Annotated in this window: 50 protein-coding genes and 5 pseudogenes; 34 read left to right on the forward strand and 21 right to left on the reverse strand. The window is 59.9% G+C overall.

Features of this window, described 5'->3' with window-relative positions:
- The 10 genes and pseudogenes from H2040_RS05670 to H2040_RS05715 all read left to right on the forward strand — a co-directional run.
- Positions 1-601 (forward strand): annotated as a pseudogene (locus H2040_RS05670) (hypothetical protein); the annotation flags it as partial.
- A complete protein-coding gene (locus H2040_RS05675; protein WP_287155922.1) occupies positions 588-995 on the forward strand; it encodes a hypothetical protein in 408 nt (135 codons plus the stop codon). The pseudogene H2040_RS05670 and the gene H2040_RS05675, both read left to right, overlap by 14 nt.
- A gap of 59 nt (positions 996-1,054) precedes the next feature.
- The gene (locus H2040_RS05680; RefSeq protein ID WP_287155923.1) at positions 1,055-1,453 is read left to right on the forward strand and encodes a helix-turn-helix domain-containing protein; all 399 of its coding nucleotides are present in this window, start codon (positions 1,055-1,057) and stop codon (positions 1,451-1,453) included.
- 492 nt (positions 1,454-1,945) lie between these two features.
- Positions 1,946-3,727: a Hint domain-containing protein gene (locus H2040_RS05685; RefSeq protein ID WP_287155924.1), complete on the forward strand. Its 1,782-nt coding sequence runs from the start codon at positions 1,946-1,948 to the stop codon at positions 3,725-3,727.
- Between the two features lie 40 nt (positions 3,728-3,767).
- The gene (locus H2040_RS05690; RefSeq protein ID WP_287155925.1) at positions 3,768-4,556 is read left to right on the forward strand and encodes a hypothetical protein; all 789 of its coding nucleotides are present in this window, start codon (positions 3,768-3,770) and stop codon (positions 4,554-4,556) included.
- Positions 4,553-7,213: an endonuclease/exonuclease/phosphatase family protein gene (locus H2040_RS05695; RefSeq protein ID WP_287155926.1), complete on the forward strand. Its 2,661-nt coding sequence runs from the start codon at positions 4,553-4,555 to the stop codon at positions 7,211-7,213. The genes H2040_RS05690 and H2040_RS05695 overlap by 4 nt, the downstream gene beginning before the upstream one ends.
- Positions 7,214-7,422: 209 nt before the next feature.
- Positions 7,423-8,325: a hypothetical protein gene (locus H2040_RS05700; RefSeq protein WP_152485792.1), complete on the forward strand. Its 903-nt coding sequence runs from the start codon at positions 7,423-7,425 to the stop codon at positions 8,323-8,325.
- A gap of 18 nt (positions 8,326-8,343) precedes the next feature.
- Complete coding sequence (locus tag H2040_RS05705; RefSeq protein WP_022696773.1) at positions 8,344-8,679, forward strand: hypothetical protein; 336 nt, start codon at positions 8,344-8,346, stop codon at positions 8,677-8,679.
- 1 nt (position 8,680) lies between these two features.
- The gene (locus tag H2040_RS05710; protein ID WP_287155927.1) at positions 8,681-9,763 is read left to right on the forward strand and encodes a DNA/RNA non-specific endonuclease; all 1,083 of its coding nucleotides are present in this window, start codon (positions 8,681-8,683) and stop codon (positions 9,761-9,763) included.
- Positions 9,764-9,774: 11 nt separating this feature from the next.
- Positions 9,775-10,443, forward strand: a complete 669-nt coding sequence (locus tag H2040_RS05715) for a hypothetical protein (RefSeq protein ID WP_022696771.1) — start codon at positions 9,775-9,777, stop codon at positions 10,441-10,443.
- A 16-nt stretch (positions 10,444-10,459) separates the two neighbouring features.
- Here the strand turns inward: H2040_RS05715 and H2040_RS05720 are convergent, their stop codons facing one another.
- Positions 10,460-11,899 (reverse strand): esterase/lipase family protein, encoded by a 1,440-nt coding sequence (locus tag H2040_RS05720; protein ID WP_022696770.1) that lies wholly within the window; start codon positions 11,897-11,899, stop codon positions 10,460-10,462.
- A 338-nt stretch (positions 11,900-12,237) separates the two neighbouring features.
- On the opposite strand from H2040_RS05720, the gene H2040_RS05725 reads away from it, so the two are divergent.
- From H2040_RS05725 to H2040_RS05765, 9 genes are all read left to right on the forward strand, one after another.
- Positions 12,238-12,420, forward strand: a complete 183-nt coding sequence (locus H2040_RS05725) for a hypothetical protein (RefSeq protein ID WP_022696769.1) — start codon at positions 12,238-12,240, stop codon at positions 12,418-12,420.
- Positions 12,421-12,651: 231 nt separating this feature from the next.
- Positions 12,652-13,494: an MvdC/MvdD family ATP grasp protein gene (locus H2040_RS05730; protein ID WP_287155928.1), complete on the forward strand. Its 843-nt coding sequence runs from the start codon at positions 12,652-12,654 to the stop codon at positions 13,492-13,494.
- Entirely contained in the window at positions 13,482-14,438 is a 957-nt protein-coding gene (locus tag H2040_RS05735) for a DUF6624 domain-containing protein (protein ID WP_287155929.1), read from the forward strand. The genes H2040_RS05730 and H2040_RS05735 overlap by 13 nt, the downstream gene beginning before the upstream one ends.
- 115 nt (positions 14,439-14,553) lie before the next feature.
- Positions 14,554-15,402 (forward strand): hypothetical protein, encoded by an 849-nt coding sequence (locus H2040_RS05740; RefSeq protein ID WP_022696765.1) that lies wholly within the window; start codon positions 14,554-14,556, stop codon positions 15,400-15,402.
- Between the two features lie 62 nt (positions 15,403-15,464).
- On the forward strand, positions 15,465-16,700 hold the full coding sequence (locus H2040_RS05745) for an HlyD family secretion protein (RefSeq protein WP_022696764.1): 1,236 nt from the start codon (positions 15,465-15,467) through the stop codon (positions 16,698-16,700).
- An 11-nt stretch (positions 16,701-16,711) separates the two neighbouring features.
- Positions 16,712-18,823, forward strand: a complete 2,112-nt coding sequence (locus H2040_RS05750) for a peptidase domain-containing ABC transporter (RefSeq protein WP_022696763.1) — start codon at positions 16,712-16,714, stop codon at positions 18,821-18,823.
- A gap of 817 nt (positions 18,824-19,640) precedes the next feature.
- A complete protein-coding gene (locus H2040_RS05755; RefSeq protein WP_152485790.1) occupies positions 19,641-19,841 on the forward strand; it encodes a hypothetical protein in 201 nt (66 codons plus the stop codon).
- 60 nt (positions 19,842-19,901) lie between these two features.
- Positions 19,902-20,750, forward strand: coding sequence for a hypothetical protein (locus H2040_RS05760; protein WP_152485789.1), 849 nt, complete (start codon positions 19,902-19,904; stop codon positions 20,748-20,750).
- Between the two features lie 7 nt (positions 20,751-20,757).
- On the forward strand, positions 20,758-21,747 hold the full coding sequence (locus H2040_RS05765) for an MvdC/MvdD family ATP grasp protein (protein ID WP_152485788.1): 990 nt from the start codon (positions 20,758-20,760) through the stop codon (positions 21,745-21,747).
- Positions 21,748-21,890: 143 nt separating this feature from the next.
- On the opposite strand, the gene H2040_RS05770 is transcribed toward H2040_RS05765, so the two are convergent.
- The gene (locus H2040_RS05770; protein WP_022696762.1) at positions 21,891-22,592 is read right to left on the reverse strand and encodes an IS6 family transposase; all 702 of its coding nucleotides are present in this window, start codon (positions 22,590-22,592) and stop codon (positions 21,891-21,893) included.
- Positions 22,593-22,659: 67 nt separating this feature from the next.
- On the opposite strand from H2040_RS05770, the pseudogene H2040_RS05775 reads away from it, so the two are divergent.
- The 3 genes and pseudogenes from H2040_RS05775 to H2040_RS14280 form a co-directional block, all read left to right on the forward strand.
- Positions 22,660-23,039: pseudogene (locus H2040_RS05775) on the forward strand (integrase core domain-containing protein); the annotation flags it as partial.
- Positions 23,032-24,282 carry a hypothetical protein gene (locus tag H2040_RS05780; protein ID WP_287155930.1) on the forward strand — a complete coding sequence of 417 codons (1,251 nt, stop codon included), beginning with the start codon at positions 23,032-23,034 and terminating at the stop codon, positions 24,280-24,282. The pseudogene H2040_RS05775 and the gene H2040_RS05780, both read left to right, overlap by 8 nt.
- Before the next feature lie 134 nt (positions 24,283-24,416).
- Positions 24,417-24,710: pseudogene (locus H2040_RS14280) on the forward strand (MerR family DNA-binding protein); the annotation flags it as partial.
- Positions 24,711-24,722: 12 nt separating this feature from the next.
- Here the strand turns inward: H2040_RS14280 and H2040_RS05785 are convergent.
- Positions 24,723-25,112, reverse strand: coding sequence for a helix-turn-helix domain-containing protein (locus H2040_RS05785; protein ID WP_206740775.1), 390 nt, complete (start codon positions 25,110-25,112; stop codon positions 24,723-24,725).
- Between H2040_RS05785 and H2040_RS14350 the strand changes: the two genes are divergently transcribed.
- Positions 25,015-25,458 (forward strand): ATP-binding protein, encoded by a 444-nt coding sequence (locus H2040_RS14350; protein ID WP_287155931.1) that lies wholly within the window; start codon positions 25,015-25,017, stop codon positions 25,456-25,458. The two genes, H2040_RS05785 and H2040_RS14350, sit on opposite strands and share 98 nt — an antisense overlap.
- On the forward strand, positions 25,368-25,631 hold the full coding sequence (locus H2040_RS14290; RefSeq protein WP_353844802.1) for a magnesium chelatase subunit ChlI family protein: 264 nt from the start codon (positions 25,368-25,370) through the stop codon (positions 25,629-25,631). The genes H2040_RS14350 and H2040_RS14290 overlap by 91 nt, the downstream gene beginning before the upstream one ends.
- 208 nt (positions 25,632-25,839) lie before the next feature.
- On the opposite strand, the gene H2040_RS05795 is transcribed toward H2040_RS14290, so the two are convergent.
- The 7 genes from H2040_RS05795 to H2040_RS05825 all read right to left on the reverse strand — a co-directional run bounded on the left by H2040_RS05795 (position 25,840) and on the right by H2040_RS05825 (position 33,912).
- On the reverse strand, positions 25,840-29,019 hold the full coding sequence (locus H2040_RS05795) for an efflux RND transporter permease subunit (RefSeq protein WP_287155932.1): 3,180 nt from the start codon (positions 29,017-29,019) through the stop codon (positions 25,840-25,842).
- A complete protein-coding gene (locus tag H2040_RS05800; protein ID WP_287155933.1) occupies positions 29,016-30,626 on the reverse strand; it encodes an efflux RND transporter periplasmic adaptor subunit in 1,611 nt (536 codons plus the stop codon). Before H2040_RS05800 ends, H2040_RS05795 begins: the two co-directional genes overlap by 4 nt.
- Positions 30,623-31,864 carry a TolC family protein gene (locus H2040_RS05805; protein WP_287155934.1) on the reverse strand — a complete coding sequence of 414 codons (1,242 nt, stop codon included), beginning with the start codon at positions 31,862-31,864 and terminating at the stop codon, positions 30,623-30,625. The genes H2040_RS05800 and H2040_RS05805 overlap by 4 nt, the downstream gene beginning before the upstream one ends.
- Positions 31,865-31,977: 113 nt before the next feature.
- Positions 31,978-32,331: a hypothetical protein gene (locus H2040_RS05810; RefSeq protein WP_022696745.1), complete on the reverse strand. Its 354-nt coding sequence runs from the start codon at positions 32,329-32,331 to the stop codon at positions 31,978-31,980.
- A gap of 101 nt (positions 32,332-32,432) precedes the next feature.
- Entirely contained in the window at positions 32,433-32,801 is a 369-nt protein-coding gene (locus tag H2040_RS05815; protein ID WP_022696744.1) for a hypothetical protein, read from the reverse strand.
- A 258-nt stretch (positions 32,802-33,059) separates the two neighbouring features.
- Positions 33,060-33,488, reverse strand: a complete 429-nt coding sequence (locus H2040_RS05820; RefSeq protein ID WP_022696743.1) for a heavy metal-responsive transcriptional regulator — start codon at positions 33,486-33,488, stop codon at positions 33,060-33,062.
- A gap of 16 nt (positions 33,489-33,504) precedes the next feature.
- Complete coding sequence (locus H2040_RS05825) at positions 33,505-33,912, reverse strand: MerR family transcriptional regulator (RefSeq protein WP_287155935.1); 408 nt, start codon at positions 33,910-33,912, stop codon at positions 33,505-33,507.
- Positions 33,913-33,962: 50 nt separating this feature from the next.
- On the opposite strand from H2040_RS05825, the gene H2040_RS05830 reads away from it, so the two are divergent.
- Genes H2040_RS05830 through H2040_RS05855 form a run of 6 tightly spaced genes read left to right on the forward strand, consistent with a single transcriptional unit; the run spans position 33,963 to position 41,482 of the window.
- Entirely contained in the window at positions 33,963-34,625 is a 663-nt protein-coding gene (locus H2040_RS05830) for a cation efflux transmembrane domain-containing protein (protein WP_287155936.1), read from the forward strand.
- The gene (locus tag H2040_RS05835; protein ID WP_022696740.1) at positions 34,622-34,972 is read left to right on the forward strand and encodes a hypothetical protein; all 351 of its coding nucleotides are present in this window, start codon (positions 34,622-34,624) and stop codon (positions 34,970-34,972) included. Before H2040_RS05830 ends, H2040_RS05835 begins: the two co-directional genes overlap by 4 nt.
- Positions 34,973-35,028: 56 nt before the next feature.
- Positions 35,029-36,354, forward strand: coding sequence for a TolC family protein (locus H2040_RS05840; protein ID WP_287155937.1), 1,326 nt, complete (start codon positions 35,029-35,031; stop codon positions 36,352-36,354).
- Positions 36,351-37,589, forward strand: a complete 1,239-nt coding sequence (locus H2040_RS05845; protein ID WP_287155938.1) for an efflux RND transporter periplasmic adaptor subunit — start codon at positions 36,351-36,353, stop codon at positions 37,587-37,589. Before H2040_RS05840 ends, H2040_RS05845 begins: the two co-directional genes overlap by 4 nt.
- Before the next feature lie 14 nt (positions 37,590-37,603).
- Positions 37,604-40,738 carry an efflux RND transporter permease subunit gene (locus tag H2040_RS05850; RefSeq protein ID WP_022696737.1) on the forward strand — a complete coding sequence of 1,045 codons (3,135 nt, stop codon included), beginning with the start codon at positions 37,604-37,606 and terminating at the stop codon, positions 40,736-40,738.
- A 12-nt stretch (positions 40,739-40,750) separates the two neighbouring features.
- Complete coding sequence (locus H2040_RS05855; protein ID WP_022696736.1) at positions 40,751-41,482, forward strand: ZIP family metal transporter; 732 nt, start codon at positions 40,751-40,753, stop codon at positions 41,480-41,482.
- A gap of 10 nt (positions 41,483-41,492) precedes the next feature.
- Here H2040_RS05855 and H2040_RS05860 read toward each other — a convergent pair whose 3' ends face one another.
- The 4 genes from H2040_RS05860 to H2040_RS05875 are packed head-to-tail and all read right to left on the reverse strand — an operon-like array spanning position 41,493 to position 43,768.
- A complete protein-coding gene (locus H2040_RS05860) occupies positions 41,493-42,845 on the reverse strand; it encodes a dihydrolipoyl dehydrogenase family protein (RefSeq protein WP_287155939.1) in 1,353 nt (450 codons plus the stop codon).
- Positions 42,842-43,075, reverse strand: a complete 234-nt coding sequence (locus H2040_RS05865; RefSeq protein ID WP_081639430.1) for a GDCCVxC domain-containing (seleno)protein — start codon at positions 43,073-43,075, stop codon at positions 42,842-42,844. Before H2040_RS05865 ends, H2040_RS05860 begins: the two co-directional genes overlap by 4 nt.
- Entirely contained in the window at positions 43,075-43,398 is a 324-nt protein-coding gene (locus H2040_RS05870) for a heavy-metal-associated domain-containing protein (RefSeq protein ID WP_287155948.1), read from the reverse strand. Before H2040_RS05870 ends, H2040_RS05865 begins: the two co-directional genes overlap by 1 nt.
- A 13-nt stretch (positions 43,399-43,411) precedes the next feature.
- On the reverse strand, positions 43,412-43,768 hold the full coding sequence (locus H2040_RS05875; protein ID WP_022696733.1) for a mercuric transporter MerT family protein: 357 nt from the start codon (positions 43,766-43,768) through the stop codon (positions 43,412-43,414).
- Between the two features lie 81 nt (positions 43,769-43,849).
- Here H2040_RS05875 and H2040_RS05880 point away from each other — a divergent pair, with 81 nt between their 5' ends.
- Positions 43,850-44,275, forward strand: coding sequence for a MerR family transcriptional regulator (locus H2040_RS05880; protein WP_287155941.1), 426 nt, complete (start codon positions 43,850-43,852; stop codon positions 44,273-44,275).
- 14 nt (positions 44,276-44,289) lie between these two features.
- Here H2040_RS05880 and H2040_RS05885 read toward each other — a convergent pair whose 3' ends face one another.
- Entirely contained in the window at positions 44,290-44,619 is a 330-nt protein-coding gene (locus tag H2040_RS05885) for a YnfA family protein (RefSeq protein WP_353844803.1), read from the reverse strand.
- Positions 44,620-44,716: 97 nt separating this feature from the next.
- Here H2040_RS05885 and H2040_RS05890 point away from each other — a divergent pair.
- A pseudogene (locus H2040_RS05890) lies at positions 44,717-44,860 on the forward strand (transposase); the annotation flags it as partial.
- A 116-nt stretch (positions 44,861-44,976) separates the two neighbouring features.
- Here the strand turns inward: H2040_RS05890 and H2040_RS05895 are convergent.
- Together H2040_RS05895 and H2040_RS05900 are read right to left on the reverse strand one after the other, a co-directional pair.
- Complete coding sequence (locus tag H2040_RS05895) at positions 44,977-45,168, reverse strand: hypothetical protein (RefSeq protein WP_027068203.1); 192 nt, start codon at positions 45,166-45,168, stop codon at positions 44,977-44,979.
- Between the two features lie 124 nt (positions 45,169-45,292).
- A complete protein-coding gene (locus H2040_RS05900; RefSeq protein ID WP_206740771.1) occupies positions 45,293-45,682 on the reverse strand; it encodes a helix-turn-helix domain-containing protein in 390 nt (129 codons plus the stop codon).
- A 64-nt stretch (positions 45,683-45,746) separates the two neighbouring features.
- On the opposite strand from H2040_RS05900, the pseudogene H2040_RS05905 reads away from it, so the two are divergent.
- Positions 45,747-46,262, forward strand: a pseudogene (locus H2040_RS05905) (magnesium chelatase subunit ChlI family protein); the annotation flags it as partial.
- An 11-nt stretch (positions 46,263-46,273) separates the two neighbouring features.
- Here H2040_RS05905 and H2040_RS05910 read toward each other — a convergent pair.
- The 4 genes from H2040_RS05910 to H2040_RS05925 form a co-directional block, all read right to left on the reverse strand.
- Positions 46,274-46,702: a hypothetical protein gene (locus H2040_RS05910; protein WP_287155944.1), complete on the reverse strand. Its 429-nt coding sequence runs from the start codon at positions 46,700-46,702 to the stop codon at positions 46,274-46,276.
- A gap of 62 nt (positions 46,703-46,764) precedes the next feature.
- Positions 46,765-48,765: a tetratricopeptide repeat-containing sulfotransferase family protein gene (locus H2040_RS05915; RefSeq protein WP_287155945.1), complete on the reverse strand. Its 2,001-nt coding sequence runs from the start codon at positions 48,763-48,765 to the stop codon at positions 46,765-46,767.
- Between the two features lie 106 nt (positions 48,766-48,871).
- Positions 48,872-51,322: a TonB-dependent receptor gene (locus tag H2040_RS05920; protein WP_287155946.1), complete on the reverse strand. Its 2,451-nt coding sequence runs from the start codon at positions 51,320-51,322 to the stop codon at positions 48,872-48,874.
- Between the two features lie 439 nt (positions 51,323-51,761).
- Positions 51,762-52,235, reverse strand: coding sequence for a MarR family winged helix-turn-helix transcriptional regulator (locus H2040_RS05925; RefSeq protein WP_022696721.1), 474 nt, complete (start codon positions 52,233-52,235; stop codon positions 51,762-51,764).
- A 173-nt stretch (positions 52,236-52,408) separates the two neighbouring features.
- Between H2040_RS05925 and H2040_RS05930 the strand changes: the two genes are divergently transcribed.
- Positions 52,409-53,595 (forward strand): histidine kinase dimerization/phospho-acceptor domain-containing protein (locus H2040_RS05930; protein WP_287155947.1); only part of this gene is annotated, 1,187 nt, incomplete at its 3' end.

Genomic DNA, 53,595 nt, shown 5'->3' on the forward strand with positions numbered 1-53,595 from the left:
CCGCCGGCTTTATATGCAGGCGCTTCATGAACGCGCCCGGCTGGCGCTGTGGGCCGGCGAGCCCGTCAGGGCGAAACTTCTGGCCGATCAGGCGCGCCGCGTCCTGGCCGGAAAGGATCTGCAAGGCGCCGATGACGACCGCCATGTCACGCGCGCCGAATTGCAGCTCATTTCCGCGCAGATCGCGCAGGCCTCCGGCGCCCTGGAGGCGGCACGCGCCGATATCGCGAGCGCGGCCGGGTCGGCCGATCTTGCGGTCGAGTCCGGCCGCGCCTCGGCGAGGCCGCTCGCCGCGGAAGCCTATTTCATCCAGGGCGAACTTCTCGCCTCTATGGGCCAGCGCGAGGAGGCGATGCGCGCCTATCGGGAGGCGGCGCGCCGTCTGGACGGGGCCGAAGCCGTGTCCAGCCGCGCCGGACAGGACCTTCTGGCGCGGATTCGGTGGCGGCTGGGCGAGCGCGATAGCGCCCACGATCTGAAGAATGCGCTGATAGACTCGGATTATCAGCGACCCGATTTCCTCGCGTTCTGGGAGCGCGAGTCTCAACCGGCCACGGCCGGCCGCGCCAGCAACATGGAGAGAGACGATGGCGAACTCTGAAGAGGCCCCGCGCGATACGCGCCGGGTCGATGTCCGCATATACCCCAAGCTCGAGATTCGCGAGGGCGGGACCGTTGCGGCCCACGCCGTCCATTTCGGACTGAAACACGGCAATCTCAGCGCCGACTACCCCACCGACTATATGTTCATCGCGCCGGAGGGCTGGCGGTTCTATGAGTTCCAGCTGGCCGGCCGGACCTGGCCGGGCGTGTCGGTGTTCCCCGAAGACAGCGATTTCGAGGTCGCGTTTGGCGATCCGGATCGCAAGACGGTGGTCATGACCGATCATTGCGGAACCTATTATCCGCATTTTTACCAGCTGGTTCTGGAGAACATCGCGACCGGCGAACTCGCCACCACCGACCCGTCCGCTGATAATGGCGACCGGGATTAATTTGAATCGCTCTGTCTTTTTGCCCATATCTTAAGAATGACAGGCGATAAGACAGGGCCATGACAGAAAAAAATAAGCCGCGATCAACCACGGAGCTGGACGCGCTGATCGGAGCCCGGGTCAGACTGGCGCGTCAGCTCTGCGGCCTGTCTCAGTCGGAGCTGGGCGACCGGCTCAATGTCAGTTTCCAGCAGGTCCAGAAATATGAAAGCGGTGCGAACCGCGTGGCCGCTCAGCGACTTTATGAAATAGCGCAGGTCGTCGGCAAGCCGATCACCTATTTTTATCCCACCGACAATGCGGCGGACGCCGATGAGGCCGACGCGCCGCTTGAATCGTTCAAGAATCTACAGGCCCGCACCGTATCGAAGATGCTGCACAATCTTGATGAATGCGACGACCGGGTCCGCGATCAGATTATTGCGATGATCTCAAATCTGCGCCGGGAAGACGTCTGACCGAGTTTGCCCGGCCCAGCGTTTTCTGATCCCGTTTGGCCAGTCCGTCGTTGCTGCGCCGAGGCGCGCCGCAGACGGGCTCAGAGCCGTCTTGCGTTGAATAGGCGAATTGCGCGCCGCATGAGGCTTTGCCCGCCGCTTCGCCCTCAAAACACGGGCAGGCGTCCCTCCCGTTCTGATCGCCGTCGGTTCTTGACGCAGCGTCCCTCTCCCAGGTCATGGCGCGGGCGCCCAGCGTGGCCGGATCGACGGTGCGGGTTATGGGCAAGCCCTGACCGCTTTTGAGCGAGTAACCGGGCGGATGCGGGTCGCGGTCCTCTGCATTCGCGCTCCAGGGCAGAACGCAGATCAAGCCCAGCCTTATCCAGAATCCAGCCATATCGAGCGCCGCCTCCCCTTTGCGCGCCGGAATGTCATATCAAGGACGGTCTATTCCTAAGACGATAATTTTCTGATAATACACAATTACAAATAGAAATAGGGGGCGTCACGATGTTCAGGATGATGGGGCTGGCCGGCTTGGCCGGGGCGTGCATGGCGGGGGGCGCGCAGGCGCAGCCCGAATCGGCGGGCGCACCCGTCTGGGCTGAAGCGGACCGCGCCGCCGTGGCGCACGTGCTGGCGCAGGCCGCGGACGGCGAAACCGTGACGCTGGATCACAGCGACCCTGAGAATGTCCGGTTCCTGAAACGCCATTATGAGCGCGCCGACCTCGCCGCGGACCGTTATCCGGGGCTGCACGCGCTCATCGACGCCCATCAGGACATCCACGCCGAACAGGGCGTGACCTATCCCGAAACCGTGCAGGTCTCCGACGATCTGGTTTACACCGACATCGCCACCCAGATGCTGGCGCTTTATCCCACGAACACGGCGTCCAATTATCAGGGTTCGGCGGCCGCCAGTATGGAGGCGGCGGCGGACGATCCGTCCCGCACGCTGCAGATCGCCTATACCAGCCTCTGTTTCTACGATCTCAACAACAATCCGATCGGCGACTGCGCCACCACCTCGTCATTCGGGTCGGGTCAGTACTTCCCGGTCAATCACGCCGTGACGACCGCCGATCAGGCTTTTACGGGGGCGTTTACCGCGACCTTCTATGACGCGACGAACCAGCGCTATATCTCGCAGATCTCCGCGCTGACGCTCGATACGATCGACTATCCGCAGGTTCAGTCGATATCGGATCCGATCATCGTTCACGCCCAGAACGACTCGCTGGAGACCGCGCTGGTCTGCACCAGCCGTTCGGTGAACGCCAACGCCAATCCGGGCGTGTGCGACTATGGGACCTACTCCAACACCGACGTGCTGGTGAACATGGAAGGCTCGGTCACATACAAGCCCTCCCAGACGCCCAGGACCGACGGCGCAGGCGATCTGGTGGGCACCGGATCGGTGTCGCTGATCAACACCGTCCAGGGCGGAAATTGCCGGCTGGCGCCGGCCATCAGCGGGTCGAATTTCTTCTCCCAGGAGCAGGTGGCCTATAACGCCGCGACCAAGACCCTGTCTTGGAATTTCGACGATCTGGACTTTGGCGGCGCGTCCGACCTGATTTGCGGGGGCGACGGGACCAGCGTGCAGTTTGCGCTGACCCTTCAGGTCGAGAATGACGCCGATAGCGACAACACCATCGTCGCCTCGCAATTGTCCCAGGCCGGCACCACGGTGCCGCATTTCCTCGGGCCGACCGCCGGCTCCCTGGCGACCCCGATGCTGCGGCTGGTGGCGGGCTGCCTGCATCCCGACACGCTGATCGCGCTGGCCGGGGGCGACGGTCACCGCCCGATTTCAGAGTTTGCCGGCGAGGGCGAGCGGGTCATCTCCATGGGCGGCGTCGAAGCCCATATCGTCGGCACGGTCGAGGGCGACGAGGCGACGCTTTATGTCATTGAAGCGGGCGATGGTCTCAAGGTCGAGGCGTCTGCGATGCACCCGTTCGTCATGGCGGACGGATCGTGGCGCGCCGCCGAGGATCTGCAGCCGGGCGACCGGATTCTCTCGCAAGACGGCCCGGTGACCGTGAGCGCCGCCGCCGAAATCGATTATGACGGGCCGGTCTATAATCTCATGCTCGACCGCTCCGCCGCGGCGCTGCACCCCGAGACCGGATCGTTCTACGCCAACGGGTTCCTCGTCGGCGGGCATGACGCCCAGCAAAAGCTGGCCACCGCCAAACAGGCCGCGCCGGCGCGCGTCCAGGGCCTTCTGCCCGAGGGCTTTGAGACCGACTACGCCAGTCATCTGGAGGACCGCGCAAACCGCTGAGTCCCCGGCCGCCGGCCATCCAGGAATAAAGGAGCGTGACATGCGATTTTCCTCAAAGGCTATGCCGATCATTGCCGCAGCCGCGCTTGGCCTTGGCGCCGCCGCGTCGGCCGCCGCCCAGGAGGCGGATACCGCGATCAAGGGCTTTGTCGTCGACCAGGAAGGCGAGATGGGCGTGGGCACCAGCGACCCGCAAGAAACCCTGCACGTCGCCGGAGACTCCCTGACCGAGGGGCTGATCAAGGGCGGCGGGCTGGACGGCCAGTTCGGCGCCTCGGCGGTCATAAACGGGTTTGACGTGCGGTACGGCCAGCGTCCGTTCGTTCTGGTCTATGGCGGAACCGGCTCGGCGCAGAGCGATATCCAGATCCACGCCATCAATCCGGTCGATCCCACGCAGTCCATTTTCAAGACCTTCATCATTGACCATCCGCTGGATCAGGAGCGCCATTTGGTTCACGCCTCGCTCGAGGGTCCCGAAGGCGCGGTCTATTATCGCGGCAGCGCGCAGCTGGAGGACGGTGCGGCGCGGATCGCGCTGCCGCCCTATTTCGAGGCGCTGACGCGCGATGGCGATCAAACGATCCAGCTGACCAATATTGACGGGTTCGACCGTCTGGCGGTGCAGACCCGGGACGGCGCCCGGATCGTCGACGGCGCCTTCACCGTCGTTTCGGAAAACGGAAACTCCGCGCAACGTTTCGACTGGGAGGTCAAGGCGGTGCGCGCCGACGGCCCGCCGCTTGAGGTGGAGCCCGCCCGGGGCAGCATCGGCGTGGCCGGCGTGGGTCCCTATACCTATCAGACCGACCTGCAGAGCGGCCAATGAGCCCCCGCTGCATCGCCGCCGCCTTCGCCGGCGCCGCGGCGCTGGCCGCCTGCGGGCACGGCGCGGACGCGCCCCCGCCCGCCGCCGGGCCCCTCGTGACGGAGGCCGAACCGGCCACGGCCAATGGGGTCACCTATCACTCCTGGGCCCTGAACGTGGCGTCCTGGAACCTCATGAATCTCTCCATGAGCAAGGCGACCTTTCCGGCGGGCGGCGACCGCGTCAATCTGCTGACCCGCATGGGCAATATCGCCGGCGGCTATGACATCGTCGTGTTTCAGGAAGTGCTGCAGACCGGCGCATCGGTCACCGCCCATCTGAGCAATTATCTTCCCGCGGGCTATGCCTGCAATCATGTCAGCGCGCCGTCGGGCCGGGTCGGCCGGCAGGAGCGCTACGTGGTCTGCGCGCCGCCGGCCAACGCCACCGGGACGATCGCCATCGCCCCGCTCACCGATTATTCGACGACCGGCGTCAATTATCTCGCCGCCAACGGCACGATGCAGCCCGCCGCCAATGTCTGGATGCGCCCGCCCATCATCGCCACGGTCACCTATACGCCGAACGATCCGACTTTTGCGCCGGTGACGTTCGACATCTACACCAATCACACCAAGCCCGCTTACGGCCATTCGGCGCAGGCGCGCCCGCCGGGCACGGTGGCTGGCGCGTCCAACGCGAGCTCGGTGCATTACGAGCTGCGCGCGATCGAGCAGAATCTGGCCGCCGGGGCCAATAAGATGCTGATCGGCGATCTGAACGCCGATTGCGCCTCCTATCCGGTCGGGTTCCGCGGGCAGGATTTCGCCGCAGGCTGGAACTGGCGCATTAATTACGGGCAACGCACCAACACCGCGGTGGGCACGGCCTGCGGCTATGACCGGATCCTGTTGAACGACGCGCTGAACGCCTACTACCGGCTGCATGGCGTGGATTACGACCATTTTGGCAACGCCACGCGCCTCGACGGCAAACGCGTCTCTGACCACTATCTCGTCTGGGTCCAGCTCGGCCAGACCCAGATCAAGGCGGCGCCGGTCATAACCGCCTCGGTCTCGGTCCCCGTGACCCAGGCCAATAAGCGCCGCAAGTTCAAGGAAACCGACGACGTCCATTCCACCGGGACCCAGCTCCTGCCCTCGGCGAGTTCGGCGCAATTCTACATCACCGCCTATTCGACGGCGCGCAATTACAAATCCAATTTCACTTATCCCCTGACCGACGTGCGCGGCGCGCCGACGGCGGTGACCACCGACGCCAAAGGCGATCTCAATCAGACGGTGTCGTGGAGCGCCCCGAACGCCGGCGCCTACGTGTTTGTCTTCGACGCCAATGGCGATGGCGCGTTCTCGCTGAAAGACGGCGATTTCGCCAATTACGGGACGCAGGCCGATATTCTGGTGACGCAATCGGAGACCGGCCATAACGACCTCGTCACGCTCGGCGACAATATGGTGCTGCGGGACGTCTTCGATCTCAGCCAGGCCTATAATGTCTATGCGCTGGCCAAGAACCTGCCGGCCAATCTGACCGCGGACGCCTATATCGTCAGCGACCGGCTGCTCGATCAGGGCGGCTATCATTCTTGGGCGGCGGCGCGCGCGGCGCGGATCGATCTGGCCGCCTATTCAATCCCGATCCAGCTGGCCGAAGCCGGGACGATCCAGACCGCGCAGCTCACCGACGCCGACCGCAAACAGTCCTTTACGACCAATTCCGACGGCGAGACCTTCTTCAGCGCCTGGCCCCGGCCGGCGCAATTGATGAACGCCAGCATCAACTACCAGGCCCCGCCGGCCTCGGTGTTCGATCCGGCCTTCGCCGGAGAGGGCGATCCGCCCGCCTCGCCCGACGACACCGGGTATGACGACGATCCCTGCCAGAACGCGTCCTCCAGCAAGGACGATGAGTTTCAGCAGGCTTGCAATCTCGGCTTCCTGTTCTCCAACTATTACGGGAACAGCTTCAATCTGGTGTTCGATCTGGACGGCGACGGCAAGCTCGGGGTCAATGATCCCATAGACACCCGCGACATCGGCGACATGACGGACTATTTCAGCGTCGCCGGCCATGACGTGCTGGGACCTAACGCCAATGGCGACCCGGCGGTGTCCGAATACAAGGAATATCTGGAGCGCGCCCTGAGCGTTCAGCTTTCCGATAATGATGACTATGACGAGGCCACCCGCGCCGCGTCATCGCGCTATGCTTGCGGCCCGGAGCTTGGAAAGGCGGATTTTGAAGCGCTGATCACGCCGGACGCCCAGACCGGGTTCCGCATGCTGGATGACGATTCCTATCATAATGAGCGCAGCAACCCGTCCGGCCTCTACCAGTATGACGTGGCCTTCCTGAACGACTGGTCGAGCGACAATGTCACGCAATGCATCAGCGGCGGCGCGCTGAGCTATGGCGGCGCGATGACCTCGGAAAACAGCGCCCACGTCACCGCGGTGGCGGACACCCACGACTTCCAGGGCGCTCAGGTGACGTCAAACAACGCCACCCAGTGCTGGGTGGCGGTCGAGGCGACGGCCGGAACGGCCTTGGCGGTGGGCGCGGGATCAGGCTTTTTCACGCTGGGAACCGGCTTCCTGGCGGGCGCCGTCGTCGCCGCCGGCGCAAACCTGACCGGAGCCCTGGCCTGCGGGTTCTGAGATTGGTCTTGCGGCCAAGACGTTAAACAAGATTCGAGCAATGAATTAAGGTCTTGTATAAGTTGTAACCTTGGCGTCCCAGGTTGTAGGTCGCCAATATTAGGAAGAAGGCCCGTTTAATAATGTTGCCTCGCGCGTGGATTGTCCTGTTTCTAAACGGGCTCATCTTGACCGCTTGCGCTTCGCCTCCGCGAGATGACGCGCTTCTGTTGGCGCGAACAGGCGAACAAACAACTGCCGCCGTTCAACAAAACCTCCAGATGCTGTCCACTGCGGCGCTGCGACAATCCGAAGTGAACGCGTTCCTCACAACAGCAAAGACTTGCAGGATAAGGCCGGATTTCTGTCAGCCTGTCACTGACTCTCCGGAGCTTCTGGAGGAGAGGCTCAAATTCGTGCAGCTCATAAAGCTACGCACAAAAGCATTGCAGGAGCTCAACAGCGCGTACGGCGCGTTTCGCATGGAAGCCGAGTATGACGCCGAATCAGACCTTGAGACGGCGCTGGGCGAGCTATCCACATCCGCCAACGCCTACGCTGCGGTCGCCAGCGTGCCTCTGAGCGCGGCGTTCGCGGTCCTCCCCCGCGCCGGCGGATTGTGGGCGCGGCGGCGTCAAAAAGAGCGTTTGCGGGCTGCAAACGAGCTGATCGGCGGGGCGACGAAGATAATGAGCGCGGCGCTGGAGCGCGAAGAAATCGTGTTTACCGCCTTTATGGGTGACTGGAGCAAACGCGAGAGTGAAATGCGCATTCTCCTGATCGAGGCCGGGTTGAACAGCCGCTCCGACGTTCTGATGCCGCTTCTCGAAGATTTGGGCACGGACCTCGTTGCGGACAGCGAGCGGACTCTTTCAGACGAGCCGGCGCTGGCGCGCGCGGTTGAGGCGCTAGCGATCGCCCGGGCCGAATTGCGCGCGACGAGCGCTGTGCAAGCGTATGCTGCTGCTGCTCGCGCGCTTGAAAATCTGTCTGAAGCGCATCGCCGCTTCGATTCGCTTTCAACCTCTGATTTTGACTCTGTGGAAGCGGCGCTGGCGGAGCTCGCTGGAGCCGCAGAGGATATCGACGCCGCGCTTTCAGAGCGGCCTGCGGCGGAAGAGCTCGCTCACTAAGCTTGAAGGGAGTCCAGAATGAGTTCGCATGAGGATCGCTTTCGGGAAACGCAACGATGTTATCGCGACACTCAGGAGAATTTTGAACGCGATCTGAAACGCGCTTCCAGCCAAGCTGAGGTGCGCCGCGTTATCCGAAACAAGGACCGCGCGGAGGCTGTATATTTGCGCGCCGGCCGGGCAATTCTCGAACGCAACGGCCAGGAGGTCGAAAACGCGTACTCGGCGGCCAAACGGGCGAATGACGCCGTCGTTCAAGCGCGCGAAGCGGCCGAGTCCGCCGCCGAACTCGTCCGGACTATCTCGGAAGCCGTGGGTTCTGTCGAATCCTTGGTGCGGAAGGCGGCGCTGTAAGATGGCGGCCTCGGCGCAGATAAGGCGGATTGCGGCGATCGGCTTGCTTATCGGCGCGACGCTTGTCTTTTGGTCCGGTGCCAACGCCCAGTCCCTCGAGCCCGGCGATGCGGTGAGACTTGAGGCGGAAAGCGGACGCGGCGTTCCCCTTCATCGGGACGCGCGATCAAGCTGGTTTGGATACGCGGCGGATGGCATCGAGGCGGTTATCGTCGAGGCGGCGGACAACGGACACTGGCTGCGCATTCGTATCGGCGAAGCGGAGGCTTGGATTCTGGCGGATTACGCGGGTTCCGTCGCCGAGGCGCAGCCTGGCGGGATCGACCGGGAGGCGCTGCTGCAGGCGGCGTGCGAGCCCGGCGTCCGCCGGTTGCTGGAAGATGACCTCTTTATCATTTGTTTCGATGCCGAGCGCCGAATTCCGGTTTGGGTCTCATATCGCCTGACGCCGGCGCGGATGGACGGGGTCGGCGACCGGAGCCAGTCCCGCTGGCGTCCGGATGACCGCGTTGAAGCGAGCGATCAGGCGCGCGACGCGGATTATATCGGCTCCGGTTTCCATAGAGGCCACATGGCCCCTGCGGAGGCGTTTACGCGGACCCAGCGCGCGGTCGACGCGACGCACGTCTTTACCAACGCCGTCCCTCAGACCGGCAGCGTCAACTCCGGCGCCTGGTCGCGGCTTGAGGCCTTTGTCCGGAAGCGCGTGCATGCAGGCGCGCACGCCTGGGTCGTGACGGGCGCGTTGTTCCTTCCCATGGATTCCGCTTGCTTCGCCGCGCTGGCTCCCCAATCCTGCCGATTTGTCGATCCATCGCAGGCGGAGATCCCGCCTGACCGCTTCATGAGCGCGCGGGTCGCGATTCCAAGTCACACGTTCAAAGCCATACTCACCGATGACGATGGGATCTGGCGCGCTTGCGGGTTCATCATGGCGAACATCCCCCAGCGCATGGGAAGCTACAAGGATTACCAGTACGCCGTCGACGAGATTGAAAGCCTGATGGGTGTCGATCTTTTCGCCGCTCTGCCGGACGACATCGAGTCGGAGATTGAGGCCGCCTCTTGCGGCGCCGCACAGTGAAAGGACTTGGCATGACAACTCCACGGCTTGACTGGCCACTCGCCAACGACAGGCTCGGCCGGTATTGGTGGTATCTTCGGATTTCCTTCGCCGTCTCTCTTGCCCTTGTAGGGATTGCGCTGGCGCAAAGCGACCAGCTGACTGGCAGCGCGCCGATTGGGCCGCTCACCCTGCTGTTCGTTCCGAATACGCTTGAGGCCGCGTTTGAAACCCTGACCGCCCTCTTACTGGTCGCGCTCTTCATCGAGCGCGCGAACGAGGTGTTTATCAAGAATACGCGCACCGTGCGCCGCACCATCGCCGAACGCCGCATCGCCTCGTTGGAGGCGGCTTTGGCGCAAGTGCAGGAGACCGAACGCTCCGAGGCTCAGGAGCAGCTCGAGGCCGCAAAGGACGATCTAACCCGTTACCGCACCGCGACCCGCATTCTCACGATCGCGTTTTCCACGATTCTGGGAACCCTTACAGCGCTCGCCGGCGTTCGGGCGCTCACGCCGCTGCTCGACGTGCAATACGAAGCGCTCAGCGGCTGGCAGTGGGGCGTCTTGAATTTCGTGGATATCGTCTTGACGGTCAGCTTGGTGACCGGAGGCGCCAGCGCGCTGCACAATATGATCTCGATGATCGGCGACCGCATCGAGCCCTCCGACGCGACGGAAGGCGAGACCCGGCCAAAATGAGGCAAGCGGGCGGTTCCTAGACCGACAGACGGAACACTTTGTCTGTTGGCTGACGCGGCAGAATGAGCTCGATCAAGTGCGTGCTGTTTCGGTGCAACCGCGCCTCAAGCTGCGCGCGTTCTTCTTGATCGGCGTCATGCAGGAGCACGTGACCGCGGGCCCCCTCCCGCGTCTTGTCAAAATACCGCACGTTTGGCCCGACTTCTGCGGCCGAAACGCCCATCGCCAGGCGTTTATACTCCGCCTTTCGGGACTTGCCGTAAAAGCCGGTGATAAGATCGGAGCGGTCTAGGAAGAAGCAGCGATAGCTTGCATCAACCGTGTTTGTGTGGACGTGCTCGAGAACGCGACTGTGAAAATAAACGGAATTCCGATCTCCGCCGGGCTTAGGCGCGAAGAATTCAAGAAAATAATCATCGACCGGCTGGCCGTGATCGTCACGGGCATAGACGATGAACTGCATATATTGATGGTAGGCCTCGCTCTCCGGCTGCGCGTCCGGGAACAGCGCCTCAATCCGCTCCGGCGCATCGGCAAGCGCCGCGACGCGCTCGTTCGCCTCCAACCAGCTTTCATGAAGCGCGCTATAGGCTTGATCATTCTCGCATCTCAAAGCGTCCAGGATCAATTCACCCAGCGAATCCGTCACGGCCGCCTCGGGCGGAGACAATGACTCGGCGGGCTTTATTATGAGGCTATGATCGCGGTCAGGGAGAATGGCGTAAGGGATGCGGGCCGCCCCTAGGCGGGACGACCATGGTGCGAGCGTCGGATTTTCATGGTCGGACGAGAAATCAATGGTGACGCCGTTCGTGTTGAGATTGGCGGCCGCGGCGCGCACGGTCCCGTCCGATCCGTTTTCATTCACCATCTGACGCAGGCCCGAGGAATATGAGCGCGATCCGGTGATCACGAACGGCCACACTTTTCCGTGGCCGTAGGGTCCTGAGGCGGCGCTGGATCCGCTTGGATCGAGCAGGTCGCGGCGCGTCAGAGACCACTGGTAGGGCGAGGCGAGCTCCAGGGCCTTCAGCATCTCTTCGCCGGTCTGAAACCAATTGTTCCAGCCCTTGAAGATGCGTCCGATCATGCTTTTCCCGAGCGAGGCAAGCCGCGATCCGAAATTGGCCGGAGCGAGCATGATGAGGCGCTTGGCCGGACAACCCGCGCCGTCCGGATAGTAGCGGCTGATCCATTCCCGCGCGACAAGCCCGCCGGTGCTGTGCACGACCAAATCAAAAGGCGCCGCGAGCTTGCCCGCGTCAATGAGCTCCAAGACAACCGACTGCATGCGCTTAGCGACGTCTTCAATCCTCACGTCGTCATCCAGCGACACATAGTCGCCGAGCCAGATTTGAGTGGTCTCATATCCGTTTTCTTCAAGAAACGCCTTGAGCGCGCCAAATGATTTCGAGCTGTCGCTCCAACCGTGAATGATGGCGATTTCGGCGGGCATTCAATGTAACTCCTGTCGTTTGAAAGCAATCGCGATGTCGCTAAGTGTTTGTTCAAATCGGGAGGACGCTGGCCGGCACACATTCTCCGAGCGGCGCGGCGCGTTTCGTGTGACTCCAACCACGCTTCATGAATAATTTTATACAATTACAAATAGCGCCTCCGCAAGCGCTCTAAGTTGGGCTATGGGCGGAAATCACAAGTGAACAAAAGCTTTCTCTTGGTTTAAGAGGAGGGTTCGATCGAAACCGAGTCGCTTTTTTACGATTTAAGATTGTTTCCCGTTTGAGTTGAGCGTAAAAAGTCACTGCCCAAAAGGGCGTTTATCGGGAGGAAAAAATGCGTTCAATTCTTGAAGCCGCGCTTGAGGCGAATCCGGTTGAGCTTTCCGAGGATGAAGTCGCGCGCGTCTCGGGCGCGAGCCACGATGATCCACCGGGCCAGTATCCAACCTATGAACCAACCTTCTGCTGGTCGGACGAGCTTGGGAGGATGTGGCTCGAGGGAGCAATTTACGACTGAGCGTTGGCCTGACGCCGCCGCCGAAAAGGCGGGGTTCTCTCTTCGCCTCTTCGGCGGCGGTAATTCGAAATAGAAGGCAGTCTTGTGGCCCAACAGGCGAGCGCCGTTCTCATAATTGGGCAAAACGCAGATCCCCATGTGAAGGCGGTTGCGTCTGCGCTGAAGCGTCGGCCGATCATTTTAGACTGTCACAAATTTAGTGAAGTCACATATCTCCCCTGCGAACGTCGATTGTCGATCCAGGGTAAATTGGTGCGCGCTGATACAATTTCTGGAATTTGGTGGCGCTTGAAATGGCCGGCTATGGCGCCTGACAATTCGCTAACAGGCCTAAGCGAAGCTCAGAGAAGTTTCTGGCGGCACGAATGGGCAAATCTTCTCTGGGCGCTCAGGCACCATCTGTCCGATCGGCCTTCACATAATGATCCGGGATTGAGCCAGCGGGCTTCGTATAAGCCGTTCCAGCTACAAATTGCGTGCGCGTGCGGATTTAAAATCCCGAAAACCATTGTTTCCAACGCGCCTGAGTCCGTTATTCGGTTTGCCCGGAAAGAAGACACGTTCATTATCAAACGCTTGTCCGCGCGGACTCCTGACGCCGAAATTGACGGCATCCATTTGGGTCTGGCTGAAGCCAGTCTCAAAGTCGTCCAGGCGGAACCTGACGCGGTCCGCTTTTGTCCCGCGATCTATCAGGAAAAAGTCGAAAAGGAATTCGAATTGCGCGTCAACGTGATTGGCGAAGAAATATTTGCAATCAGAATAAACTCTCAAACATGCTCCGGCGCGGCAACCGACTGGCGCCGGTCTGTCAATACAGTCTCCTACGAGACTTATGAGATTGAAGAGGATCTGCGGCATAAGCTATTGCTATATATGCGCGCATTCGGCCTGTCTTTCGGGGCCTTTGATCTCGCAATAAATCGCGAAGGCCACGCTATATTTTTTGAATGCAATCCTGAGGGACAGTGGCTTTGGCTTGAGCATGAGACGCGTCAGCCGATTTCCAAGAGTGTCGCCCGCCGCCTAGAATCAGGGGCCCTGGCGGAGAGGAATAACCTATGGTCCGCCTGACCTTACACGCCATGACAGGCTGTGCGCTCACATTCATTTGGATCGTAAGCGCCGCTGCGGCTATTGAGGGCGATGTTCGAGAGCGGACTGAAGCGTTACTTTCAGGGAAGCTCGATCCGCAAACATTTGATTATGGCGCAATAAGGTTCGCCGAAGATCAATCCGCCGCCTGGGAGGCGCTCGGCGCGTTAGACAATCATGCGCAATCCCTCGTTCCGGAAAAATATAAGCGGTCCAGCAGGCGGCTCGGTTTGGACGAACTTGGATGCGAATTTGGCGCGATTAGCCTCGGATTGATCAACGCCAAACTGGCGCCGGACGCAAACGCCTATTCCGCCGCAGCCGAGCGGGCCCGGGATCTTCTGGACCAAACCCGACGCCTTGAGCGCGCCGACATCGAAGCGCTCGATTCAAATGGTCTAAAAGGAATAGAAAAAAAATTACGCATCCTAGCTCTTCGAGATGAAATCTGGCGGACCCCGATGTCGCAAATATTGTCGGCACAAGGATACGAGAAGCAGTTTTTGGCAAACGCATGGAGCGTTCAACTTTGCGCTATTGACAAACAGAACGCGCACGAGCTTCGCGAAATTATTAAATTGAATGGATGGCCGCTTATTTCCACGCACGGGGCGCAAGCCGCGCATGACGCTTGGCTGGTCGCACAGCATTCAGACCTTGAGTTGCAGGAGGCCGTGCTGCGTACGATCAAACCCTTGCTCGCCATCAAGGAGGTAGCGCCTCGGCACTATGCGTATCTGGCGGATCGAGTGGCGCTGAAAAAAACAGGGAAGCAACGGTTCGGCACGCAAATGGAGTGCGCTCAGGGACGCTTGGTTCTCGCCCCGCTCGAAACTCCCTCCCTGCTTGCGCAGAGGCGGCGAGAGATCGGCCTTTCCAGCGCCTTGCATGAAAAATCAATGGACGAGGAAGCTCAATGCTAATCAGCGCGAGGTTCTAGAGGTGAGCTTGCATTCGCGGTTTGAGGATGATGAGTCTTCAAAGAACTACGCCCTAAAGTAATCTGATTCGTACTTATGGAGGGCAGCGAGACTTTAAATGCTACGAAACCCATTTCTCATCGCAATCGGCGTTCTGCTAATCGGGGCCGGCGGTTGGGCGATGCTAATCGGAGAAACAAGGGCTGTCGACCAGACGGAATCCCATTCTTTTGATGCTCAAATCGCGCCGATACTCCGAGAGATTAAGCAAACGGACGCCAACGTCGTGTTCCTGAACGAAGATCATAATGATCCATATACCCGCCTCATATCATCGTGTTTTATAAGGAGTCTCGACAGGGCGGACTTCTCGGTCTTGGCGGCTGAAACTTTTTCAACGCCAAACCCGGCGCTTCTCCAAGAGGATCCGACGCTTCCGCTTATGGGATTTTATACAACTTATCCGAATTTTGATCTATTAATTAAGGCGGCTAAAACATTAAACTGGCGCTTGTTGCCATATGAGACGCCTAAAGAATATCGTCATCCTGAGTTGTATTTAAAAAACTACGGACTTAGGCCTCAAATCAATAATCAAAGAGAATTTACGGCCGCACAAAATTTGTTATTGTATTTGGAGAATAACCCAGAACTCAAAATATTTGCCCATGTCGGACATGCTCACGTTTACAAAGGGCATGCCGAAGGTTCGGACGGGTATAAAATTGACAAAGCCTGGGTCGCTGAATTGGTGTCGCGCGACGAACGCGCGCGCGTTGTGAGCATCGACCAGATACCCATTAGAGGGCTGGTGGACAAGATGGCGGCTTGCTCTGTGTCAAGAACGGTTATGGACAACAAGAATATGAAGATCACTCATTGGGACGGCGATGATAAATCCAAATCGTGCTCAATGTATGTCGATTTTACGATTCGGCATAGTCAGCCCATCAATTCATGCGATTAGTCTTTTAAAAACTAGAACAAACCTTCGAATCATCAGCCATGCGAGTCTGAAAGGCGGTCTAAGTGTCTGACCACGACCTTTTTAGAAAAGAGGCGGTCGAAGCCAGGCAGCGCGTTGAAGGCGAAGTCATTTTAGCATCGCCGCCAGCCTCCTGGTCGGTTTTAGCTGTGCTTCTGTTCATCTGCGTAATGGGGTTGGGCCTATTAGCGTTTGGCCAGTACGCGCGTCAGGAAACTGTAAAGGGATGGGTGGTGCCCGAAATGGGAGTAGCGCGTGTCACTTCCCAGACGGGCGGCGTGATTAGCGAGGTATACGTCGAGGTTGGGGATTCTGTCCAAGCCGGACAGCCGGTCGCGAAAATTTCGCTGGACATCACATTGTTAGACGGTCAAGGGGCGGCGGAAACAGCGCTTGTGAGCCTCGACGAACAAATATTACAGCTCGAAAACTCGTTAGAGGGCGTTCGAGTAAGAAACAAGCTCGAGCAAGCGAATTTGCAACGCCGACAAGCCGCTCTCGCATCAGAGGCGACGCAGCTGGTGGAGCAAATCCGTTTGCAGGAAGAGCGTTTGGCGTTGGCGAAGCGTCAACTCGAAAGCGTGGAGGACTTGATTGATCAGGACGCCGCCTCCGTCAATGATCTGCAGCGACGTCAAGAGGCTGTCATTATTCAACAGCAGGCGCTCGCCGATTTTCGCCAGCGCAAAGTGGCTTTAGACAACGAGTTTGCCGCGGCGACCTCGGAATCGCAAGTTGCGCCGATCGCTTCAGAAATTGAGATCTCAAATATCAAACGGCAGCTCGCAGATCTCCGCCGGCAAAGGGCTGAGTCAGCGATGCGCGGGGAGTATCAACTCGTCGCTTCCCGTGACGGCCAGATCGCCAGCATCTTGCTCACGAGCGGATCGTCCATACGCGCCGGTCAAACCATCCTTACGGTCCTCCCCGGCGGCGGCAATTTGCAGGCTCAACTTTTTGCTCCAACCCGGGCAGCAGGATTTATCAAGCCCGGACAAGAAGTCGATCTTCTTTATGACGCCTTCCCCTATCAGCAATTCGGGGTTGGTGAAGGGGTGGTAAAATCCATATCGAGGACAATCCTTGATCCAGACGACCTGATTGAAGGGCCCCAGGTCAACGAACCGGTTTATCGCGTTATCGTGGATCTCGGTTCCGATAAAATCGAAGCGTTCGGAGAGACATTTCCGTTACAGCCCGGGATGGCCCTTCAGGGAAGGATAATTCTTGAGCGCCGTCCGCTCTGGTCATGGATCGTCGCCCCTCTGCGGCGGGAATAGGAAGCGACCGCATGATCAAGTTTGCCGGACTGAATCTGCCGCGCGCGCAAATACTCCCGATCGTGCAGCAAAGCGAGGAGGCGGAGTGCGGATTGGCTTGCCTAACCATGATCGCCGCGTTTCACGGGCATCATGTCGATCTCAATGGCCTCCGGCAGCAGTTCTCGATTTCCATGAGCGGGTCTACGCTCAGAGGTCTCATGAACGCGGCCGATGAATTGAATCTCAGCAGTCGCGCCATACGCGTTGAGCTTGATCAGCTGCATAAGGTCCAGTCGCCGGCTATCTTGCATTGGGACATGAACCACTTCGTGGTCCTTAAGCGCGTTCGCGGGCAATTTGTAGAGATCCATGACCCGGCTCGGGGTCACAGCAAGCTCTCGCTGAGTCAGGTGTCCAAACATTTCACCGGCGTCGCGTTGGAATTGGAGCCAACGGCGGAATTTGAGCCTCAAGAACTCCAAGCCAAGACACGCCTTACGCAATTATGGAGCGGAATCCGAGGTTGGAAGCGCGCCTTCACTCAGCTTTTGCTGATTTCATCCATTCTTCTCGGCGTCAGCCTCCTCACGCCGCTTTTTTTGCAGATTGTCATTGATGAATCGCTTCTGAAGTCAGACGCCTATCTGTTGGTGGTGATTTGCCTTGGATTCGCCGGCGTTTTTCTGATTGGCGCCGTTGCCGAGCTGTTGCGCGCTTGGGCGATTCTATATTTCGGGAACCTGCTCACCTATCAAATGGTCGGGAATATTTTCCGCCATCTGCTCAAGCTCCCGACCTCATATTTTGAAAAACGTCATATTGGCGACCTGGTGTCGAGAATGGGATCCACGCGGCCGATCCAAAGCGCGCTAACTCAAGGACTTGTCTCGGCTATTATTGATTTTGCGGTCGCCTGCGTCATGGCTTTGGCTATGCTGGCTTATGGAGGGGCGCTGCTCTTTATAGTGCTTGCGTTTACCGGCTGCTACACATTGGCAACGATGGCTCTTTATCCCCGGTTGCGGGCCCGGCAGGAAGAGCAAATTGTCAATCAGGCGCGCGAGCAAACTCATTTGATGGAGACAATTCGCGCCTCAAAGCTGGTGAAGCTTTCAGGGATGGAGTCCGAACGGGAGAGCGCTTGGCGGAATCTCTATGGCGACGCCATCACGGCCGCGGTTTCGGCCGGGAAGTACCAAGCCCTGATGGCGTTTTCCCGGACAGCTTTTATCGGCCTGCAGACCGTCGCTGTGGTTTTCATCGCTGGGCGGATGGTGCTGGCAGGCGACTTCACGATCGGCATGGTCTTCGCGTTCGTGGCTTATGCGCAAGGATTCTCCCAGCGGGTAGACACATTTGTGAACCAGCTCGTCCAGTTCCGCCTGCTCGACCTACATTTGAGCCGACTGTCGGATATCGTCGAGGCGAAGCGCGATCGGCGTTCCGCGTCCTCTGCGCTTGGCTCCGGTGAGTCTTACTCAAAGATTGAGTTTTCGGATGTCTTTTTCCGTTATGGCGATGGAGATCCGTGGATTCTCGAAGGCGCGAGCTTCGTAATTGAAGAGGGAGAATTTGTTGCGATCACGGGGTCGTCCGGAAGCGGAAAAACCACGCTTTTAAAGCTCTTGCTGGGTCTCTATCCGCCCACTGCCGGTAAGATAAGCTATGGCGGAATATCTCAAGCGACGCTTGATCGCGCGGCGTGGTTGAGGACGGCGGGCGTCGTTATGCAGGACGACACGCTGCTGTCTGGCACCATCGCCAACAATATTGCCATGTTCGATCCTCAAATCAACATGGAGCGCGTAAAGGAGGTGGCTCAAATCGCTTACGTTGATGCTGATATCATGCGCTTGCCTATGAATTATTTGAGCCTTGTGGGGGATATGGGAAGCACTCTTTCCGGGGGGCAAAGGCAGCGCATTCTACTTGCACGCGCGCTCTATCGTCGTCCCAGAGTGCTGCTTTTGGACGAAGGCACCGCTAACCTCGACCCGGAAACTGAACGCGCCATCGCTGATTCCATTGAAGCAATGCCGGTCACGCGTATAGTAATTGCGCACCGAGCGGAACTGATCAAACGGGCCTCGAGAATTTTGCATGTTGAAGAAGGCAAACTAATAGAGAGGCCGAGGGCCTAATCGGCTCTTCCTAAGCAGAAACAATTAAATCCGAAACATCAAATCTGAAATTAAAAAATCGATGCTAAATCGAGATTTAACCATCATATTTATCTGATAAAAGATTTATAAGATCCTAACCGCTGGAAGTAGTCATTTACCATATGAATCTTTGTGCCAAGCTATTACTTGAATTATAACAGAGGAACGAGGGAGGGAGCTGCGTCCAGGGTATGCTCCCCTAGACCGCTTTGGCATTCGCCTCTAGTGTGAGATCGAAGTTGTAGTGCAGAACGATAAGCTTCTGTCTGGCGCCATTGCAAATAATATTGCTATTTTTTGATCCTGATATAGATGTGGACCGCGTAAATGTGGTAGCCCAAATAGCGTGTTCATGATGATCTTATACACCAGCCTATGAATTATTTCAGCGTCGTCGGCGATATAGGTAAAACGCGTTCAGGAGGGTGATGTCAGAGAATTCTTCTTGCTCGAGCGTTGGTGTCGTAGCCGATCAGTGCTGTTCCAGGATGAGCGCAAGGCGAATCTTGATTGGTTAACCAAAAGCTAGATAGAAGATACTTTGTCTCAGATGAAAGTAACCTGCGTTATTATAACTCATGGGCCCGACTTAATAGAATACGTTGACTGTGTTTATGAAATGGATACCGGTAGATTGACCCGTTTGCAGGGCCCCATTTTAATAATCGACAACCAGCCGGATTGCATGCGAGGGAGTCATGAAGGGCTAAATTATTAATAAAAACGTATCTACCATGGGTTGTGGGCGGTAAAAATTTATGGTTGCATCAAGCGTCAACTAATGGAGGAGACAATCATGAAAATGCCTACACCTTTTTTGTTTAAGAAAGCTGAACCAGGCATACACCAGCTCAGGGAATTGGACGGCCCAACGCTTGATTTGATTGCCGGCGGTGATGGCGCCGCGGGAATTGGTGAGGGCTGCGATAATCCCAAGAACACCGTGACTATCGGACCAGACGGCAGTCAAGAATGGTGCACCACTGACGATTGTTAGTGGCTAACGCAGTAGTGGCGCGTCGGTTGTTTCGGCGCGCCGCTATATTAGGGAAAAATCATGCCTTTAGTTCTTCTCTTGCTTTTCTTGCTTCAATTGCCAGCTGAGCGTCTGATCTTAGAAATTGAAGATAGCGTGTCCCAAGAAATAGATAATTTAACAAAATTTGAATCAAAAGAAATAATTGAGCCAAATGCAAATTCCTGCGCGTCACCTGCGAATGTTTATTGGGCGTCTATTCACAATCAGTCATCGCTACGACTCTCTCAGGTTAAATTCAGGGGGCGACTTAGGGGTGAGTTAAAAACACAGCTCTCGGGACTGCAAGCGGATATTAATTCAGAAGACAAACTGGTCTTCGAATCTGGCCCGGCTGAAAAAGCGATTTCAAGCGAGTTTCTCGCCAGAGCTAATTTAGACCAGTTACTTTCATTTAATTTTCACTCTCTATCGAACGGAACTATTACAGAGCGTGCGATTGCGGCTCGGCTATATTGTAAGTTAATGGAAAACAATAGAGACTATTTATATGACTATGTGGCAAAGAACGGTTATCCAGTAACGGCGGATTTGGGTGAGAATGGAGCTGAGGCCGGGCGCTTGTTGGTTAAGCATTTTACCGATAAGGAAAGATTCTCTGAAATAAAAATAGCAGCAGATCGAGCGTATGCAGAAAGTAATCTCTCGGGCGTGGACTATGGCTCTTTCTTAGATTTTGCTCATCAAATGAAGCATGGTACGCAAATTTTAGGTACATATAGAACGTGTCGTGATGGCGGTCCAATATACTATCCGGCCTTAGAGAGCGAACAGGAGGCTGACAAATTGCGAGCTCAGCTTGGCTTTGGCCGGACCGCGGCCGAGGCTTTGCGGGCGTACGGCGCTAAATTTTGCGAAACATCTGAATAATTGCGCCATGAGCAGGACGCTTCTAGTTTATGGTTCAGTCCGTGACCCTCATATTAAAGCGGTGTGTGAGCGTCTAGTGGAGGAGGGGCTAAACGTTGCGCTATTCGACCCAGTTTCGGAATGTGCAGTTTGTTCATATACCAATAAAGATAATAAATTACAGTTCAGCCTTACTGCGCTTTCCTATAAAGACATGGTCATGCAGGAATTTACGGGTAAAGAAAATATATTAGTGTGGTGGAGGAATAAATACAATATAACATATTTTCCAACACCTGCTCATCAAGCAAAATATTATGCAGCTACAGAAAAGCGAGTGGCATTTGAGGGTTGGTTGTTGTTGAATAGCATACCGTGTTTTAACGACATACAGAAAACGGTATTTTCTACAAATAAAATGATTGAACTGTCTACAGCATTGAAGGTGGGTTTTAATGTTCCGGGATTTTGTATTGGTGGAAATAAAAACACCATACTATCTTTCATGAGGGGTGATGCCAATTATATTACAAAATCATTAAAAACAAATTTTGTCCCCCCCACCTTATCTAAGGGGAATGATTATAAATGGATATTAACCAATGAAATTAATTGTGCTGAAATAGAAGCGGCCTCGAGGGAAGAGGTCGCCCTGGCGCCAAGCATCATTCAAAGGAGAGTATATAAAGAATACGAAATTAGATATGTATCTTTTAAGGGCAAGGGGGCTGGCTTTAAGTTCAGTGGCCTAGGCAGTGCGGTTGATTGGCGGTTATCAAGCCAAGAGGCGGAGGTTATACGAGTAAATTTAACGGACGAAGATCAAGAAAAGATAGATCAATATCTCGGAGAAATGGGTTTGGACTATGGTGTTTTTGATTTTATAGTAGATGAAAACGAAGTATTATATTTTTTAGAATGCAATCCGGATGGTCAGTGGCTTGGATATGAGCGGAAACTGAATGATAGTCAGGTAATATCACTATTTGTTGACTACGTTAAAGATATACACAGTTAATGTCCGAGTAATTTTGATAACATGAGCCAACCAGCAGGGCTCTTATTCCGATCAGCTGATTTACCCTTCAGGCTGAAAATGCATGGCCCGGGTGCTGTCAGGCGAATGCGAACCGGTCTCCCTAGAGCCGGTATAGGCCGGCCTCAGGCCGCGCCAAGCCGACGCCACTCGGCAAGGGCGGCGGCACGGTGTTCCTTGAAGGCTGAGCGGCGGTTGATATGGCGGTCGTGATTGAAATGGTTGAAGACGGAAGAATGGACGGCGGCGAATTTCTGCAGACTTCGCATCCGCCGGAAACGCTGCATCGCCCGTTCCCGTCTTCGCAACGGCAGATGTGAATTCTCCGCCCGATTATTGAGCCAGCGCCCCGCTTCCTGACGGCCGTCCAGACCCAGCTCTCTCAGCGCCGCGCCATAGGATCTGAGCTTGTCGGTCACGATGGATCTCGGTTCCCCATACCGCTTCATCGCCTTGCGCAGGAATCGAAGCGCTGCCTCGCGATCCCGAGTCTTTGAGACATAAGCCTCCAGCACCTCGCCTTCGTGATCGACCGCCGGCCAGAGATAGTGCGTCTCGCCGCGGATTTTCACGAACATCTCGTCCAGGTGCCAGCGCCACTGTGGGTACGACAGCATTTGCTGGGCTCGCTTCCGCCTGATCTCGCCGGCGAACATCGGGCCGAACCGGTTCCACCAGCACCGCACCGTCTCGTGGCTGACATCGATGCCACGCTCGTGGAGCAGATCCTCCACGTTCCTCAGGGAAAGCGGAAACCGGACATAGAGCATCACCGCAAAGCGGATCACCTCGGGCGATGTCTTGAAATAGCGGAAGGGATTGGCCATCCGGAAACGCTACTGGCGCGAGGTTGGCCGCTCAAGCCGGTTTCCTCTGACAATGCCGATCGAGGCGCGGGGCGCGCCCGATTTCATCCGTTCCGACAACGGCCCGGAGTTCGTCGCCCGACGGGGGCGGGACTGGATCGAGGCAGCGGGGGCTCCTGCGCGGCTTTCATCGAACGCGGATCGCCCTGGGAGAACGGCTACGTCGAAAGCTTCAATGGACGACTGCGCGACGAGCTGCTGAATGGAGAAATCTTCTATTCCCTGAAAGAAGCGCAGCTCCTTATCGAGGCTTAGAGCCAGCATTATAACCGCGTCAGATCTCACTCAGCGCTCGGGTGCCGTCCGCCAGCGCCGGAATTGATTCTCTATGGAGCTGAAAAGCCACACCCACTAACATCACAACCGGACCACCCATTTGGGGCAGGCCAAGACGAGGGTCATGAATAAAATTTTTCTCCAACTCAATTTTTTCGCCGCATCAGTATTATTTTTTCTTTCTTTGTGCGGCTCAGCGGCGGCGGAAGAGGGCTGCGAGCAAGCAATACAGGTTCGCAATCAGACCGTACTAATGTTCCTGCAGGGAAATCCCCTTGCTGCTGTGGCGGCGTTAGAAAATCAAAACCTTCACCGATGTGATAGTGTGCGCGACTACGCAGCGCAGATGTACGCCGCCGTGGGCGACTATGCCGCCGCTTACGCCATTGGCGGTACATACAATATCGAGCATGAGGCCAGTTGTGTGGCCAGAATAGATTCGGATCACGCGCGCGATGGGGTGGAGGCGGTCGCAGCGGTTTCGACAGACGCCCGGATTGTCATCGTCAATGAGATCCATCACATCCCGGCGCATCGGGCTTACGCCCATATCCTGATTGGGCAACTCTACGAACGAGGCTACCGGTATCTCGCGATCGAGGACCTTACTCTTGCCGCGCCGGCAATAGAGGAAAGGGGGTGGTTAAAGAGATCCGAAGGCGCTGAGATTACGGAACCTGTATTTGCCGGCTTTGTCGAGCACGCGATACGGCTTGGGTACACGCTGATTCCCTACGAGTGGATGACAAATCAAACGCCTGGTACTGGCGACCCAATCAATGACCGCGAACGAATTCAGGCAGAAAATCTAGTAACGCGAACTTTCAAAAAGGACCCTGAAGCAAAGGTTGTCGTCTATGCGGGCCAAGGGCACGCCCGTGAGGATAGCGGCGCGCCGCCCCTGCCGCAGAAGTATATGGCGGGTTGGCTGCGCGATTTGTCAGGCTATGACCCGGTCACCGTGAGCCAGTCAGCCTGCCCGATTATTCAAAATGAATCTTTGCCATATTCCTTCTTGGAAGTAACCGACCCGGCTGAGTCAGCCCACGATGCGTTCGATTTTATCATTCGCACAAATGAACTCCCGCAAGCGGATAATGGTTTGCCTGCCTGGTTCACAGGGATCGGCAGATCGGCCCATTCTGTCCAACCTTGGATCGATGGAAAATTGCGCAATTTGAAAACTGCAGAGCTCTTGGTGGTGGAGGCGCGCTTGCCTAACCGCTCGAACGCTGCAGTACCTTTCGATCGCGTTCTAATAAGGGACGCAGCCGCGGTCCGTCCCTTGGCGCTGAGCCCCGGCAGTTACGAAATCGTGTTGCTCAATTCAGACTATGAAATTCTCGCAAAAACCATGATCGCCACTAAGCAATAAAGCTTTCCCAGTCGTAGGCCTTGCCCGATTGCCGGCTTTTGGCAATTTTGCGGGAGGAGCCGCGGCAGAGTGGGGCAAACCCTCCCCCGAGGCGGCTTAACTGGGCGCTCGAAGCCTGACCGACAGAGAGCGGCCACCGGCTCTATTCGCCGGACGATCAAGCCCGGCTGGGGTTTGTCATGCGAGGCCGTGATCTGGGCTTATCTGTCGCAGAAATTCGCGCCTTGCTGTCGCTGATGAACTCGAGCGAATTTACCTGTGGCGAAGTCTTGGACATGGCGAGCAGCCATCTGGCTTCGATCAAGACCAAGATCTGCGATCTCAGGAAGCTTAAGACGAGTCTGACGCGATTGGTCAGGGATTGCGAGGGCGGAGAGGCCAAAGATTGCCCGGTTATTGACGCTCTGGCAGGCGTTCGGTCGGCCTAGGCGGCGACGCTGCTATAACTTCCTAAGACCATATCTCTGCTGAAGCGCTTGATGCGCGCTTCGAAGGCGCGGATCGATCACGCCATACTCGTCCCTGACGATCTTCACGAGAGTCTCCGGGCTCATCCTGACCTCCTTGGCAAAGGTCTTGTAGGATAGCCCCCGCATCCGCATTTCGCGGCGGACATGTTCTCCCAGCGAGCGCGGCTGACGGAACGGGTCCCGCCCAAGAAAATCGATGAGCCGCGGCCAATGCTCGATCTGTGGTCCGCATACGCCTTTCTCCCAGTTTCCGACCGTCCAGATGTTCACGCCAAGCTGCTCCGCGACATCCTTCTGGCGCAATCCAAGCTGTCGTCGCCGCCGCCTAATCTGCTCTCCCAAAGAGGCGAGCTCGCTCAAGCACGGGAGCTTCCTTATTGTTTTTATTGACCAATTGAAATTTGGAAAGAAGGCAACGTGCGTATGCCGCTGTAGAAATGAGAGCCTCTCAGAGATCGCCTGCAAGCGCGGCCCGCGTTGCGCCATCGATTATCAGGCGTGCATTTCCGGTCCGATGATGGACCGCATCGATTTGCAGATCGACGTTCCGGCCGTCAGCGCCGCCGATCTCGCCCTGCCGCCGCCCGCATCGCCGCGGCGATGGCGGTCACTCGAATGCGGAAATCACAACGGCCATGGTCGAACGCGTGGCCGCCCCAGACGAGGCCCGCCTCGCCCGCCTCGCCCAAAGCCGCTGAAAAGATGAGCTTAAGCGCTCGCGCCTATCACCGCATCCTAAGCGTCGCCTGCGCCATCGCCGATCTCGATGACGTGGACCTCCTTGCACCGCGCGCATGTCGCCGTACTCCTCAGCCACCACCGCACGCCGGCGGAAAGCTATGCGGGCAGCCGGGCGCGCACAGCGCGGCGGCGCGCTAGTTCTTCAAGAGACAACAAAATATGCATGCCAACTCGCCAGCGGTTTCCCTCAGAGTAGTTTTGATAAGGGTCAGTTGTGCCGACGCAAAACTGCGAAAAGAAACCATATGGCGGCGATGACGCCAATTACGGCGAACGCAAGCACAAGACCCATGAATAATCATGCCCCAGGGAGCCATCTGTCCATCATGGTCTATTTCCTTCGTTTTCAGGGCGTTTCATTCAACGCAATGCGCTCCTGTTCAGATTTCTCGGCTAGCCCCAAACCGGCTGCCATCGCCCGTCGGCGCCATAACAAATAGACCGCCGGCACCACGACCAGCGCCAGGAGCGTCGTGCTGACGATTCCGCCGATCATCGGGGCGGCGATCCGGCGCATGATTTCCGACCCGGTTCCATGGCCATACATGATTGGCAGCAGACCCGCGACGATGACGGCGAATGTCATCATGATCGGGCGCAGCCGCCGTAACGCCCCGCGGCGGACCGCTTCTCTCAAGTCTTCGGGTTCAATGGTCCGCCGCTGCGCTTTGGCTTCTGCTTCCGCAGCGGCAAGCTCCTGGCGTAAATACATGATCATTAGAACACCGATTTCGACTGAAACCCCCGCGAGCGCGATGAACCCCACGGCGACAGCGACAGAAAGATTGAATCCGGCCAGGAACATCAGCCAGAGCCCGCCCACCAGCGCCAGCGGCAAGGTCCCCATGATGATCAGGACATCGGCGATGTTTCGGAAATTGAGAAAGAGCAAAAGCATGATGATCGCGACCATCACCGGTACGACTAGGGCGAAGCGCTGCTTGGCGCGCTGCATATATTCATACTGTCCCGACCAGACGATGGAGTAGCCGGCGGGAAGCTCGATGTCGCTGGCGACCGTTTCGCGAGCATCGGCCACGAAGGAACCGAGATCTCGGCCCTCGACATCGATATAGACCCAGCCGGTTTGACGGGCGTTTTCGCTGCGGATCATGCCCGGCCCTTCCGTTATCTGGATCGCGGCGATGCGGCCGAGCGGAATCTCCGCTCCCATCGGGGTGACGATGGGAAGACTTCGCAAGTCCTGCAGCGAATCCCGCATCTCGCGCGGATAGCGCAGATTGATCGGAAACCGCCGGAGACCTTCCACGCTTTCGCCGATGGTCATGCCGCCGATGGCGGTGCGAACGACATCATGCGCATCGGACACATTTAACCCGAAGCGGGCCGCCGCTTCCCGGTCCACATCAATGTCAATAAAACGCCCGCCCGTCACCCGCTCGGAATAGACCGAAGCGGTTCCCGGCACTTTTCCGACGACGTCTTCGATGCGCCGTCCAATTTTACCAATCGTTTCCAGATCCGGACCTGCGATCTTGACCCCGACCGGGGTCTTGATGCCGGTCGCGAGCATATCGATGCGATTCTTTATCGGCATGGTCCAGACATTGGTAAGACTGGGAATCTGGACCAACGCATTCAGCTCCGCCTTCAGCGAATCCAGAGTCACGCCTTCGCGCCACTCTTCGCGGGGTTTCAGCTGGATCGTCGTCTCAATCATGGTTAGCGGCGCCGGGTCGGTTGCTGTCTCGGCGCGGCCTGCTTTGCCGTGGACTGTTTGAACCTCGGGTATCGTTGCGATCAGTTTATTCGTCTGTTGCAGGATCTGGGACATTTTGCCCACGGAAACCGCCGGATAAGCGCTCGGCATATAGAGCAGATCCCCTTCATCGAGATCGGGCATGAATTCTGCGCCCAGCCGGGTCGCCGGAATTAGGGCGGTGGCCATGACCAGGGCAGCCAGTCCCAGCGTCATCCAGGGCCGCGCCGTGGCGAAGCCGATGATGGGCCGGTAGGCGGCCGTCAGAACGCGATTGACCGGATTTTTATGCTCGGGCGCGATCTTTCCGCGCACCAGAAGACCGATCAGCACGGGAACCAAAGTCACCGACAGCGCGGTCGCCGCAGCCATCGCATAGGTCTTGGTGAAGGCGAGCGGCTTGAACATCCGCCCCTCCTGCGCCTCCAGCGCGAAGATCGGCGTGAAACTCAACGTGATGATGAGTAGAGAGAAGAAGATCGGCGGGCCGACTTCCACGCACGCCTCGCCAATGAGACGCCAGCGCTCACGCCCTGACACCTCCTTGCCCTCCAGTCGGGCATGAACATTCTCGATCATGACGATGGTGGCGTCGACCATGGCGCCGACGGCGATGGCGATGCCCCCCAAGGACATGATGTTGGCGTTGAGTCCTTGCGCGTTCATCACGATAAAAGCGCCCAGGACGCCAAGCGGCAGGCTGATCGCCACCACCAGCGCCGAGCGCAGATGAAACAGGAAAAGCGCGCACACCAGCGCGACAATGATGAATTCCTCGATCAGTTTTTCGGTCAGCGTATCAATAGCGCGTTCAATCAGACCGGAGCGGTCATAGGTCGTGACGATCTCGACGCCTTCGGGCAGGCCGGCTTCAAGCTGCTCCAGCTTCTCCTTGACGCGGTCGATGGTCGCCAGCGCGTTGCCGCCCCATCGCATAATGACCACGCCGCCGGCCGCTTCTCCTTCGCCGTTGAGCTCGCCGACGCCGCGTCTCAGTTCCGGTCCCAGCCGGATCGCGGCAACGTCTTCAAGAAGAATCGGCGCGCCTTCCCCGCTGACTTTTAGCGGTATCTGCTCCAGATCCCCGATGGAATCGATATAACCGCTGGCGCGGACCATATATTCCGCCTCGGCCATCTCGATAACGCGCCCGCCAGTCTCCATATTCCCCTGCTGAATCGCTTCACGCAGGCGCGACAGCGGCAGGCCATAGGCGCGCAGCTTGTTGGGATCGGCGACGACCTGATATTGCTTGACCATGCCGCCGATGGCGGCGACTTCCGACACGCCCTCCACAGTCTGAAGTTCGTATTTCAGGAACCAGTCCTGAATGGCGCGCAGCTGCGCAAGATCGTGGTTTCCGGTGCGGTCGACCAACGCATATTGATAGATCCAGCCAACGCCGGTGGCGTCAGGGCCGAGCGCGGGTTCGGCCTCGTCCGGAAGCTGAGGGGCGACCTGGCTGAGATATTCCAGAACGCGGGAGCGCGCCCAATAGAGATCGGTCCCTTCCTCGAAGATCACATAGACATAAGAATCGTTGAAAAATGAATAGCCGCGCACGGTCTTCGCGCCGGGCACTGCGAGCATGGCGGTGGCGAGCGGATAAGTGACCTGGTCCTCCACCACTTGCGGCGCCTGACCGGGATAGGTGGTCTTGACGATGACCTGGACGTCGGAGAGATCGGGAATGGCGTCCAGCGGCGTGGTACGCAATGACTGCACGCCCCAGCCCCCCATCAGCAGGGCAATGACGATCACCAGCAAACGGTTGGCGATCGACCAGCGGATCAGAGAGCCGATCATTGTTCCGTCTCCCCAGCGACGGCGGGCGCGATGGCGGTGATCGTGTAGCTCTCGCCAGTTTTTTGCAGACTGAACTCGACCAGGTCGCCCGTTTCGATGTCGCCCGGGACCACATCCGGAGCGACCTCAAAATCCATACGCATGGCGGGCCACCCGATGGCGGGAATCGGCTCATGAGAAAGATTGACGGTCCGGGCTTGCGCATCGATCGCGTTTACCACGCCAACGCCCTCCGCCGCCGCGAAGACGTCCGTCCCCATGCGGCCTGACTCCGGTTGATCCATGTCCATCTTTTCCATGGACATCTCTCCCGGAAGACCGGACTTCTCCCCGGGTTTCTCGAAACCCGGCGTATCAAGCCGCATCAGGGCGGCGTCCAGGCTGGCTTCGGAGTCGATCAGGAACTGGCCCGATACGACGACCCTCTCGCCCTCAGCGAGGCCGGAGAGGATTTCCACGCGATCTCCGGCGCTGACGCCGGCTGTGACTTGCGCTGGCCGGAAGCGGCCCTCGCCCAGCGCCAGGATAACCCGGTCGCCGTCAGCGCCGCGGATCAAAGCCGCCTGCGGAATGGTCACTCCGCCGCCTATCGGCGCGTCGCCGCTCTCCAGCCTGATATTGGCGTACATATTCGGCTTCAGACGGCCGTCAGAATTTGGAAAACGCAGGCGGACGCGTACGGTCCGCGCGTCGGCGTCGGCCGTGGGGTAAACATAATCGACCTCGCCGGACCAGCGCTCGCCAGGAAATGAAGCCAAGGTCATGGTTGCGCGCTGTCCTTGGGCGACGGTTCCCGCCGCGCTTTCGAAGACATCGGCTATCACCCAGACCGTGGAAAGGTCGGCCAGGCGCATTGCGGCCTGCCCCGGCGTCAACTGCGCGCCTTCACGGACATTCATCTCGGTGACCACGCCGTTTTGCGGCGCATGGACCGGGATTAACCGGCGCGTCACCCCTGAAGAGGCCAGGCCTTCGATCTGAGATTGCCTCATCCCGAGGGACCGCAACCGCTCGGTGGCCGCTTCGGTCAACGCCGGCCTGCCCAAGCGGCGCGCCTGGAGATATTCCGATTGCGCGCTGAACAGCATCGGCGAATAGAACTGAAACAGCAGGTCGCCGCGCTGGACGCGCGCGCCCATCGACTCCACGGCCAGCCGCTCCACCCAGCCTTCAGACCGCACAGTAACGACCGATTCCTGTTCTTCGTCGGCGGTTACATAGCCCACTGTCTCAATGCGCTCTGACAGATCCGCGCGCGCGGCGGCCGCGGTGCGCACGCCGATATTGTTGACCACGGCCGGATTAATACGCAGGGCTGGCTCTTCATCGTCCGCCGCGCCCGCCTTGGCATAGACGGGAACCAGATCCATCCCCATGGGCGACTTGCCCGGCTCATCGCGCTGGTAGCTCGGGTCCATCGGCGCTTTCCAGTAAAGAATCTCACGGTCTTGTGTTCCCTCGCCGGGGCCGCTATCGCCCCCGTCCGACTGTTCGCCCATTCCCATGCCGGACGGCTGAGGCGCGCCTGTCAGACGGGCGGCGAAATACCCGCTCGCCGCCGCGGCGGTCAGCAGACTTGAAATAAGGGCGATGCGTGACGGGCTCATGGCGCGCCTCCTGTAAGATAATCGAGCTCAGCCCAGGCTTTGGCCTGGTCGACGCGGAGTTTCAGTCGATTGAGTTCCGCATCGAGCTCGGCGAGCTGGCTGCGGATCAGTTCAGGGAAATCGGCATTGCCGCCGCCATACGCGGCGATCGAGGCCTCGGCGGTTTCCCCGGCGCGAACCGTCACCGCCTGATCATAAAGATCGATACGCGCCTGCAGGCCGGTCCAGTCCGCATAGGCGCGTCCCAGATCGCGCCGCAGATCAAGCAGTTCCGCCGAGCGGGCCAGTTCGGCCGCGCTGCGTTCCTTGATCTCCGCGGAAAGCCTTTTGTCCTGTCGTTTGCCTGTAAACAACGGAATTGAGACGCTGACGCCGACACTGGCAAAATCGGCCCGCCCGCCGCCGCGCAGGCCGTAGCCGCCTTCCAGCGCCCAGGACGGCTTATAAGCTTCCTCGGCGATCTCGGTATCGATGCTCTGCGCCAGGACTTCCGCATCTTTCACGCGTGCAGCGGGATGATCGGCCAACGCGGTTTCCATGATTTCCAGAGATGGCGGATCCGCAAACGCGGGCAGCGCGGCGGGCATGGGCCGCGCTGATGCCTCGCCGACATAGCGGGCGAGCACGGCTTGCGCCGCCGCCTCCTGCCGGCGCAATTCCGCCAGACGATCATCGAGCAGGGCGAGTTCCAGCTCGGCGCGCAACACGTCCTGGCTGGTCATCAAACCGGACGCGAACGCTGCGCTGAGAGAATCAATCAGCTCATCCACCGCTTCACGGCTCTGGCGGATATAATCCTGCGACTGCGTCCAGTAATAGCGGTCCAGCCAGGCCAGCCGGGTCTCCCGCTCGATCTTGCGAAGAGCCAGGGCTTTGCGCGCCCGCTCGCCGCCGGCTTCAGCGCGACGGCGTTCGCCTTTGAACGTCAGCGTGTCGCCCTTGGGAAACTCTTGGCGCAAACCAGCCTGGATTTGCGTCATTGGCTCCTGCTCGAAAGCCAGCGTGTCGACCGGAAAATTGGCCAGACCGACGCGCGCGGTCGGATCGGGAAGCTGCGCTTCGGCGACGGCGCGGTCCTCCAGCGCCTCGGCCTTCGCCTCAAATCGTTCAGCCGCGGGATCGCGCGCGCTCAGGGCCATGGCCACCGCATCCTCAAGACGCAAGGGCGGGGCGGGTTCCGCCGCGGGCGCGGCGCCGGCGAGCGCCCAGGCGAGCGCTGCTCCAGAAAACATATTCATGATGGTGTCCTGCACTGATGGGCGGCAGGCCGCGAGACGCGCCCTGAAGGCGGCCCCGCGGCCGTCAATCAGATCCAGAGATTCGTCAGATCTTCTGGAATCTGCGGGGACGCCTATTGAGAGTCCGCGTTTATGCGGCCGTCAGGGCCGGGCTCCGACATCGCCATCATCATGCGATGACAGCTCTTCATCATGTCGGACATGGCCTGACGCTGCTCCTCGGTCATGGAATCCGGGTCCATCATCATGCCCGGCCCGTCCATCATCCCGCCATCCATCATCCGCCCCATCATGCGGGTGTCTTCGTCCTGCATCATCGCAGAGGGAGGCGTGTCGCCGGTTTCCGGCGCGCGCTCCGTAATTTGTCCAGTCGGCGCGTTGCCGGACGAGGCGTCCTGCGCCGCCGCATGGACTGCGAGAGTCATGGTCAGGGCCGCGGCCGCGGCCAGCGTGATTGTGGTGTTCATGGTTCGTCTCCTCATGCTCCGTCCCGGGAGCAAATTTCAGTTTCCAGAAAGTCGAGTGAATCCGGGAGGCGAGACGAAGGCTCGCGGCTCGCGGACAAAGATCACGTCGTCTGGAGTCGAGGAGGCGGGGGATCGGCGTCGAACAGCGCGTCTGCGCGGCGCGAGGCAAAAGGCAAAATCAGCGCGCTCGACGCAATACGAATGTCATGCTGCGACCCGGAAAGAAGCGCGAGAGAGTTGAAGCCGCCAGTGCAGCTCATCAGGCAGGGCGTTGCGCAATCCGGCATTGAGGCCTTGTCATTGCACTCATCGCAATGGCCGCACTCCGCCATGGATTCCATGGCGTGGTCAGAAACGTTCGCGGCGCGGTCGGGGCTTGAGGGAGCCGGCATCAACTCCGCCTGCGCCTGGAAAACAGGCGCGCTGGCGAAAACCATCGCCAGAAACAGGGAGAGAACGAGCCGGATCATGCGCGCACAGTACCAGAAATCATTGTGTAAAGCTTTAAGGGTCGCGAGGAAGATGGCGCGCCGCTCAACGAAGCGCCATCTTCATACGAGAGTTTGCTCAGGGGCAAAGCGGACAGTTGGCCAGCATTGGCGCGGCGAACGCCGCGGCCGGAATGGCGAGCGCAACCAAGGCGCCTGCAACCAGTGTGAATTTGCGCATGCTTCGTCTCCGTTTAAATCAGAACGATGCGAATATAGCCGCCGTACCATGGTACGGAGTCAAGCCGCGCCTGAAAAATCTTCGGAATCGAGCGATTTCAAGATCGTGCAGGATTCCGAGGCCGGACCCTCGCGCGGGCAGGCGTCGATCATCCGGATGAGCGCGCTTCTCATAGTCCGAAGCCTCGATATTTTACGGTCCACATCCTCGAGTTTTACAATTGTACGATCTCGCACCTCGTCGCACTCTGCCGCGGGATCAGTTCTCAGCGCCAGAAGTTCGCCAATTTCATGGAGAGAGAATCCGAGCCCCTGAGCCTGTTTTATGAATCTCAATTTACGGACCAGGTCAGCGGTATAGGCGCGATGGCCGCCACTTGAAGGTTTGAGCGGCTGTTCAATCAGGCCTTTGCGTTCATAGAACCGGATAGTTTCGACGCTGACGCCAACCTTTTTAGCCGCGCCGCCAATTGTCATCGATTCAGTCATTGTCTGCCGCTCACGGTCAATTCGTTTGCTCCGGGGACAAGATCCCCAGGATTCCGCAATCTCTCGCCCGGCCTCCACATGGCTCTTCAAGGATGCGCGACAACGCGCGCTCCATCGCTCTGAGCTCACGCATCCGCGTCCGGATGTCCCGGAGTTGTGACTTCGCAATTCTATCGGCGTTATCGCATGGCGAGTCAGGGGTCTCCGCCAATCGGATCAGGTCGGCGATCGCCTCTAGCGACAGGCCAAGCTTGCGAGAACGACGAATGAAATTCAGCCTCGTAATTGCTTGCCCATCATATAGACGATGACCGCCCCGGCTTCGGCGCGGAGCCTCAAGCAGTTCTATCTTTTCATAATAGCGGATGGTTACGACCTTGGCGCCCGTCCGGGCGGCGAGTTGGCCGATGCTGTATCCGGTCATGTGGAAAGCCCCTTGAATCTATAGCCGCTATAGATTGTAGCGTGTTTCCAATGACGCAAGAGATCCCCGATGCTGCGGCCGGTTGTTGCGAGGCGCCGGTTTTCGAAGGGGCCTCCAAGGCCTATCGCACGGCCCTGACGGTTGTGATTGCAATCAATGGGCTCATGTTCGTCGTCGAAATGGCCGCCGGCTTCGTCGCCGGATCAATGGCCTTGAAAGCAGATGCGCTCGATTTCGCGGCAGACACGGCGACCTACGCCATGACGTTTCTAGTGATCGGACGCCCTGCGACGACACGGGCGCGCGCGGCTTTGATCAAAGGGGGAAGCCTCGCCGTCATGGCGGGTGTGATTCTCGTCATGACCCTGGTCAGGACTTTCTCGGGAGAGACGCCGGCATTTGACATCATGGCCCCGATGGGACTGGCGGCGCTTCTCGCGAATGCGGCGAGCGTTCTCATTCTGTTACGCTGGCGCGACGGCGATGCGAACGTGCGGTCAGTGTGGGTGTGTTCCCGCAATGATATGATCGGTAATATCGGAGTGCTCATTGCCGCTGGTCTGGTCGCGATGACAGGATCGATCTGGCCCGACCTTGTCATCGCCGCGCTGCTGGCCGGCCTTTTCCTTCGCTCATCCATCACTATCTTTCGGTTGGCGCGCGCTGAATTGAATGAAGCCAAGCGCCGCGAAACGGGTTGCGAAACGTCATGAGACAGAAGCGAAATCAAAGTTTTCGTCTCTGGGCTGGACGTCTGCTGACAATTGTTTGGCTGGCGCTGTCCATCACGGCCCCGGCGCATGCCGCAACCGACGATCTGCACGCCCATAATGACCCAAGCGCCGTTGAAGTAATCGACGGCCAATCGCAATCCCCTGCTCAATCCGAGCCGGACCAGGATCATTTTTGCCATGCGGCCAGCTGCCATGTGCACTGGCATGGCGCGCGCAGCATTGCGAACGCAGGCATCAAGACTGACGCCAGCCTGAGCATGACGATCGCGCATTTCGACTACGTCAGTCAGATTATCTCTCCCGATCTTCGGCCTCCGATGAGCTGATCGCGCCGCGCCGCCCGGTGTGGGCGGCTTCGTGACGATCATCATCGGAGAACAACATGCATATGAAATTACTGTGCAGCGGTCTGCTGGCCGCTGCGCTGGCTGGCGGCGGCGCTCAAGCCGCGCCCAGCCTGTGCGATGGTGCGGCAAACGACCTCGCACAAAACACAGCAATCCCTTCCCGGGACGACCCTTTGACGCTTTCCGCGGCGCTGCTGGCTGTCCAGACGGCTGCTCCGGAACTTCGGGCCGCTGCGCTGGAAGCACTGGCTCAACGCGCAGACGCCCGTCAGGCTGGACTAAGGCCCAATCCGGTTCTCGGAATTGAAGTTGAAGATTTTGACGGCGCGGGCATCCAGACGCTTGGAGCCGGAGAATCCACCGCGTCAGTGTCTCAAACCTTCATGCTGGGCGGCAAACGCCGCAAGGCGGAAGTCGCCGGCCTTGCCCGCGCCAGAGCTTCGGAAGCGGACTGCGCGCGTCAAATGAGAGACCTGACGCTTCAAGCGGCGGATTATTTCTACGCGCTGGTGGCCGCCGAGGAACGCGCGCGGCTCGCCCAACAGGCCGCCCTGCTTGCCGCCGAGGTTTCGGATGCGGTTCAGCGGCGGGTGGAGGCCGGCGCCGCAGCGTCCGTGGAAGCCATCCGTGCTGAAGCGGACAGCGCCCGCGCCCGCGCCGAGGCCGCCGCAGTGGCTGCTGACGTCGCCCGTCTCCGACTTTCACTTGCCGCGCTGTGGGGCGCGGAAAACGCCCCATTTGGCGAGGCCGTTTCCGATGCGGCTGAACAGGCCCTTCCACAACCAGGCGAAGTGATGGAGCGCGCGGAAACTCATCCGCGCCTGCGGGCATCGCGTCTAGGGCTGGACGCAAGACGCCGCGAGCTGACCTACCAACGATCGCTGGCGATGCCCGATGTAACGGCGCGTCTAGGGGTCAAGAGCTTTCGGGACACGGACGAACAGGCGCTCGTCGCAGGCATCAGCCTTCCGCTTCCGATTTTCGACCGGAATCAGGGCGCAGTTGAAGCGGCTTCGCGCCGCGCTGTCCGCGCCGATCTGGAAGCCCGCGCCGTCCGGAACAGATTGGCGAGCGAGATACGCCGCGCCCACGCCGAGGCGGTGGCGGCGCAAGCCCGGGAATCGGCGCTGACGGACGAAGCCGTGCCCGCCGCGCGGGAAGCGTTTGAAGCTGCGCGCATCGGCTATCGGGCCGGCAAATTCGACCTGACCGCCCTGCTCGATGCCCGGCGGAGCCTTGTCGAAATCGAGACTACGCGAGTGGAGGCCGCCCGAGCAGCCCGCAGCGCGCGCGCGGAGCTTCTTTCTCTCGGCGGTTATCCCCCCTACGCCCCCATTCAAATTACCGGATACGACCAATGACATTGCGACTCAAAATACCGGCGGCGGCGCTCGCGCTGGCCGTCCTGACAGCGGCATGCGGCTCTGACCGCGCAAGCGAGACGGATTCACATGACATATCAGCCCAGACAGAAGAACGACACGAAAACGGCGAACCGGCCGAAGATAATCATGAAGAAGACGGTCAGGATTCGGACCTGGTGCGGCTAAGCCCGGAAGAGGCTGAACAATACGGAATTCAGACTCTGTCCGCGGAGAAGCGCGGCTTGCCAGGCGCAGTGGAACTGCCAGCCGAAATTCATTTCGACGCCAATAAGCTGGCCAATGTAACGCCTCGCGTTGCAGGCGTAGTCCATTCACTGAACGCAACAGAAGGCGATCATGTCGCCGCGGGAGAGCCCCTGGCGGTGCTGGACAGCCGGGAGCTCGCCACAATGAAGGCCGATTATCTGAGCGCGCTAGCCGGGGAACGTCTGGCGCAAACGACCTTCGCCCGCGAAGATCGTTTGTTGCAACAAGGCGTGACGTCCGAGGCCGAACACGCCGCCGCGCGTGAAGCGCTATCGACTGCGCGCGCGCAGAGAGAAAGCGCAGAAACCAAGCTTCACGCTGTCGGCGTCAGTCATGCCGCGCTTGCCGGTATTGAGAATACCCCCGACGGCGCTCTGGGCCGTTATACGATAACCACGCCAATCGCCGGCGCCGTGATCGAGCGGCGCATTTCGCTCGGCCAATCGGTCGCCGCCGGCGGAGAGCCGGTCTTTGTCGTTGCCGACGACGCAACCGTATGGGCCGATATCGATATCTACCGCGAAGCCTTGGCCGATGTCGAAAAAGACGCTTCGGTGACATTCCATAACGATGCCGGAGACCAGATTGCACAAGGCGAGATCGCCTTTGTAACGCCGCAGCTCCAGGAACGGTCGCGGACCGCGACCGCGCGGGTCATCCTCGACAATCCGGATGGCAGCATCCGGCCTGGACTCTTCGTCTCCGCCCGGATTGGCGGACTGGAAGGGGGCGAGGCGATCGCTGTGCCGACCGGAGCGGTGCAAAACTACGAGGATGACAGCGTCGTATTCGTTCCCGTACAGGGCGGATTCGCTCCACGGCCGGTCATGACCGGAAAGGAATCCGGCGGATGGGTGGAAATCCTTTCCGGTCTTCAGCCAGGCCAGAATTATGTCGCCGAAGGCGCTTTCACCCTGAAAGCCCAGCTTGAAAAAGGCGGCTTCGAGTCCGGTCACGCGCACTAAAAGGAAATAGTCTCATGTTTCGATTGATGTATCGCGTGGCTGGCGGGCGCATGCTCGCCATTCTGGCTGCGCTCGCCATGACGATTGGCGGAGCCTGGGCGTTTCGCGCGCTGCCCGTCGACGCCTTCCCCGACACCTCGCCTTCGCTCGTGCAGGTTTTCACCCCGACCGAGGGCCTCGCGCCTGAAGAGGTCGAACGCTATGTCACATTTCCGCTTGAGCGGGCGATGTTTGGTCTGCCAAGGCTGGAAGAAATCCGCTCGGTCTCCAATTTCGGCCTTTCTGTTCTGAACATCTATTTCGAGGACGGGACCGACATCTATTTCGCTCGCCAGATTGTCGGCGAACGCCTCGCCCAGGCGCGTGAAGCGATTCCAGAAGGTTTCGGCGATCCGCAGATGGGGCCGATTTCAACCGGTCTTGGCATCATCCTCTATTACAATCTCGTGGACGAGACGGACGAACGCAGTCTTGTCGAGATGCGAGAAATTCAGGACTGGATGGTGAAATACCAGCTTCAGAGCGTGCCTGGCGTCACCGAAGTGCTGTCGCTCGGCGGCTATGAGAAGCAATACCAGGTGCGCATCAATCCAGAGGCGCTGCTGCGCTACGATCTTTCCATCGGCGACGTCGAGACCGCGCTAACCCAAGGCAATCGCACCACTGGCGCGCAATTTATCGAGGTCGATTCCGAGCAATATGTGGTGCGCGGCATCGGCCTCGCCCGCTCGCTGGATGATCTCGGCAATGTGGTTCTCAAGACCGTGGAAGGCACGCCGGTCCGGGTCCGGGACGTCGCCCAGCTCGCCATTGGCGGCGGCGTCCGTCAGGGCTTGGCGACAGCCGACGGCGAGGGCGAAGTCGTCGCGGGACTGGTGCTGAAGCTTTATGGCTCCAACACCTCAGAGGTGATCGCCAATGTCCGCGAGCGGTTCGAGGAGATCAATTCCAACCTGCCCGAAGGCGTGAAAGCCGTGCCCTATTACGATCAGGGCGCGCTGGTGAATAAGGCCTCGTCGACTGTGACCACCGCGCTCTGGCAGGGCGCGCTTCTCGTGGCCGTGATCATCTTTGCCTTCCTCGGAGGCTGGCGGCCCAGCCTGGTGGTGGCGCTGTCCATTCCGTTCTCGGTCGGCTTCGCCTTCATCGCGATGAACGTGCTCGGCATCTCTGCGAATCTCATGTCGTTGGGCGGAGTGGCGATCGCCATTGGCATGATGGTGGATGGCGCTATCGTCATCGCTGAAAATGTCGATCGCGTGCTGAAGGATCGGCCAAACGAGGACCGGCGCACCGCCGTCGCCGAAGCGGCGACCGAGGTGATCGGCCCGCTGATCGCCGCCGTGGCTGTCGTCATCGTCGTGTTTTTGCCGCTCTTCGCCCTGCAGGGCCCGGCGGGCAAGACGTTCAGCCCGTTGGCCGCCTCCGCCGCTCTCTCCATGACAGGTTCTCTAATCTATGCCGCGTTGATCGCGCCGGCGATCGCCAGCGGTCTGATGCGGCCCGGACGCAAGTTCTCGAAAGAGGGCGATGTTGGACGGATCGGACACATGGTTCAGCCGCTCGCCGGTTTCTTCATCCGCCGCCGCATGCTGGCGGTGGGAACGGCGGTTCTGCTGCTGGCGATGGGCGGTCTCGCCTTGCCGCAGCTGGGCTCGGAATTCACTCCGACGCTGGAAGAAGGCGACATCCTGATGCGCACCACCATGGCGCCGTCCATTTCCCTCACCGAGGCGGAAGAAACAATGACGCGGGTGGAGGACTATGTGCTCGCCAGTTTTCCGGAAGTCGAGCGAATGGTGACACGCATCGGACGAGGTGAAATCGGCGCCCATGCCGACCCGACCAATAGCGCCGAATCTTTCCTGGCCCTGAAACCGGAAAATCAATGGCGCGAAGGATTGACCGCGGAGGAACTGCGCACCGAGATATCTCGGGAGCTTTCCGACTTTCCGGGCGTCCTGGTCAATGTCAGCCAGCCCATCGCCATGTCGGTGGACGAGCTGGTGACCGGAACCAAGGCCGAGCTGGCGGTGAAGATTTTTGGTCCCGACATGGACCGCCTGCTCGCCGCGTCCCAAGACCTTGCCGGCCTTCTCCGCTCTATCGAGGGCGCAACGGACGTACAGGCGGACCAGATTACCGGTGCGCCGCAGCTCCGCATAGACCTCGACCGGGCCGCGCTCGCCCGTTACGGAGTCACTGTGGACGCCGCCCTTTCCTCCGTCCGCGCCGCTGTCGGTGGCGCGGAAGCTGGGGCGGTGTTCGAAGGCGTACGTCAGTTCCCGGTGATCGTCCGCTATGAGGAAGGCGCGCGCGCCACGCCGGAATCGATCCGCAATCTCGTCCTTAAGACGCCGGGCGGCGCGCGCATCACCCTCGACATGATCGCCGATATCGAAGCGGTTGTCGGCCCGCGTCAGGTGACGCGGGAAAACGGCGAACGCTTCATCACCGTGCAAGCCAATGTGCGAGGCCGCGATATCGGTTCCTTCGTGGAAGACGGTCAGGCGCGCATCGCCGAAGAGCTCGACCTGCCTGCCGGATATCGCGTGATCTGGGGCGGTCAGTTCGAGCTTCAGCAACAGGCGAACAAGCGCTTTGCTGTGGTCATTCCGATCACGCTTGGCATCGTCATGCTGATCTTGTTGCTGGCGTTCGGACGACTGAAATCAGCGTTGCTGATTCTGCTCAACATTCCGCTGGCGCTGACCGGTGGAGCCATGGCGCTCTGGATCGCCGGGTTGCCCATCTCGGTTCCGGCCACCGTGGGCTTTATCGCCCTGTTTGGCATTGCTCTCGGCAATGGCATGGTGCTGGTCAGCTATCTTGATCGCTTCGCGCAGGAGGGGCGTGATCCCGATGCGCTGGCGATCGAGGGGGCGACGCTGCGGGCGAGACCCGTTCTTATGACCGCGATGACCACTGCGCTGGGACTGGGTCCGCTCCTGTTGGCAAGCGGAGTCGGCGCCGAGGTGCAACGCCCGCTGGCGACTGTGGTTATCGGCGGGCTTGTCACCTCAACGGTTCTGACTCTGCTGGTTTTGCCGGCCTTGCACCGGTGGTTTGCGCCGCGTCCGATCCGGCAGACGGAACCGAAACCGCAACCGGAAGCGTTCCATCGTTTCCATGGCGAAGAGCCAGGCTGATCAGAGCGTGATATGGACACCCAGTTCCTGATTGTCATAGGCCTCGCCCTATTGCCGGCTTTCGGCAATTTTGCGGGAGGAGTCGCGGCAGAGTGGGGCAAACCCTCTCCAAGGCGGCTTAACTGGGCGCTCCATGCCGCCGCGGGCGTAGCAATCGCAATTGTCGCCATTGAGCTCATGCCCCGCGTGCTGGAGGGACTTTCTGGCTGGTGGATCGGTCTTGCCGTTGCGCTCGGGGGCGGGGCCTATCTGTTGATAGACCGGTTGAGCGGCCTCTTAGCTCGCGGGGGCGAAGAAGACCGTCAGCGCATGTGGATGATTTATTTTGCTGTCAGCGCCGATCTGTTCAGCGATGGAATCATGATCGGGGCCGGCGCCGCCGTGGCGCCATCGCTCGCTTTGATCCTGGCTTTGGGTCAAGTCTTGGCGGACTTGCCGGAAGGCTACGCGACAGTGGCAAATTTCCGGGACAAGAACATTCCGCGACGCCGGCGGCTGCTGCTTTCCGCCTCTTTCGCCGTCCCCGTGCTGGGGGCGGCTGCGGCTTCTTATCTTCTGCTGCGTCCAGCACCGGATGGCTACCAAATGTTCGCGTTGGCGGCCGTGGCCGGGTTGCTCACGGTCGCTGCCGTCGAGGATATGCTGGAAGAGGCCCACCAGAGCGATCGTGACAGCAAAGTCTCCATCATCGCGTTTGTCAGCGGGTTCGTGCTTTTTACGTTCGTGTCCGCTGGATTGGGGTAGAGGGAGACGTCTAGAGCATTGATCCCAAGTCCGAGGCGATGGAGGGATAAGCCGTGGTCAATCTTTTCAGATCGGCCGATTTCAATCCCGTTTGCATCGCGAGCGCAAAAATATTGATGAGTTCGCTGTAGCCGGGACCCAATAGATGGGCGCCAAGAATTTCATCGGTGTCATCATCAATGATCACTTTGGCCGCCGCGCAGGTTTCTCCGACCCGGAGATTTGAATACCAACCAGACGTATCGTTGAACTCGGTCCGGGCGTTACCGCGCGCCTGCGCTTTCTTTTCCGACAAACCCACTCTGGCAAGCTCGGGGATCGTGAATACGGCAGACGGAACGCCGTGATAATCCGGTTTGGTCTTATTGCCCTTCAACATGTTCGACGCGGCGACCTTGCCCTCTATCACTGCGACCGGAGTCAAGGGCGCGCCCGCCGTATTCGCCGCGTCGCCCGCCGCATAGACTCCGGGATTTGAAACGCTTTGCAGATGTTCAGTCACCGATACGCCGCTTTCGGTCCATTCCACACCGCCCTTTTCCAGATCCAAGGCGTCGAGCATGGGAACCCTGCCCGCGCCGTGCACGACAAGGTTGGCGCTGACGGTTTCTTCATGCCCGTCCTTTGACAGCGTGACCCGGAAATCCCTTCCCGACGCTTCGACAGAGCAGATTTCGGTTTGTGACTGAAAACCAACGCCCGCCTTACGCCCGCGCTGAACCAAGCGATCCACCAGATCGGGGTCAAAGGCCTTCAAGGGGCGGTCGCCATGATCGATTATTAGCGTCTCCGATCCAGCGCGGGCCGCGATATGGGCGAACTCAAATGAAACAAACCCGCCGCCTACAAAAACTATCCGGTCAGGCAAGGTATCGAGCTCCATGAACGCCGTGCTGTCGGTAAGGTGCCCGGCGCCCTCAAAGTCGAGGGAGCGTGGTTTGGCTCCAGACGCAATGAGAATTTTGCCGCCTCTGATAACCGAACCGTCCTCAAGCTCCAGAGCGTCTTCGGCGCAAAAGCGCGCCCGGCCATGGAACGTTGTTATTCCCTGAGATTCCAGCCCGGTTTCGATGCGGTCCGGCATTTTGGCGGTGAAGGAATTTTTGAAGGCGACAAGTTCCCGCCAATCGATTTTCAGGCCCGATGGCGTTACGCCGTTGCCTTCCATGCGCGCGGCCCCGTCGATGATTTCGGCGCCCCGCCGCAGCATTTTCTTCGGATCACAGCCCCGAAGCGCGCAGGTTCCCCCATAGGGAAGTTCATCAATGACAGCCACCGACCATCCGGCTGAAGCGCATTTACGCGCCGCATTCACCGAGGCCATACCGACGCCGATGACGACAAGATCGAATTCCCGAGTCATGAATTTCCCTCCGCGGGGCAGCATGCCGGTTCCCCTCCCGCCCGCGCGGCCTGGATCGGCGGGCAGGGGACCGTTCCGTAGGAACAAAATACGCAGCAATCGCCATTCTCGGGCCGAAGAAGCGCGCCGCACCCCTTGCAGTCATAGAAGAACTGGCACGCATCAAGAGGCATGGTTTCCTGCTCGGAATGACCACACTCAGGGCAGGTGATGGTCGACAGGCGCATCATCAGGTTTCGATCGCCTGCGCCGGATACCCGGCCTTCGTGGAGGCGCTGGCGATATCTGAAACGGTCGCGACAGACGGGTCGAAAAGGACAATGGCGGTCTTCTGGTTGAAATCGATTTCGACAGATTGCACGCCGCGCACCCGTTTCATGGCGGTTTTAACCGTGATCGGACAGGTGGCGCATGTCATGTTTTCAATCGCGAATTTGACCCTTTGAGTTTGAACGGCTGCGCTCGCCTTAAGGCCCGCAGCGCTGGCTGGAGGCGGCGCGGCTGCCAGAGCCGGAGCGGCCAGCGCAAGTGAAAGAATGAGCGTTTTGATCATCGGGTTTCCTTTCTCAGTAAAAGAACGGAGCCCACCAGCCAATCGTGGCCGAGAGGCTGACGAGAAAAGCTGATAGCCATAGAACGATTTTCGTTATGCGGCGGGCCGCCGGCCGCGCGCAGCGACCATCCTCTGGGCAGTCGTTTTTCTGAACGAAATAGACCCGCCAGAATCCAAGGCCGATGAGCGCCAGAGCGGCGGTAATGAAATAGGGTTTATAGGGTTCGAGAGCCGTCAGGCTGCCAATCCAGGCCCCGCTGACGCCGGTCAGAACCAAAGCCAGCGGCACGATGCAGCAGGTCGAAGCCAGCGCCGCGCCCGCCGCGCCGCCAAAGGCAAACCAGACATCCCCTGTCTTCCGTCCGTTCATGTACTCAGCCTTGCGCTTCCATCGATTCCATCTCACTTCTAAGGTCTGTAGCAACTACAGGTTCAAGCGGGAGAATCAGCGATGGCGATCACGAAGCCGCGAGAGGCGATGAAGCGGGGAGAACTGGGCCGGCGCAGCGGCTGCAATATCGAGACGATCCGCTATTACGAGAGGATCGGCCTTTTGCCGGAACCTGACCGGACAGATAGCGGCCACCGGCTCTATTCGCCCGAAGATCAGGCCCAATTGGGATTTGTCATGCGGGGCCGTGAGCTGGGCTTTTCTGTCGCAGAAATTCGCGCCTTGCTGTCGCTGATGAACTCGAGCGAATTTACCTGCGGAGAGGTCTTGGACATGGCGAGCAGCCATCTGGCCTCGATCAAGGCCAAGATCCGCGATCTCAGGAAGCTTGAGACGAGTCTGACGCGATTGGTCAGGGATTGCGAGGGCGGAGAGGCCAAAGACTGCCCGGTTATTGACGCTCTGGCGGGCGACCGTCCTGTCTAGGCGGCGTGGACAAATCAGTTGGGCGGCCGGGGCGCAGCGATAATGATAGCGGCTCCGATGAGGCAGACGGCAGCGCCGATTAAGTCCCAGCGGTCCGGTTTAACCCCCTCGATCAGCCGCAACCAGGCGAGCGAACTTGCGATATAAACCCCTCCGTAGGCTGCAAATGCGCGTCCGGCGGCGGGACTATCGACCAGCGTGAGTAGGAAGGCGAACAAGGCCAGTGACGCCATTCCCGGAAGAACCCACCAAACCGGCTTGTCGAGGCGGAGCCACGCCCAGAATGCGAAGCATCCCGAGATTTCAGCGATGGCTGCACCGATATAAGCGGTGGTGGTAGGCATATTGATCATCCTCATCTTCAGGCGATCGCCCCTTGAATCGACATTTGAAGGCGGAGTTTTAGTCATGGTGATCTAAGCGAAACGGAATGGTGGGGTTGTGGAACTCCCGCTCCTCGAACGAACGCCCGGCGAGCGCGGGCGAGGCGTCCGTCCGTCCGCGGACAACCGCAATATCATCAACGGCATTCTTTGGCGGCTGAAAACGCGCGCGCCATGGCGCGACGTTCCAGAGAAATACGGCAACTGAAATGCGGGACAGGTTCACCAAGTAAGGTTCATTGTGTCGCCGCCGCCTTCGGCCGCCGCATCGCCTTCCACATGGCGTTCGGCGAGACGGCCGACATCAACCTATGAATCTTAATCAATCTGCCCGAACAGATGTCGACAGCGCTGTTGACCGACAAAGCGTATGACATCGACCGGATTTGCATCGATCTCGAACAGCGCCTCGTCAAACTCCTCATCACTCGTGCTCGAACCGAAAGAACGCAATTCCCTGACACCGAACGCCACTCCTAGCGCGATCACATTGAGTCTGCATTCGCCCATCTAAAAATCAATCGCTCCATCACCATGCGCTACCATCAACTCGCAGAGCTTCCTGTTTAAGCTGCATATCGCCTCGGCTCGATACGGGTTCAAATTTTTTCACGCAGCCTAGAAAGTCCTGAAACTATATCTTTTGGATCTCATATTTTCGGCATAATGCGTGACACGCGAACCTAACGCGCGGATCGATAACGCCATACTCGTCCTTGGCGATTTTCGCGAGAGTCTTTGGACTCATGCCGATCTCTTTCGCGAACGCTTTATATGAGAGCCCCCGCGCACGCATTTCGCGGAGGATATGTTCTCCCAGCGACCGCGGCTTTCGAAACGGATCCCGGCCCAGAAACTCAATCACCCGCGGCCAATGCTCTATCTGGGGTCCGCAGACGCCTTTCTCCCAGTTTCCGACCGTCCAGACGTTCACGCCAAGCAGCTCCGCGACATCCTTCTGGCGCATTCCAAGCTGTCGCCGCCGCCACTTAATCTGCTCTCCCAAGGAGGCGGACTCGCTCAAGCATGGAAGTTTTCTTATTGTTTTTATTGACCAAATGAAATTTGGAAAGAAGGCAACGTGCGTGTGCCGCTGTGGCGATGGCGGCGTTTCCGGCATTGCCTGCAAGCGCGGTCCGCGCTGCGCCATCGATTACCAGGCGCGGATTTCCGGCCCGATGATGGACCGCATCGATTTGCAGATCGATGTGCCCGCCGTCAGCGCCGCCGACCTCGCCCTGCCGCCGCCCGCCGAAGGCTCGGCCGAGGTCGCCGCCCGCGTTGCCGCCGCGCGCTCCGCCCAGCTTTCACGCGGTGAGGGCGCGGAAGGCGGCCACACCAATGCGGACATCACCACCGCCATGATCGAACAGGTCGCCGCCCCGGACGAGGCGGGCCGCGCGCTCCTGGCCAAGGCCGCCGAAAAGATGAAGCTCAGCGCCCGCGCCTATCACCGCACCCTGCGGGTGGCCCGCACCATCGCCGATCTCGACGGCGCGGATTCGGTCCGCCGCGTCCACATCGCCGAAGCCCTCAGCCACCGCCGCGCCCCGCCGGAAAGCTATGCGGGTCAGTCGGGAAGCCGCGCCGCGTCGGCGCGCTAGTCGGCGCCGGTTTACCAGAAGGGCGTGGCGGCGATTTCCAGCGACTCGTAGTGTTGGATTTCGGTGATTTTCACGCTCGCCTTTTTCGCTTCGCCCACGGTCAGGACGGGTTTGGCGAGGGTCTGTTCGGCCTGCTCCTCGCCGCGCTTCAGCTCGAATTCCAGATTGGCGGTGTCTTCGTCGCGGCTGCCGGTGATCAGCAGCGTTTGCGGCGGCGCCTCGGCCAGGCTGACATCCAGCATGGACGTTTCGCCCTCGGTCAGCCGGACCTGCGTCTCCCAGCTCCGCGAGGCTTTCGTCTCGCCCGGCAGGTCATAGGCCAGTGTGACTTCAAGCATCAGGCTGATCTGATCGCCCGGCGCCGCGGCGGCGGAGCCGGTGTGAAGCATCAATGCGGCGAGGGTGGCGAGGAAGAATTTCATCAGGACCGGCTTCGTCATTTCCCAACGTCGAACGCTTGTATCGGAAACTATAACGCGCTGATGACGAATTCTTGCAAGCTTTAGCGCGTTTCCCGCTCCAGAACCGGTCCGAGCGCCGCTTTCAGCGGGTCCAGCCAGGGTTCGAAATGGCGCCATTGTTCGACGCCCTTGCGGTTGATCGGCTGGCGCACCTGTTCGGAGCTGGCGGTGCGGACCGCGCGGTCGGTTTCGTGGAAATTCACGCAAGCCTCCTCGAACTCCAGGCCGCAGAAATCGAGGATGCGGCGGACCTGGCTTTCCAGGTCATCGACCACGTCCTCGTAACGCACGCGCAGGATTTCGCCCGGCGCGGCTTCGTCCCAGTGGTCCATCAGCTCGACATAGCCGCGATAATAGCGGCCGATCTCGTCGAGGCCGTAGGTGAATTCCTGCCCCTCGGCGAAGAGCTGTTTGAAGCCGGAGAAGCAGCACGCCATCGGGTCGCGGCGCGCGTCGATGATTTTGGCGTTCGGCAGGATCAGCCGGATCAGGCCGATATGCCGGAAATTATTGGGCATCTTGTCGGTGAAGAAGGGCGCGCCCTCGCGGTAGATGCGCGTGTCCTCGATATATTTCCGGCCCAGCTCTTCCAGTTGTTCGGCTGACAGCTCGGCGAGGATGCCCGGATAGCGCGGCTCGTCCGTCACTTTCCGGCGTCCGTTCAGCCGGTGCGCCAGCGCCAGGATGTTCGGCAGTTCCAGCGTCCCGTCCACCTGAGAGTGTGAGGCCAAAATTTGCTCCAGTAGCGTCGATCCGGCGCGCGGCAGGCCGACGATGAAGATCGGGTCCGGCGCGTCGGCGCCCATGCCGGCCTTGTCCGCAAACAGCTCCGGCGGGCAGGCGGTCTTCTGGCGGGCGAACTCGGCCTCGGTATCCTCGGCCTTGTAGCGGGTCTGGCGTTTCTTCAGCGCGTTGCCGCGCTCGTAGAATTTGAAGGATTGTTCGTAATCGCCGCGATCCTCATACGCCTTGCCCAGCGCAAAGCAGAGATGGAAGCGGTCTTCCAGCGCGATCCCGGCGGCGTCTTCCTGCGCCTGCATCGCGGCCAGTTCGTCATCGCCAAAGCGATAGGTCTTGAGATTGGCAAGGCTCCAATAGGCGTCGCCAAAGTCCGGCTTGGCTGTGTGGGCGCCGCGATAGGCCTCGATGGCCTCGTCCTGCCGCCCGATCGTCTTCAGGGCGTGGCCGCGGGCAAGATGGATTTGCGGATTGTCCGGCATGGCGGTCAGCACCGCGTCATAGGTTCCCAGCGCGGCGTCATAGTCGCCCACCGCCATCGCCTGATTCGCGTAGAGAGACTTGAAGGCCGGATTTTCCGGGTCGGTGCGCAGAAGGATTTTCGCCTGTTCCAGAGCCTCGGCGTATTTCTGCCGCTTGTGCAGCGCCTCGACATAATCGATGCGGGCGAGCACGAAATCCGGATCGAATTCCAGCGCGCTATCCAGCAGGAATTCGGCGTCGTCCAGAACGCCCAGTCTCAGCCCCAGCTGGGCCAGCAAGCGCATGGCTTCCAGATGGTGCGGATGCTTCTGCAGGAAGGCGCGGCACAGCTGCTCGGCCTTCATCAGCCTGCCTTCGTGCATGAAGCTGGTGACCGAGACCAGCTCCGGCGGCAAGGCGGAGAGGCGCTGGAATTGCGCTTCCGCGCGCGCGGCCGCATCGCCTTGTCCGGTTTCACGGTAGAGTTCGGCGAGCGCCTTCCAGCTGGCGCCGAGGCCCGGATTGCCCTGCACCGCCTGTTCATAGGCGGCGAGGGCCGCTTCTGTTTCGCCGGCCTCGCGCCGCATATGGCCTTCTTCCTGAAAGGCGCGGCCATAGCCGGGGCGGGCGTTTTTCAGACGGTCCAGCGTTTCCTGCGCCGCGCCGGGCTGTTTCAGGTAACGCCGGCAGACGGCAAGTATATAGAGCGCCTCTGCGTGATCGGCTTCGCGGGCAAGGGCTGTTTCCGCCGCCTGAGCGGCCTGTTCCGGCCGGCCCTGTTGCAGCAGGGCCTTGGCCTCGGTCACCGCGCTTTCGGCGTCATTGGCGGCGTCGGTTGCCATGGGCGGTCAAATCCTCGTCTGCGCTGGAAAAAGTGTGCTCATAAAAGAAGGGGCGACCCTAGCGGATCGCCCCTCCCGAGGTTAAGCCCTTCGGCCGTTGCGGCTCCTAGTAGTCGTAGGAGACGCGCAGACCGACGGTGCGCGGACGGTTCGTCGTGATCCGGCGAATATCGTCCTGCGTGTTGATGAACAGCTCGGCGCGTTCGTCCCAGACATTCTCGACAAAGATCTGGGCCTGCCAGTTATCCTTGCCGATGCCCGCGGAGAGATCGCCCGTGGAGTAGCTGTCCTGCTTCTCGCGGACATCCGCGAGCAGGGAGGAGAAGCTGTCCCCGGCGTACTGGACCGCGCCCTGCGCGAACAGGTCGTAATCGCCCATCATCCACTCGTAACGCGCCCGGAGCGTGCCCTGGAACTCCGGCACCAGCGGCAGCTGGCTGCCGACCGGGGCCAGTTCGGCGATCTGCGCCTTGACGTTGGTCAGTTCCGTATCGTTGTACGAGAACGCGCCGTTCAGGGTCAGGTTCGCCGTCGGCATCCAGGTGATGTCGCCCTCGACGCCGAAGATTTCGGAGTCGGCGGCGTTTTCGATGAAGGTCAGGATCGACACGTTCTGCGGGTCAAACCGCGAAACCTGCATGTCCGACCATTCGATGAAATAGGCGCTGCCGTTGAACTGCACCGTGTTGTCCAGGAACCGGGTTTTCCAGCCCAGCTCGTAATTCACGACATCGTCGGTGGTGTAGAAGGTGTCCACGGTCGGGAAGGTGGGATTGACCGAGGCCAGACCGCCGCCGCGGTTGAAACCGCCAGGACGGAAGCCTTCCGAATAGGTGCCGTAGAACAACAGGTCCTGCGTCGGCGTCCAGGCGAGGTTCAGGCGGTAGATCTCGCCATTCAGCTCGCGCGGTTCCGGGGTATGGCCGCCGGAGACGTCATAGTCGCGGCCCAGATCCAGATCGGTCACGCCATTGGCCGGATCGCCCTGGAAGATGCCGGTCGCGAAGTTGGACGAGCCGGTATAGTCCAGATCGAAATTATACCGGCGCGCCCCGACAGAGGCGGTCAGCGTATTCGGGATCAGGTCGAACGAGAATTCGCCAAAGAAGGCAAGCTGTTCTTCCGTGCGCGTGATGTCGTTGAAGAACGCCACGCCCGGCGCCCGGGTCTGGTCGTTGATATTGTTCGCCGCCTCGATCGGACCGTTTCGGACGAAGCCAAGATCAGGGGTGGCCAGGTACAGGAAGTCGTCCTGGGTCTCGATTTCGAAATCGTCATAGAAAACGCCCGCGGTCACGCGCCAGCGATTCTCTTCCGGCGTGTTGAAGCGGAATTCATGCGTATTCCGGGAATGTTCCTGAAACACTTTCGCGCCCTTGACCGGGTCCAGGCATTCGCGGCCGCCCGGCGTGATGAAGCGCGGATCGATCCCGTAATTCACGACATAGTCGGGATTCGAATAGGTGCAGGTGTAATAGGAAACGAAGGCGCCGGAATTATTGTAGCCGGTATAGTCAATCGACTGATTGACCTCACGGTCCAGATACGCGCCGGTATAGACAAGATCCAGCATGCCCAGACGGCCGTTCAGCGTCCAGGAGGTCTGGTTGAACTTGTCGTCCAGCTCGTCCGGGAAGAAGCGGGTCACGTCCAGATCGCCGACATCGGGGTCGTAGTCGAACACGCCGTCCGCGCCCAACTTCTGGCGGGTGTGCTGGACCAGCAGGTCCCAGTCCGGATTGATGTTCCAGGCCAGGCTCAGCCGCGCGCCCTGATAGAAGCTGTCATTGAAGTCTTCTTCGGCCAGATCGGTGTTGACCGCGGTCTCGTAATAAACCGCGTCCGGCGTGGCGGTGGACAGCGGGTTGACCGAGGGATCGGTGGTGAACGTGCCGGGCACGTTGTCGATATAGCCGCCCTGGTTGATGTCGTAGAACGCGGCGCGGAAGGCCAGCTTGTCCTCGACGACCGGGATATTCACATAGGCCTCGATGCCGTTCGACATCTCGCCGTCCTTGGTGAAGGACATGGAGGCGTCGAAACCGGCGCCGAATTCGTCGAATTGCGGCTTGTTGGTGATCAGGCGGATCGTGCCGGCCTGTGATGACGCGCCATAGAGCGTGCCCTGCGGTCCGGGCAGGACCTCGATCCGCTCAAGGTCGGTGGCGTAAACGTCCAGGTTCCGGCCCGGCGCGGTGACCGGCTGTTCGTCCAGATAAAGGGCGACGTTGGGCGGGGAGCCCTGCGCGCCGGACAGCTGAACGCCGATCGGCTGCACGGCCATGCCGCGGATATAGACGGTGTTCTGGCCCGGGCCGCGGCCGGCGAACGTCACGTTCGGCAGCTGGCGGACATAATCGGTGAAATTGCCGATATTCAGTTCGTCGAGCGCCTCCTCGTCAACGGCCTGAACCGTGACCGGGATGGACTGGGCGGTGGCGGTCCGCTTGGTCGCCGTGACGGTAATCTCGTCAATCTGGGCGTGGGCGGCGCCGGCCGTCATGGCGACGGCGGTGGCCGAAAGAATTGTGGTTGCAAGTGCGCGTTGCTTCAGCATGAGCGTTTGATCAGCCCCCTTTTCGCGGTTCTGGATTTTGAATTGACGCTGCCTCAGGACGGCGTGGCGCGGGGCGGTTCTGGCCGGGGCCCGCGCGTTTGAACGAGATCCGGATCACTCGGAAAATCAGGAGTCCGGACATCGCGTCGACCTCTCGGCCAACGCGGCGCGGTATACGGCAAAACCCTTTGAACTCAAACGGTGTGCGCGCCGGTGCGCAGGCGTTTATCGCGCGAAGCCGGCGCGGCCGCGCAGGGGGCATTCCCGCCACGGACGCGGCTTATCATAAATTAATTGTTTATGATCAAGGCTTTATATATCAAAAGGATAAAAGCACCGCGTCATGCGCCTTGCGTTGGTGCAACATTGCAACACCGTTTGATGTTTTCATTTCTAAACGCTGCGGGCGCAGTTGACGCGCGCGTCAATCGAGACGCCGCTATTTGCGGGCGATATCGCCGACCTCCAGGAACGGCGCGGCGTCCAGATCTTCCGCGTCCATCATGGCGGCGATGCGTTGCAGGGATGCGACCAGCATGTGGCGCTCCCAGCTCTCCAGCGTATTGAGACGCGACAGGAAACCCGCCTGAAGCAGTTCCGGCGCCTCGGCGGCGCAGGCGGCGCCGCTCTCTGTCAGCGCCACCGTGACCACGCGGCGATCGCTTCCCGTGCGCGAGCGCGTGACCAGCTCCGCCTTTCCCAGACGGTCGAGAATCGTGGTCACCGTCGCCTGGCTGAGCGAGACCTGACGCGCCAGCGCGCTGGCCGGCATGGGGCCCTGGCGGCGCAGGGTCTGGATGACAACAAGCTGGGGCGCGGTGAGCCCGGTTTCCTTGAGAAGCTGGCGGGAGCGGAGATCGATGGCGCGCGTGATCCGTCTGAGCGCGATCAGGATATCGTCATGGTCGGCCATGTTTGCCGGTCCTCCTCCAGCGGCGCGGCGGCGCCCGCCCGCCGCCGATATCGTCACGCCGGCGCGCCGGGTTCAAGACGCGAGGGGGCGGATGGGAGCGATATTTTAACTTCCCGCCGTCACCTTCCACCGCGATTTCGCGCAAAATCTGCGGCTCAGGGGACGGAACGGCGTTGGCGGACCGGGATCAGGATCAGAAAATCAGGGACGCGGACGCCCGGCGCGCCACGCGCCTGTTCCTGTCTGCCGTCACGCATGAGCTGCGCACGCCGCTGAACGGCATACTGGGCATGACGGAGTTGCTGGAAGGCAGCGGCCTGAAGCCGGACCAGCAGGAATACGCCGCCGCGATACGCGAATCCGGCAAGCACCTGCTCAATCTGGTCAATGATATTCTGGACATCTCCAAGCTGGAGGCCGAGGGCGTGGCGCTGGAGACCACGGATTTCGACCCGGCGCGGCTGGCCCGGTCCGCCGTGGAGCTTCTCGCGCCGCAGGCCGCAGAAAAGGGACTGGAGCTGGCGGTGATCATCGATCCCGGTCTTCCGGCGGTCGTCACCGCCGATGAGGGGCGGCTGCGGCAGGTCCTGCTGAACATTCTGGGCAATGCGGTGAAATTCACCGAGCGCGGCGGCGCCCTGCTGCGCGCCTCCGCCGAACAGTCCGACGGCCGGACAGTGCTGGAGTTCATCGTCTCGGACACCGGGGCGGGCGCATCCGAAGCCATCCGGGAATCCATATTCGACGGCTATTCGACGCCGGGCTCCGGGGCCGCGGCGGGCGACGCCGCGCCAAGCCTTGGCCTTGCCATCGCGCGCCGCCTGATCGCGGCCATGGGCGGCGAACTGACGCTGGAGGACGGGGCGCTGGGCGGGGCCACGTTCCGCGCCCGCCTGCCCGTCGCCGGGGCGATCCGCCGGAAGAGTTTCGAACCGCCCGTCCCGACCAATCTGATCGTGGCCTCGCGCTCGGCCATCGTGCGCGAGGCGCTGGGCGAACAGATTCGCCATCTGGGCGGCCGGGTGCGCACGGTGATGACGCGGGTGGAGGCGCGCAAGGCGGTTCAGGAGGATCGCGGCGCGACGCTGCTGATCGATGCGTCATGGGCCGGGGATGGCGAGGAAGCTGTGGGGCGGGCGCGCCGCGCCGTGGCGCTGCTGTCGCCCGCCGAGCGCGAGCAGATTTCCGGTCTGACCGATCGCGGCTTCGCGGGCTATCTGATCAAGCCGGTGCGCCCGGAATCTCTGGATTCCATCATCCGGGGCGCGCTTTCCAAGCGCCGCCGGCAATCACCGCCGGCGCAGACGCCCGCCGCCCCGCAAGCGCCGCAGGCCGAACCCGCCGCGCCCGCAGCCTCTCC

It is taken from the genome of Euryhalocaulis sp. (assembly GCF_013911995.1).
GTDB classification, from domain to species: Bacteria; Pseudomonadota; Alphaproteobacteria; order Caulobacterales; family Maricaulaceae; genus Euryhalocaulis; species Euryhalocaulis caribicus.

What these genes read in the sequence shown, in the direction of transcription:
- H2040_RS05675 (WP_287155922.1), top strand. Translation starts at nt 588, where the DNA reads ATGGCGAACTCTGAAGAGGCCCCGCGCGATACGCGCCGGGTCGATGTC.
- H2040_RS05680 (WP_287155923.1), top strand. Translation starts at nt 1,055, where the DNA reads ATGACAGAAAAAAATAAGCCGCGATCAACCACGGAGCTGGACGCGCTG.
- H2040_RS05685 (WP_287155924.1), top strand. Translation starts at nt 1,946, where the DNA reads ATGTTCAGGATGATGGGGCTGGCCGGCTTGGCCGGGGCGTGCATGGCG.
- H2040_RS05690 (WP_287155925.1), top strand. Translation starts at nt 3,768, where the DNA reads ATGCGATTTTCCTCAAAGGCTATGCCGATCATTGCCGCAGCCGCGCTT.
- H2040_RS05695 (WP_287155926.1), top strand. Translation starts at nt 4,553, where the DNA reads ATGAGCCCCCGCTGCATCGCCGCCGCCTTCGCCGGCGCCGCGGCGCTG.
- H2040_RS05705 (WP_022696773.1), top strand. Translation starts at nt 8,344, where the DNA reads ATGAGTTCGCATGAGGATCGCTTTCGGGAAACGCAACGATGTTATCGC.
- H2040_RS05710 (WP_287155927.1), top strand. Translation starts at nt 8,681, where the DNA reads ATGGCGGCCTCGGCGCAGATAAGGCGGATTGCGGCGATCGGCTTGCTT.
- H2040_RS05715 (WP_022696771.1), top strand. Translation starts at nt 9,775, where the DNA reads ATGACAACTCCACGGCTTGACTGGCCACTCGCCAACGACAGGCTCGGC.
- H2040_RS05720 (WP_022696770.1), bottom strand. Translation starts at nt 11,899, where the DNA reads ATGCCCGCCGAAATCGCCATCATTCACGGTTGGAGCGACAGCTCGAAA.
- H2040_RS05725 (WP_022696769.1), top strand. Translation starts at nt 12,238, where the DNA reads ATGCGTTCAATTCTTGAAGCCGCGCTTGAGGCGAATCCGGTTGAGCTT.
- H2040_RS05735 (WP_287155929.1), top strand. Translation starts at nt 13,482, where the DNA reads ATGGTCCGCCTGACCTTACACGCCATGACAGGCTGTGCGCTCACATTC.
- H2040_RS05740 (WP_022696765.1), top strand. Translation starts at nt 14,554, where the DNA reads ATGCTACGAAACCCATTTCTCATCGCAATCGGCGTTCTGCTAATCGGG.
- H2040_RS05750 (WP_022696763.1), top strand. Translation starts at nt 16,712, where the DNA reads ATGATCAAGTTTGCCGGACTGAATCTGCCGCGCGCGCAAATACTCCCG.
- H2040_RS05755 (WP_152485790.1), top strand. Translation starts at nt 19,641, where the DNA reads ATGAAAATGCCTACACCTTTTTTGTTTAAGAAAGCTGAACCAGGCATA.
- H2040_RS05760 (WP_152485789.1), top strand. Translation starts at nt 19,902, where the DNA reads ATGCCTTTAGTTCTTCTCTTGCTTTTCTTGCTTCAATTGCCAGCTGAG.
- H2040_RS05765 (WP_152485788.1), top strand. Translation starts at nt 20,758, where the DNA reads ATGAGCAGGACGCTTCTAGTTTATGGTTCAGTCCGTGACCCTCATATT.
- H2040_RS05770 (WP_022696762.1), bottom strand. Translation starts at nt 22,592, where the DNA reads ATGGCCAATCCCTTCCGCTATTTCAAGACATCGCCCGAGGTGATCCGC.
- H2040_RS05780 (WP_287155930.1), top strand. Translation starts at nt 23,032, where the DNA reads ATGAATAAAATTTTTCTCCAACTCAATTTTTTCGCCGCATCAGTATTA.
- H2040_RS14350 (WP_287155931.1), top strand. Translation starts at nt 25,015, where the DNA reads ATGTTCACGCCAAGCTGCTCCGCGACATCCTTCTGGCGCAATCCAAGC.
- H2040_RS14290 (WP_353844802.1), top strand. Translation starts at nt 25,368, where the DNA reads ATGCGGAAATCACAACGGCCATGGTCGAACGCGTGGCCGCCCCAGACG.
- H2040_RS05795 (WP_287155932.1), bottom strand. Translation starts at nt 29,019, where the DNA reads ATGATCGGCTCTCTGATCCGCTGGTCGATCGCCAACCGTTTGCTGGTG.
- H2040_RS05800 (WP_287155933.1), bottom strand. Translation starts at nt 30,626, where the DNA reads ATGAGCCCGTCACGCATCGCCCTTATTTCAAGTCTGCTGACCGCCGCG.
- H2040_RS05805 (WP_287155934.1), bottom strand. Translation starts at nt 31,864, where the DNA reads ATGAATATGTTTTCTGGAGCAGCGCTCGCCTGGGCGCTCGCCGGCGCC.
- H2040_RS05810 (WP_022696745.1), bottom strand. Translation starts at nt 32,331, where the DNA reads ATGAACACCACAATCACGCTGGCCGCGGCCGCGGCCCTGACCATGACT.
- H2040_RS05815 (WP_022696744.1), bottom strand. Translation starts at nt 32,801, where the DNA reads ATGATCCGGCTCGTTCTCTCCCTGTTTCTGGCGATGGTTTTCGCCAGC.
- H2040_RS05820 (WP_022696743.1), bottom strand. Translation starts at nt 33,488, where the DNA reads ATGACTGAATCGATGACAATTGGCGGCGCGGCTAAAAAGGTTGGCGTC.
- H2040_RS05825 (WP_287155935.1), bottom strand. Translation starts at nt 33,912, where the DNA reads ATGACCGGATACAGCATCGGCCAACTCGCCGCCCGGACGGGCGCCAAG.
- H2040_RS05830 (WP_287155936.1), top strand. Translation starts at nt 33,963, where the DNA reads ATGACGCAAGAGATCCCCGATGCTGCGGCCGGTTGTTGCGAGGCGCCG.
- H2040_RS05835 (WP_022696740.1), top strand. Translation starts at nt 34,622, where the DNA reads ATGAGACAGAAGCGAAATCAAAGTTTTCGTCTCTGGGCTGGACGTCTG.
- H2040_RS05840 (WP_287155937.1), top strand. Translation starts at nt 35,029, where the DNA reads ATGCATATGAAATTACTGTGCAGCGGTCTGCTGGCCGCTGCGCTGGCT.
- H2040_RS05845 (WP_287155938.1), top strand. Translation starts at nt 36,351, where the DNA reads ATGACATTGCGACTCAAAATACCGGCGGCGGCGCTCGCGCTGGCCGTC.
- H2040_RS05850 (WP_022696737.1), top strand. Translation starts at nt 37,604, where the DNA reads ATGTTTCGATTGATGTATCGCGTGGCTGGCGGGCGCATGCTCGCCATT.
- H2040_RS05855 (WP_022696736.1), top strand. Translation starts at nt 40,751, where the DNA reads ATGGACACCCAGTTCCTGATTGTCATAGGCCTCGCCCTATTGCCGGCT.
- H2040_RS05860 (WP_287155939.1), bottom strand. Translation starts at nt 42,845, where the DNA reads ATGACTCGGGAATTCGATCTTGTCGTCATCGGCGTCGGTATGGCCTCG.
- H2040_RS05865 (WP_081639430.1), bottom strand. Translation starts at nt 43,075, where the DNA reads ATGATGCGCCTGTCGACCATCACCTGCCCTGAGTGTGGTCATTCCGAG.
- H2040_RS05870 (WP_287155948.1), bottom strand. Translation starts at nt 43,398, where the DNA reads ATGATCAAAACGCTCATTCTTTCACTTGCGCTGGCCGCTCCGGCTCTG.
- H2040_RS05875 (WP_022696733.1), bottom strand. Translation starts at nt 43,768, where the DNA reads ATGAACGGACGGAAGACAGGGGATGTCTGGTTTGCCTTTGGCGGCGCG.
- H2040_RS05880 (WP_287155941.1), top strand. Translation starts at nt 43,850, where the DNA reads ATGGCGATCACGAAGCCGCGAGAGGCGATGAAGCGGGGAGAACTGGGC.
- H2040_RS05885 (WP_353844803.1), bottom strand. Translation starts at nt 44,619, where the DNA reads ATGCCTACCACCACCGCTTATATCGGTGCAGCCATCGCTGAAATCTCG.
- H2040_RS05895 (WP_027068203.1), bottom strand. Translation starts at nt 45,168, where the DNA reads ATGGGCGAATGCAGACTCAATGTGATCGCGCTAGGAGTGGCGTTCGGT.
- H2040_RS05910 (WP_287155944.1), bottom strand. Translation starts at nt 46,702, where the DNA reads ATGACGAAGCCGGTCCTGATGAAATTCTTCCTCGCCACCCTCGCCGCA.
- H2040_RS05915 (WP_287155945.1), bottom strand. Translation starts at nt 48,765, where the DNA reads ATGGCAACCGACGCCGCCAATGACGCCGAAAGCGCGGTGACCGAGGCC.
- H2040_RS05920 (WP_287155946.1), bottom strand. Translation starts at nt 51,322, where the DNA reads ATGCTGAAGCAACGCGCACTTGCAACCACAATTCTTTCGGCCACCGCC.
- H2040_RS05925 (WP_022696721.1), bottom strand. Translation starts at nt 52,235, where the DNA reads ATGGCCGACCATGACGATATCCTGATCGCGCTCAGACGGATCACGCGC.